We start from the raw sequence: 46,301 nt of genomic DNA, 5'->3' as shown, positions 1-46,301 counted from the left end.
GTAACTTCAATGATTCAGTTACGTCAGATCTTTCAAAAACCGTTTAAAACTTATTTTGGATTTCTTCTCATCTTGTTCACTGCCTAAGCAGCAAATCTTTATTACTTTATTTGAATGTCTAAAGAGCTGTCCGAGACTATATGTTCATGTTCAACATGTAAAGTCTTTTTTTAACAATTAAGAAAAAAAATTCAATGTCGTTTTAGCAACGTTGTTTTTGTTTCGTTTGTTGTTTGGAACGAGGGGCATATTATGAAACCCCAACAACTTCGTCAATAGTTTTTTTACTTTTTTTTAACTTTTTTTTCATAAACTTTAATAACAATATTAAATACTTACAGATTATTAATGATACTTAATTTCAACAGTAGGTTGAACTTCTACCAATTCTATAAACTATTGAAATCTCGAAGCGTTATAAAAATAAAAAAGGCCACTCTCTGAGTGGCCTTCTATCATCGGTAACTATGTAAAAAATTTAACTACTTTTTCAGAGGAAATCCGTTTTTTTCTAACGTCTCTACAATCTTATTAGATGCTTCAGTAATAAACTCACCTGATAAAGTATTATTAGGATCTAAGAATTCACTTCTTACTGTTACAGACTTCTTATCTTCTTGAACAAAGATATCCGCAATAGAAGTAGAAACAAGTTCTTTAATCTTAAGTTTAGAAAGACTATTTAAGATAGATCCAACAGCAACACTATTGTCTACTTCAACAGTACAATCAAAAGTTGATCCAGGGAATTTTGCTAGTGGACTATACTTTGTTTTATCTTTTTGTTCACGTGATTCAAAAGCACTCATATTAACGAGAGCGATTGAAACATTTCCTTTAATCTTAAATTGCTTAAGAACAAGTGGGTGTACAGAGAAGATTACACCATCCATCTTTCCTTGAATTCTTAAGTTGTAGAATTCGAAAGGATGAATACCGGCCCACTCTTCGTTAATTGCGTTACTCTTAAACTTAGGATTACGTTCGTTTAGCTGATAATTAATATTAGCACTATCAAGTAAACGAGTTGTATCGTTAAGAAGATCCATGAATGGTGTTGCTTCTTTATCAAAGTACAGAGCACCAAATACACTTTCTTCTTTTACGAAGTCTTTATCATTTGCGTGGTATGTACGGCCGATTTCAAAGAACTTGAAAGAAGAAGAGTTCTTTGCGTTCTGAGCAGCAGCTTCTAGAAAAGAAGGTGCTAGTGATTCACGCATAAGAGATGCATCTTTTGATAAAGCATTAATAAGTTCAAGCCCACCCTTATGTTCGTACATTGCCTTCTTAAGAAGTGATGGCCCAATCATCGGGTAAGTCATAACTTCAAATGCACTTGCATGATTAACCATAAAGTTTTTCATACGACGGTGAAGCTTCTGTGCAGGGCTCAACTTAACAGGTGAAATATCAAGCTTAGGCGATACAGGATCAATATTATCGAAACCAATAATACGACCGATCTCTTCAACTAGACATGAACCTGTTTCAATATCTTTAGTCGCACGGTAACTTGGAATATGAGCGACAAAACTTTCTTGCGTTCCCTCAATGTTAAAATCAAGAGCATTAAAAATTCTTTTCATTTCATCAAAAGAAATTTCTTTACCAAGTGCCTTATTAATTTTAGCAGCACTTGATGGAATTGATACCGGCTTAATCTCTAAAAGATTAGGGCCATCGTATTGAATATCACCAATGACTTTAGCTTCTGGGTTTTCTTTTAATACATACTCAAGAGTTCTTAAAAGTGTTCTTTCGAGCATTAGCGAATCAAGAGTCTTTTCATATCTTGAAGAAGAGTCTGTACGTAGCCCTAAGCGAGTTGAAGTTTTTCTAACTTCAGCAGCTTTCCAGTTTGCAACTTCGATAAAAATTTTAGTTGTACTCTCATCAACACCACTATTAAGTCCCCCCATGATTCCGGCTAGAACCAATGGCTTTTCGGAGTCACCAATAACCGTGTCACCTATAACTAGTTTTCTCTTTTCCTCATCAAGAGTTGTAAATTCAGTTTCAGTTTTAAGTGAACTAATCACAACTGTATCACCACTAATCTTTTCACGATCAAAGATGTGAAGAGGAATTCCAAGCTCAAGCATCACGTAATTTGAAATATCAACGATATTATTAATAGGACGTAGCCCAACTGCTTGTAGGCGTCTTTTCATCCATGCAGGAGACTCACCTACTTTTACGTTATCTAAACTAAGACCAAAATAACCAAGACAGCTAGTGCCTTCTTCAACTTTAATTTTGATTGGAGCTGCATCACTTGAAAGCTTTGCTTTTAAATCAGCTGTCCACGAATCAGTGAATGGATTTTGCAATTCATTATCAAAAATTGTTGCAAACTCTCGAGCGATACCAAAGTGCCCCCATAAATCAGGCCTATGAGTTAGCGACTTATTATCAACGTCTAATAATACGTCCTTTGTTTGCCCAAATAGCGTAAGCATATTTGTCCCAAGCTCAGGGTTATCAAACATCTTATCAAGTTCGATAATACCTGGTGATTCTTCAGCAAAACCAAGCTCTTCCTCAGAACAAAGCATTCCTTCAGAAAGAACGCCACGGATCTTCTTAGGCTCAAGAGTCAGGCCATTAGGAAGAGTAATTCCAAGTGGAGCATAAGCAGTACGCATACCAATGCGAACATTAGCAGCACCACAAACAACTTGAAACTGATCCTTACCATTTGTGAAAGTCACAAGATTTAACTTATCTGCTTCAGGGTGCTTTTCTTTTTCTAGAACTTCAACAACAGTAATGGCCTCGAGATGATCCCCTACAGATAAAACATCTTCAACTTCAGCTGTTGCTAGTGTGAACTTTGAACCGATTTCATTTGCGTCTAAGTCTGGAACCTTAACGAAATCTTTAATCCAATCAATACTAATTAACATATAAATTCCTTAAAACTATTTTCTAATATTCTTTAAATTGTGAGTTAAATCTCAGATCACCAGATTGAAGGTGGCGGATATCATCAATTCCATACTTCATCATAACCAGACGATCTAGCCCTAGACCAAAAGCAAAGCCATTGTACTCTTCAGGATCAATTCCACCTGCTCTAAGAACATTTGGATGAACCATTCCACATGGAAGAAGCTCTACCCAACCAACTTGCTTACAAACAGAGCATCCCTTTGCATTACAAACCTGACATTTGATATCAAGCTCAAAACCTGGCTCAACAAATGGGAAGTAACCTGGACGGAGTCTAACTTCCACGTCCTTCTTAAAGATCTCAGTTAAGATTTCTTTCATGAAGTAAATCAAGTTAGATACAGAAATATCCTTACCAACCATCATTCCTTCTAATTGTTGAAATACCATCTCGTGAGAAGCGTCTGTTCTTTCACAACGGAAAACTGTCCCGGGAGCAATAAAGCGGAAAGGAGGCTTACGAGATTGCATCCCACGTACTTGAATCGTTGAAGTGTGCGTACGTAGTAAGTGCTTATTGCCTTCTGGCGACTTTTCATCTTTAAACCAAAAAGTATCTTGCATATCACGTGCCGGGTGATCTCCAGGAATATTAAGGGCCTCAAAGTTATAAAACTCAGTTTCAATATGTGGGCCATCTAATACTTCAAACCCCATAGATAAGAAAATATCTTCAACTTCTTGTTGCACAAGAGTTCTCGGGTGAAGCCCACCATGATTATTATTCTTAGATTTAACAGCATCAGTAAAAGTAATATCGATTTTATTCTTACTTAGCTTTTCATTAATCTGAGCTAGCTCAATTTCAGAAAGCTTCTTAGCAACAAGCTTTTCAATATTTTGCTTAATTTCATTAGCAACTGGCCCGATTTCTTTTCTTTGCTCAGGAGTAGCATCCTTAAGCGACTTTAAAATTTCAGATACAGCCCCCTTCTTTCCTAAGTAGCTAGACTTAAGTGAAAGCACTTCCGGTTGCGCATTTAATGTTTCAAGTTCTGTTTGAAACTTTCCATAAGCTTCATTTAGCTTATCAATCATAATCCCACCTATTCGACGATTTATAAACATTCAATAATAACCTTGGGAGTTTTTCATGCGGTGTGCGAAAAAGCAAGACTTGGAGGGTCAGTAATTAGTTAATTAGACCAATAAAAATGAGCGCATCCAATTGAACTTAGAAATGATCTCAGGGTGCTTATAGTCAGGGTATGTCCACGATAGAGTCTCATAAGACTTTCCTTGAAATTGATAAGTTAATTCAGCAAAAACTCCATCTCCTAAATAGATGCGGTGAGAGTATGGCTTTCCACTTGAGAGTAATACTTGATCCAAGCAAATTAGACCTGGATCAATATTGAAAGTCCTACCAAGCTCATTGAGATGTGCCTTCTCTAAAGCATCACACTCCTTCTTGATATCTACTAATTCAGTTCTTTCAAGAGAATCAGGATAGAAAAGAAAGCAGCGTTTGAGATGACTCCCCATTTCTTTGCTGTAATAATCCTTCATTGGAAAGAAGTCATGGGTGAAAATAATAGGATCAGAGTACCTTGGCCCAAGTAGATTAACGATTTCACCTGGGCCAATTTTGTCCTCTTGATAGAGAACGCTAAAGAAAACAAGTGCCTGAGTGGCAGTTCTTAAATCACTCACTCTACTTCATTTTCTCTTTTAAAACATTGTAGTAGTTACTTAGCTCTTCGATATTAACAGTTGCTGTTCCAACCTTACCAACAACAACACCTGCGCCACAGTTTGCAATCCAAGCGGCTTCTTCTAGACTCGCTCCCGCCTCTAAGCATGCAACGAGAAGCGAGATTGTTGTATCCCCCGCTCCTGAGACATCGTAGACTTCGTTGGCAACAGTAGGGATCATATGAAGCTTTCCATCACCTAAAGTATCAAGCATTGCCATTCCTCGCGCACCAAGCGTGATAATGATTTTTTCAAGCTCTAGCTTATCAACAAGAATCTCTGCGATCTCTTCAACCTGAAGTTCCTGAGCATAGCCTAAGAGATTTGCCATTAGTTTCGCCTCGAGGTGGTTGGGCTTAAGAAGTGAGACTCCTTTATAATATAGAGGAGGAGTTGTGCGACTTGGATCTACGGCCACAAGACTTTTAGTCTCTTTGAACTCACTAACAAGACGAGAGATTAGAGATTCTGTTAAAACACCTTTTGAGTAGTCTTCTAAAATAAGTGCACCGTGGTTTTCTTTAAGTTCATTGATACGAGCAATGAGTCTTTTTTCAACATCTGCATTAATTGGCTTCTTTGATTCATAATCGATACGACAAATTTGTTGATGATCTGTGACGATTCTTTCTTTAAAAACAGTAGGTCTTTCATCACAACGGACAACTCCCCAAGTTGAAAGCCCTGCTTCTTCTAAAAGGTCTTCTAAGACATTTGCGTTTGCATCATCACCCATGACACCACATAGAGTTGAGTTAACTCCAAGAGTTTTTAGGTTTTCAGATACGTTGGCCGAAAGTCCAAGTTTGTGCCATTCTTTTTGAACTTCAACAAGAGGTACTGGAGCCTCTGGAGAAATGCGGTTAACAACACCAGATGTATATTTATCAATCCCAACATCTCCAACAACAAGAATTGGCTTAATGCTGGCGAGGTTGGCAATGATTGTATTAAAACGTTCAGATGAAATTAATTTTGTCATAGTATTTCCATTATTTATTTAAAATTGATTTTGCTATTTCAATAACTCTGTCTTCTTCAATTTTGGCCATACAGTCATAATAAGGGCAATCCATTCCTGCACACTTATCAGACTCTCCACAAACAACATTCGGTGTAACTGTTTTAATTTCTGTCTCCCCTTTTGGCTTCCACCTTAAAGAAGAATGACTTTTAATCGGCGAGTAAATCCCAATTAAAGCAACTCCCAAGGCTGCGGCCATGTGTGTGGCACCAGAGTTTGGACCGATAAAAAGTGTAGCGTGTTTTAAAATATTTAGAAAGTTAACAATGCCTCGTTTTTTACCATTGAAGTAGTAGATATTCTGATCATTATAATCTCTAAGCTCATCTCTAACAGGATTAACGTAGCGTAAATCTGAAGGGATATGAGAAATGATGAAATTAAAACGATTAGGATAAATACCATTAATACGCTTAATAAACGTTGCAATATTCTTGGCCGGCCATGGCAGGTTATTATTTGATACACCAGGGTGAACAAAGACCATCTCTTTTTCAGGATCAAGGCCCTCTCCCTTTATTAGTTCTTTAAAAGAATTGAAATCATTCTCGTTTACATTGAAGTTAAACTCAGGAATATACTCTTTATCTTCAATTGTAATAAAATTATCGAGATCACGAAGTAGCTCAATATTATAGAAGGTTTCATGTCCTTCAACTTCTGAGCGTATTTGTCGAACTCCGCGATTTAGGGTGAAATTGGCCTGCCATTTCGCAAGATGTCCTCCACGAAAGGGAACTTTTTTAAGCCAAGCAACAAAATTTGGAGTTTGTGATCCACCTGCGTAGAGATAAACATCAGGTTTAAAGTCATTGAAGACCTGAAGCGCACGCTTTACCTTAAATGGATAAGACCGCTTCTTATCCAGAACATATACTTTATCGATATAGGGATGATCTTTATAGAGTATGACTGAAGTCGGCGATGTGATAATTGCTACAGTCGCATTTGGATCCATTTCTTTTATGGCCTGGGCCATTGGCATTGTAAGAATATTCTGGCCAATGGCGTCTGTGCGACTGATTAAGTATTTCACAACTCTATTCCAACCTCTTTTGCACGAATTTTCACATTTTCTTTTAGTGTCGAAATCACCTTGTCGATATCCATTTCACTAGTATCAACAAGAGTTGCATCATCGGCTTTTACAAGAGGGGCCACTTCACGGCCCATATCTTTATCATCACGCTTTTTTACATCACGCTTTAATTGATCAAGGTCGATATCATGTTGACCTTTTTCGATTAGCTGATCATGTCTTCTTTGTGCACGAATATCGATTGACGCAGTCACAAAGAACTTTGTAAAGGCATTAGGAAAAACAATCGTTCCAATATCACGACCTTCCATCACGCAAACTTTTTCATCTGCGATTGACCTTTGAAAATCTAAAAGCATTGTTCTCACAATAGGTATTTGCGAAATAATCGAAGCAAGCTTAGAAACGTGGTGTTCTCTAATCTTTTGAGATAGGTCCACACCATCTACTTTAACAAGGGCGTCAGCTAGTCCGTATTCGAGTTTAATCTCTTTTAAAAATGATTCTACTGCCGCGTGGTTTTGAAGGTCAATTCCCTTCTCATTTGCAGCAAAGGCTAAGGCGCGAAACATAGCGCCAGTGTCGATATAAAGGATACCTAGTTCCTTGGCCAACAACTTAGCGACAGTTGATTTTCCGCTCCCACTTGGGCCATCAATTGCAATAACTGATGAATATGTCATACAACTTCCTTATTCGTGTAATTTATAAGGAATGAATATAGCAATTTTTAAAAGCTATTTGAAGTTGAAAAGATGACTCGCTGAATTACGAGTTTTTTGCAAAGCGTGACTTAGAAGGCTCTTTCTTAGCAATTTTTTCGTCAAGGTTTGGAACGATATCCATTCCAAGGTAATAATTAAGATCAAATTCGTGATTATTCTTGTGAAGGATTGACTCGACGCCCAGAGAGCGTGATCGTTTATTCAATGTTTCAACTGCAGCCAGCAGCTTCTTATAGTTCTTCTTAACTTTGTCGTAGTAAACGTTTTTGATTCCAACAGGACGATTAAAACGTAGACTCTGCCTCACAAACCCCGGTCCCATATTATAAGCAACTGTTGCGTAGCGATAAAGACCAAACCTCTTATAGAGACGACTAAGATAATATACACCAAGTTCCATATTTACGTGGGGAACACGAAGAATCTCAATAATATCATCTTTATTAAGTGATCTTTTTAGAAGTTTATGAAGGAAGACACCTGTCTTTGGCATAATTTGCATTAGCCCCTGGGCCTTTACGTAACTCTGGGCAGTTGGATTAAAATGACTCTCTGTCCAAGCAATTGAAATAACCCATAGCGGATCAAGTTGCCTTTCTTCAGCAAAGTGTAGAAGTGATGAAATGTATTTCTTGGCCCTAACATTAATAGGATGCTCCATGTGAGCAATTAATGTGTCCTCAAGAGTCTTTTTATCAATCGACGAAAGGAATCCAAGGTGTAGGCTTTTGAAGAAGGGATTAGTCTCTTTGAAATTATAACTATTGTAAGGTGTATAAACGTGATTATTTGAATTTATTGATGAAAGGATACCTAGGTCACGGAAGTTTGTGCTTGTAGGAGTCCAAAAGAAATCAAAAGAAAGCACGGCCGCAAAGGCACAAAGTCCTAACGTGAGCAATGATTTTGCATTCGTACAAAAAGTACTGAAATGTTCAAGATGTGAGCTATATCGTTCACTCGGTGCTTTCATATGATGGTCTTTTACCGCTATTGAACCTGCTCGTCTAGTTAAAAGAAGATTATAATGCGAAGCGCCGGAAATAATTTCAAAAACATTCATTTAATTACAGGATTTTGGGAGGTTATCCTTTAATTTTTAAATATTTCACGCATAATAGATATATAAATTTGAGGAGTAAGAATGACAGATATTGGATTTAACCGATTAAAAGATGAATCATCAACATACCTAAAGCAACACAAAGACAATCCAGTTCACTGGTATCCTTGGGGACCAGAGGCCCTTTCTCGTGCAACAGAGGAAAATAAACCTATCTTCCTTTCAATTGGATACAGCTCTTGTCACTGGTGCCACGTAATGGCAGAAGAGTCTTTCTGTGATGAAGAAACTGCAAAATATCTAAATGAGAACTTTATCAATATTAAAGTTGATAGAGAAGAACACCCAGATATTGATAACTACTATCAGCAAGCGTGCCAATTATTTACAAATGGTGGCGGCTGGCCTCTAAGCGCCTTCCTACTTCCAAACCTTAGACCTTTCTTTGTTGGAACATATTTTCCAAAAGAGGCCAAGGGTAAAGCAACTCCATTTATGGAAGTTTTATCTGAGCTAATTAGAGCATATAAAGATGATAATGCTACAGTTACAGAGAATGCTAATAAAGCATTTGATGCAATTGAAAAAGGCTTCATCTCACCAGAGAATGTTGACTTTCAAGGTCACTTTCCACATCCAAACTCAGTACTCGATGTTCTTGAAAAATTTAAAGATGAGGAGAATGGTGGTTTTGGTGAAGCTCCAAAATTTCCTCAACTTGCTTTCTATGAGTGGGCCATAGAGCAAATGCTTGAAGGCGTTGTAAAGAAAGAGCATGGTGAGCACATTGTAAAATCATTAGAAAGAATGTTAATGGGTGGTGTTTACGATCAAGTACGTGGAGGTCTACATCGCTACAGTACTGACAATAAGTGGACTGTTCCACATTTTGAAAAAATGCTTTATGATCAAGCTGGTCTTCTAAAGCTTCTTGCAAAAGCAAGCATGCTCTACCCTTCACCACTTGTTTTTGATGGAATCTTTAACACACTTGAGTATCTAAAAACTGAAATGCTTAATGAAGAAGAAAACTTCTTCTTCTCTGCACAGGATGCTGACAGTGAAGGAGTTGAAGGACTTTACTTCACTTACACAGAGCAAGAGTTTGAAGATGCTTTAGGAAGATTTGATACAGAAGATGAGTCACTAACAAAGAATCTTGATAAACTTAAGGATTGGTTTGGAGTTACTCAAAAAGGTAATTTTGATTCAGGACTCAATGTATTAACAATTAATCATGAAAAAGAACAAGAGATCTTCACAAGTGAGTCATGGGATCTCATTAGAAATGCAAAGAAAGCACTTCTTAATGAAAGAAAGCTTCGAATTCCTCCAATGACTGATAACAAAGGAATTGCTAGTTGGAACTTCCATATGATCACAGCACTGTCAGATGTTATGCAATACACTCAAGTTCCGGCCATTAGAAATGCGGCAAGTATGTTATTTAACCGTGTTGTGGAAGGTACATATAAGAAATTCCTAGAGACAACGCCAAACGGAATGCGTCTACGTCACACGACAACTCGTCCAGTTGGTGCTTCTCTGTTAGAAGATTATGTTCTCTTTGCTGAGGCCCAACTTAGAATTTATGAGCTAAGTGGTAACCCAGTCTTTAAAGCAAATCTAAAAGACACACTAGGCTTTATCTTAAAAGAGTTCTTAGTAGATGGCCGTCTTAAAACTCGTGCCTTAAGAGACAATGATATGGAGCTATATCCAAACCAAAATTTTACAAGTTTTGATCAGTCATTTAAGTCTCCAGTCTCTACTCTTATAAAACTGATTAGACGAGCGAGTGTTCTATTTAGTGATATCGATATGCTTGAAGAGATTAAGCCACTAATGGAAAATACGACTCAAGATGTTCTGAAAAACCCAGCAGGTTCTGGTGAAGGCCTTAGAGCACTTAGCTATCCAGCAAATGCATACAAGGTAATTAAGTGTCCTAAAGAATGGCTTCAAAACCAAGAGTTCGCAGGATTTATTTGCTACTTCTTACCAAGATTTGTTTTTGACTTCCATGAAGATAAGGGACAGAGATGGGAAATTTGTGGAACAAATGAATGTGAGATGACCGGAGAAGGCTTAGACAGCTTTATTGAAACTCTAAAGCCAAATCAGGCACAGGGCCAAGCGAATGAGTAATACTCAGGGAAGTCCACTTACAGGCAAAACAATCATTGATTTTTCACATCGCCTACCAGGGCCTCTTGCAGGAAAACTTCTTGCAGGCCTTGGCGCAAATGTCATTAAGATCGAAGATGCAAAATTTAAAGATCCTTTTATCTATGGCCTCTTTGCTGAAATGGATAACTCATTTCCAAAATGGTACGAAGAGTTAAATGAATGTAAAACGGTAAAGCGCTTCGATTTTAAAAGTAAAGAAGATATTAAAGAGATTCAAAAACTTGTTTTTGAAGCAGATGGAATCATTATGGGAATTCCAGGAAAGATTCAAGACAAGCTTGGGATCTCTGTTAAAACAATTGAAGAAACAGTAAAGCACAGTTACGGAATCGTTATTCCGAAGGCATCAAAAGAGCATATGAGCCATATGCATGACTTAAATGCCCTAGCAATGACAGGTCTTCTAAGTCTTCATCTAAGAAATATCAACTCAATTGAAGATGTCGCTCCTCCGTTTTTGCCTCTTGCAGGTATTAACTTTGGACAAAAAATGGCCTTTGATCTCCTAGGTTCAATGTTTAAGGCACAAGAGACTAAGGATGTACAAATCATTGAGTCTTACTTATACGAGTCAACTCAAGAAGTTTTTGATGCTTTCTGGCCTAAATCTATTAGAGAGACAGATCACAAGTTTCTCCATAACGGACTATACCCTTGCTACAATATTTATCAGACTAAAGATCGTGAGTTTGTTGTTATGGCATGTGTTGAAGAGAAGTTTTGGCAATCGTTTAAAGAGGCCTTTAAGTTTGATTCAACTGATGATGAGAGATTTGAAACAAGTGGAGCTATCCATAAGAGACTAAAAGATCTTTTTTTCTCAATGACTGCCCAGGATGTAAGAAACAGCCTAGGCGATCTCGATATTTGTATTAACGTAATAAAGTAATACTGATTCCAATTAAAGATAAAAGAATAATGCTGGTACCGAAGAATCGATAGAATGAAGTACCAGCACTCTTTGTAAGTCCAATAAAGTGAGATACTCTCGATATAATTAATGCTGATAAAAGAATATGAATCCCTACTAGAGAGATCGCCTCTTTTTCAATTGCAAAATAAGTTAACAAAAGAATGAATGGAACATACTCAGAGAAATTCCCATGAATTCTTATGGCCTTATTCATATCGGCCACTTTCCCGTGTCCAAGGCCTACACGATGTTTCCAACGGTTGCGAATAACATTTAACGTAACAATTACATAAAGCAGTCCAAGTACACCACAATAGCGAAAAAAGATTTCCATTTCCATATCAACTCCTTACTTTTCTTAAGAATAAGAAATTATGACTCAGAAAGTAGTTGATCGGCAAGTTCCTCTTCTTTTAAAGCTTCATAGAATCTCTTCGTAATATCCGTCACAAAGGCCTTCTCGTAAATTGTTTCAAGAACATATGCTTTAACTGTCGCCTTTATACCTATACCATGTTCAAATTTTTCTGTTGAAACCACAACTTTCAAAGGTTTTTTCAAGTAAGCATAGCGAGAAGTTGAAGTAACTTCCTCTAGTAATGAAATCATGCGAGCAATATCGCAGTTATTCTTGAAGTAAAAATAGCTACAAACCATCATATCTCGTTGCCCGGAGTTTGCTGAAGCAACATTCTCACTCAGGAACAGATTATTCGGGATTGTTACAGTCGAATCATCTAGTGTTTGTATTCGGACAGAGCGAAGACCAATTTGGATAATGTCACCATAGTTATCTCTAAATAGAATTCGATCCCCAACTTGGAATGGCCTATCAAAAATTAAGATGATACCTGCAATGATTGATGAAATAAGATCTTTAAGAGAAAAGCCAATGGCCACTGCACCTGAACCAAGAAATGCATAGATCATCTCCTGACTAGGGTTTAGCGTCACATATAATAACCAAAAAGTACCAAAGATATAAATCATATGGGTTATGATTGTATTAACTTGAAGTATCGACAAGCGATAGAATGGGATTTTAATTGCAAGATACTGTAAAGACCAAGAGACAATTCTAACAATGATAAAGAGAGTTAAAAAGCCCACTAATAAGCTTAAAATCATTTCAGGTTTTAAAGAGTCAAAGATACTTGCCATCTTCTGCGTCTTTGCAATTGTATCAGTCACTGCATCATTCATAGATAAAATTCCTCTTTAATAATATCGTCTTAATATCCACTAGCCAATCTTTTCTAATATGATAAAACTCTCCATCACGACTAAGGATTCCTTTACCAAGACCGGTTTTAAGTGCGTAATTTACAATTTTTTCACTTAGGTCGGTAGTGGCCATAATTTCAGTAAAACTTAGATGCTCATGAGATAAGATACTTGAATAAACAAAGAGTGATTCGTCTGTTAAGGCTTCAATCTCGTGTATTGACCTACGTTGTGGAAGATGTAGCTCAATTGTTTTATCATTTACATGAGAAATTGACTTAAGCCATGTATTCACAGCGGCCTGAGGATTCCCACCTGTTTGCTTTGCTAAGATTCTAAAATAAATATCCTGAGCATTTTCAAGAGATCTTTCGGCACCAAAGTGGGACATAATTTCAAACAGCTCTTCGTTAAAGCAAATACCTAGACCAGTTGGCTCATGCCTCTTAAGAATAAGTTCTTTTAGTTCTTCTTTATTCCATGGCCTGATATAGATCGTATCCGAAGACAGCTCATACTTATTGTAAATATGCTTAATAAGATTTAAAGAATTACTATTCCAAACCGTAAACCAGAACACATTCTTTGATGAGCTATTGATAACTTTAAAAAAAGCGTCGAAGGCCTTAAAACCATGAAACTTTGATAAGAAGAGGTTGTGTGCATTTTTAACAATAACAAATTTTTTCTCTTCTTCACTGCCTTTGTCGACAAAATTTTCTAACCTTTTTAAAAGCACTGACTCTTCAACAATTTTTTCACTTATATCTAGTTTAAAAGATGTTACAGAAGAGTAGCGTTTTAAGATCTTATCAAGAACGTGATTCTTACCACTTCCCGACTCACCAGAAAACGCGAGATGATAGGAACTACTTGTACCATTAAGCCAACTATCGATACGCTCATAGGCCAAAACAGCAGGATCAGGCTTTCTTGTTATCTCCGTACCATTTTCTCTTTTAAATATATCAATATAGTCACTTGGGACATCATAATCAGTAAAAACTTCATCTCTAAGACTTTCCAGATGTTGCTCTAAAATTCCAGACAACAAATTCTTTGCCCATTCCTTGTCATTATTGGCAAGAAAGAACATTAGGTAGAATGAGTAGAGTAAAGTATAGAGATAGAGAAATACTGGAAGAAGGTAGCGAATAACATGTTTAGAAATATGCTTCTTTGTTAACAGCATTGATGGTGGAACAATCTTTGGGAGGATTAACTCTGCGTAGTTGTCATACCTAAGTAAGATGATTGTATAAATAACAAAGAAGATAATTGTTATAATATTGTGTCCAAGAAATCCTGAAAATAGATTATAGAGTAAGATATAGAAAAAAGTTGTAATCGTGATAATGTAGCGAAGCTTCTTGCTATCCTTAATGAAGTCCCTATTCACTTTTTTAAAGTAGACCTGAAAGTTATAACGAAGAAAGCTATGAAAGTAGCCAATATTTATATAGAGAACATAAAGGGCCAAGATATTTCTAAAAACATGCAAGAAGAGTTGAAAGTCTTCTCTTTCGAATTTTAGTAAGTAGAGATTAAAAATATCTAAAGCACTAAAAGCAAATAAGTAATACAAATTGAAGTCAAAAAATCTGAAAACATATTTTCGTGCATCAACTTTATTCTCTCCACCTCTTAACATAATAGTTCTTATCAGAAAGAAAATAATACGAACGACAATAATAACGGCAAGAAATAAAAAGAATGAGCGCATGGGCCAAGCAAGAATAAAGTTATCGATAGTTGCTATAACACCAGTGAGTTCTTGATTTAAAAAGTGAAAAGCTTCGGCCACGGCCTTTTGAATCTTTATAATACTAAATTTCATATTTCTATTATAGAGTTAGCTGATCATTTTCCCACAACTATTATTATTGAAAGAGTAAAAAAAACTAAAATCTGAACTTAGATGATCAGGTAATACGGGGTAAGCTTCTTTATTGTGACAAAAATTCATTTGTTTGGTATAAAGTCCCTCTATGATCGTAAAAAGAATCCATTTGAAAGATACATTTAAAATTCGTCGCGTAGTGTTAGGCATTGAAGGCAACGAGTCCAGCTATAATTTCACTGGAGATAATGAATCTGATACATTTCACTTAGGTGCATTTGTCGACAATAACCTTGTATCAGTTGCTTCTTTTTTCTTTAACCCAAACCCAAACTTTAATATTGATAATCAGTATCAACTACAAGGTATGGCAACTCTTGAGAATCACCGTAAACAAGGTTTTTCAAGGGAGCTACTAAATGTTGCCTTCCCTATCATTAAGCAAAACTTTTGTAATTTAGTATGGTGTAATGCCCGCATTGAGGCTAGGCCATTTTATGAAAAGCTTGGTTTTGAGGTATTTGGAGATGAGTTTGATGTTGAAGGAATTGGACGTCATATCTTAATGTCTCGTGAAATCAATTAATCCTTACAATACGAATCAATCCTCGACTTATGCATTAACTTAGTCTGGCCTTTAAAGCATTCTTTTTGACCACTATACTTTTGAATCACCATACAATTCATATCTTCTCGAATATCGCAATTTCTCAACGAAAGATCATTAACACAGGCAAAGTGCTTTCGTCTTTTACCACATAAGTAGATAAGGTTTGGGCCCTTAAAAAGGCCATTACCAATACTTGATTCAGTATTGTACTTTCGATATTCCTCCGCTTCTTTTTGCTCTCTTAGCTGCTTTTTTTGAAACTCTTCAATCGGTGTCATAGCATCATCCGCCAACACAGGCAGACCTGTGCCTATAGCCAAATATATTGAGCTAAATATAATCATTAGAAGTCTAGTAGAAATGAACATATGAAATTACTTTTCCTAAACAATTAGTAAATTATTTATTATAATATGATGATAACATACATATACTAGACTGCAGCGCAGCAAAATACGGTGATTATTTAATGGAAACGAATACGATTTTAGCAAGACTTACAGATATCCTAGAAAATGCATTCTCATCTGCTTATCCAGATGAAGAGTTTAAGAGAGAAGAGATTTACTCATCAATTGGACAGGCCCCAAATATTGAAATGGCCCACTATGCTTTTCCTGTATTTCGTTTTGCCAAGGCCCTTAGACAAGGCCCACCTCAGATAGCAGCTGCAATTCTAGAAAAAGTAGACCTAGAAACAAACTCTTCAATTATAAAAGATCTTAAAGCACAAGGCCCATATCTTAACTTTACCCTTACAGCAGATGCGTACTTTGAAAGTCTAATCGGAGAAATTCGCACAGGTGAATTCTTTAAGAAAGAACTAACAAAGGGTGAAGGGAAAACAATGATTGAGTACTCGCAACCGAATACTCATAAGGAACTTCACGTGGGGCATATGAGAAATCTATGTCTTGGTAATGCTCTTGTTCGAATTAAACAATACTGTAGCGTTGATGTTCACCCAGTGACGTATCCAGGAGACTCTGGAACTCACGTAGCAAAATGCCTTTGGTATTTAAAATATCATAATCAAGACACAATCCCTGAAACGAATAAGGGTGAATGGCTTGGACGAATTTACACTCTAGCTAATACCAAACTTGAAAATGAGCTTGGAAGCGATAAAGAAGATGATAACCGCACTAAGCTTACAGAGATCCTAAAGCAACTTCACGCAGAAGAGGGAGAATTCTTTGATCTATGGCAAGAGACTCGTCAGTGGTCAATTGATCTCATGAAGAAAACATATGCTTGGGCAGATGTTGAATTTGATCGTTGGTTCTTTGAATCAGAAATGGATGCTCCATCACTAAAAATCTGTAATGAATACTATGAGAAAGGTATATTTATCAAAGATGATGGTGCTATTGGAATGGACCTTAGTGACGACAAGCTTGGCTTCTGTATTCTGATAAAATCAGATGGAACGGGCCTCTATTCAACGAAGGACGTTGCTTTAGCAATTAAGAAATTTGAAGAATATGGTGTTAAGAATAATATCTACATCGTTGACTCACGTCAGGCCTTCCACTTTAAACAAGTCTTTAAAGTTCTTGAGCATATTGGTTTTGAACAGGCCAAAGACTGCTATCACCTACCATATGAAATGGTTGAGCTGACAGATGGTGCCATGAGTTCACGTAAAGGAAATATTGTTGCCCTTACTGATCTTATCAATAATATGGAAAATAAAATTAAGGAAGATTACCTTAATAAGTATGCTGGTGAATGGGATCAGTCAGAGATCGATGAAACAGCAACAAAGATTGCCAATGGTGCAATTAAATATGGAATGATCAAAATTGATAATAATCGTAAGATCGTTTTTGATATGAACGAATGGTTAAAGCTTGATGGAGACACTGGGCCATACCTTCAATATGTCTATGCACGTATTAATTCACTACTTAAGAAACAAGGCTTTGATAAATCCGAAACTCTTGAGCTTTCAAATGCAAGTTCACTTGTTGAAACAAAAGAATTTGAACTAATGCAAAAGCTATCACTATTTAATGATGTTGCAATTAAGTCTCATGAGCAAAATAAAACAAGTCTACTGACAACTTACCTATTTGAGCTTGGTAAATTATTTAATAGTTTCTATGCAGCTTGCCCGATTGCTTCAAGTGAAGATTCACTTAAGAAAGCTCGCCTTGAGCTTGCTTATGCAACAAGTGAAATCATTAAAACAGGTCTTGGTATTCTAGGAATCCAAGTACCGGAAAGAATGTAATCCATCACTTAGTAAATATTAAAAGCTGATTATTAGCTGGCATTGCAATATCTTCTTTCAGAAAGACACCTTTCTTTAAGAAGTTATTGCAAATATCTTCAAAATTACGAATTCCACTTTGAGCATCTCGCTCTTTTAAAAAAGCATCAAATTGTTCATTAGACGGACTTGTAAAACTTCCGTGATACTTGAATGGCCCGTAAACAAACAAAGTGCTATTCTCATCCATTGCTGTGGCCAAATCCTTAATAAAGGTCTTTGCGGCCTTCCAAGGCATGATATGGAGTGTATTAGCTGTGTAATAGAATTTCTTTCCCGTCTCAAGCTTATTAAAACCAGCTTCATAAACAAGAGGGCCTTTAAGGTTTGGTAAACTCTTTTGGTAATGAGATAAACATGTCTTTAAAACATTTTGATTGTCTCTAATTTCAGATGTAACAAAATCAATTTGTGGGAATGCCTTAGCAAAGTGTACACTATGCTGACAAGTCAGAGATCCAATCTCAAGAAACTCTCCTTTATCGCTACTGCTTAAATAAGGTGTAATAACCTCAAGAATAGGGCCTTTATTTCTTTCACATGCTTCAGAATTTGGTAAATCGTTCATAGTAAACATGATACAATACTTTCAGTGAAAAAAAGAATAAAAATCCGTCTATCTGCCAATGATATCGTCTTTGAAGATGATAACTATATTGCCCTAAACAAAAAGGCGGGCTGGCCTGTGCATAAAACTCTCGATCGTTTTCGAGACAATTGCACAGATGCTCTTTCCAGTTTTCTTAAAAATCGAAGTGATGGAAAGGATCAGTACCTTACTCTAGCACATAGACTTGATGTCGAAACATCTGGAATTCTTTTATTTGCCAAAAACAAAGAGGCCAATAAATATCTTCAAGAACTCTTTAGCTCTCATGATCCGCAAAGGATAAGAAAGAGTTACTTAGCTGTCTGTAGCGGAGTCTTTAAAAGGCCAGAAGGAAGAATTGAAAATTTCCTAAAAGCAAACCGAGTAGGTCGAATTGAGAAGATGGTTGTCGTTAACTCTGGTGGAAAAAAGGCCATTACAGACTATAAAGTTATCGAAACTGATAAGCAGTACTCATTAGTCGAGTTTACGATTCTAACTGGTCGAAAACATCAAATTAGGGCCCATGCAAAAGAAATTGGACATCCAATTTACGGCGACCCAATATATTCAAACTCGAAAGACCAAAGTGGACAAAGACTCTGTGCTTATAAACTCAGCTTCTATGATAAGTTTACTCAAAAAGATGTTTGCTTAGAAATTACTCCTCCATTTACGCTTGAAGGCTTTAAGGAAGCAGCAACTAATGGAGAACACCAATATATTATCTTCAACAAACCATACGATGTTCTCTGTCAATTTGGAAAAGACCACAGAGACCAACTTAGTCTTATTGATTATAAGCTCCCAAAAGAAGTTTACCCTGTTGGCCGCTTAGACAAAGACAGTGAAGGCTTACTAATTCTCACTAATGATGGGAAGTATAAGAACCAAATGGCCAATGCTGACAGTAAGGTTGAAAAGACCTACCTAGTTCAGGTTGACGGCGACATTACCCAAGAGGCAATCGAACAGCTTAAATGTGGTGTTGTCATCAAAGGCAATTACAAGACAAAGCCAGCAAAAGTTAAAAAGTTAATAGACTTTCAAATTGAAGAACGTGTCCCACCAGTGCGTGTACGCAAGACGATTCCAACATCTTGGATTGAAGTACGTATTTCAGAAGGACGAAATCGTCAGATTCGTAGAATGTGTGCGGCGGTTAACTTCCCTACCCTTAGGTTAATTCGAATCGCTATAGGTGACGTGAAATTAGGTGATCTTAAGGTTGGTGAGTATTCTGATTTCGATCCATCAAAGCAAAAATAACACCTAAAATAGCACCACTCACAAGTCCACCACCGTGGGCCCAATTGGCCATCTTAAAGTTAAAAACATCAAAAAAACCTAAGAAGAGCCATCCCACCATGAGAACAATATCAGATGTTGGAAGCTTAAACTTAAAACCTGGATTCAATCTTGAGTATGGCCATAGGAAACCTAGTAGGCCGTAAACCACACCAGATAACCCTCCAAACATTCCAGGCGACATTACGGCCTGTAGGATATTTGAAGAAATTGCAGTAAACAGTAAAAGTATAAATAAAAATACACTCCCCTTTGTTACTTCAATGAGCTTACCTAATTCTTTCCACCACAACATATTGAAGAAGATATGGATGTAGCCAAAGTGGATAAAGGCAGGAGAAAGAAGTCTCCAGTACTCACCTTTATTAATATCCGCAAAGGCATCAACTTTAGAAGTCGAAAAGAGAAAGAGATAATAGAGGTTTTCATTTTTTAGAATCCAACCAAAGATGAAGACGATTACACAAAAGGCCAAGATTATAATTGTCGTAGGTCCCATACTTAATGATTGAACATATTGCCAATTTTTATCTACCTTTGTTGGTTTGACCCCTCCAATGTAGACGCGGTAAACATCACGGGCCTCTTGCAATTGATTTAGGTCCACTACAAATAAATGATAGAAGTCGTTCTCATATTCTTTTGTAATATGGATACCTTGACGAATTAGTTGTGCTTCAATTTGGGCAACGATCGACTCATCACGTAAAGAACCAATATACTTGAGGCGTTTTAAGTTAATTTCCGAATCATGTTCACTCATAAGACCATTTTCCTACAAAGCTTGATAAAAGTCGATCTTACATAAATATTATGGAATTGTGGTGTGATTCGACCTATATATTTGCTAAGATGGAGTTAAATAAGTTGTTTTTTGACTTATTTTACGTTATTTAAAAGTCATAACGTAAATTATTAATAAAAGGTGATACCTAAGGTATTTAACTCGTCACAATATAGGTGTGTTAAGCATGTTTAAAGTTAGTAAAAAAACAGAATATGCCCTGACAGCTCTAAAGCATATGCAAGAGCATGGACACACATGCGCCGCAAATCTCACTTCGGCCAGAGAAATCTGTGACATACACAAGATGCCTTTTGACCCAGTATCTAAAGTTATGCAAAAGCTAAATGGATACGGAGTACTCTCATCAATCAAAGGTATAAAAGGAGGCTACTATCTTAGCCGTCCCCTATCTGAAATCAATCTCTTTGAAGTAAGTAATTCAATTGAAGGAAAGATTACAGAATCTGATTGTGATGCTCTTAAGGGCAAATGTACGAAATATTTAAATTGCGAATTAATTACACCAATAGAAAAGCTTAACTCTCACGTTAATCACCAGCTGATTAACTTGTCGCTTGAAGAGTTATTAATAAATAAGGCAGGATTCACACATGAGTGATACACAATTAACAAAGTCAGAATATAAGTATGGCTTCTTTACAGACATTGAAACTCAAGAGTTCCCAAAGGGTTTAAATGAAGACATCGTAAGGATGATTTCAGCAAAGAAGAATGAGCCTGAGTGGTTACTTGAATATCGTCTAAAGGCATTTCGTCTTTGGAAACAAATGCCAATGCCAAATTGGGCAAAACTAGAAATTCCAGAGATTGATTTTGAGGATCTGTACTATTATGCGGCCCCAAAGTCGACAGAGAGTGCACCAAAGAGCCTTGATGATCTTGATCCAGAGCTTTTAGCGACTTTTGAAAAACTAGGAATTCCTCTATCAGAGCAAAAAAGAATTTCAGGTGTTGCTGTCGATGCAGTATTTGATTCAGTTTCTGTTGGGACAACATATAAAGAAGAACTAGAAAAAGTTGGAGTTATTTTCTGCTCAATTTCAGAAGCAGTACAAGAGCATCCAGAACTAGTGAAGAAGTACCTAGGAACGGTTGTTCCTCCTGCAGATAATTTCTATGCAGCACTAAATGCGGCAGTATTCTCTGATGGATCATTCGTTTACATCCCTGAAGGTGTAACTTGTCCAATGGATCTTTCAACATACTTTAGAATCAATGCAAAAGAGACAGGTCAGTTTGAAAGAACACTTGTTGTTGCCGATAAAGGAAGTTACGTAAACTACCTTGAGGGTTGTACAGCTCCTCAACGAGATGAAAATCAACTTCACGCTGCTATCGTTGAGCTTATTGCTCTTGATGATGCAGAAATTAAGTATTCAACTGTTCAAAACTGGTACGCCGGAGATGAGCAAGGAAAGGGTGGTATTTACAACTTCGTAACAAAGCGTGGTAACTGCCTTGGAAAGAATTCTAAGATTTCATGGACACAAGTTGAGGCAGGATCAGCGATCACTTGGAAGTATCCTTCTTGTAACTTAATTGGTGATAACTCACAGGGTGCTTTCTACTCAGTTGCACTAACTAATAACAAAATGCAGGCCGATACTGGAACAAAGATGATTCACATCGGTAAGAACACAAAATCGACAATTATTTCAAAAGGTATCTCAGCAGAAGCTTCTGAGAATAATTACCGTGGACTCGTTAAGGTTATGCCTTCAGCAATTGGTGCAAAGAACTACTCTCAATGTGACTCAATGCTTGTTGGTTCTAAGTGTTCTGCAAATACATTCCCATATATTGACGTAAAGAATAATACGGCAACTGTGGAGCACGAGGCTTCGACTTCAAAGATTTCTGAAGATCAGCTTTTCTACTTACAGCAACGTGGAATGGATATGGAAAAATGTATCTCAATGATCGTAAATGGATTCTGTAGTGAAGTTTTTAAAGAGCTTCCACTAGAGTTCTCTGTTGAAGCAGTAAAGTTAATTGAGATGAAATTAGAAAATTCAATCGGATAAAATTTAGATTTATATATAAAGGGAAAAATATGAGCTTACTTACAGTTAAAGATGTTCACGCAAGAGTTGAAGAAAAAGAAATTCTAAAGGGAATTTCTATTGAAGTTAAACCAGGTGAAGTTCACGCAATCATGGGACCTAATGGTTCAGGAAAGAGTACTCTATCAAAAGTAATCGCTGGTCACCCATCATTTGAAGTAACAAGCGGATCAATTGATTACAATATCAATGGGAAGCAAACAAACCTACTAGAACTTGAACCAGATGAAAGAGCAAAGAATGGTATCTTTCTAGGTTTTCAATACCCTATTGAAGTTCCAGGTGTATCAAACATTGATTTTCTTCTTGAGTCATTTAACGAAGTATCAAAATCTCAAGGTGCTGCCGAAATGAAAAAAGAAGAATTCAGAGAATTTCTAAAACCAAAGCTAGAGCTTCTTGAAATGAGAGAAGAATTCCTAGACCGTCCTGTTAACACTGGTTTTTCTGGTGGTGAAAAAAAGAAAAATGAAATTCTTCAAATGGCCGTTCTAAATCCAAAGATTGCTCTTCTTGATGAGACAGACTCTGGTCTAGATATCGACGCTCTTAAAATTGTTGCAAAAGGTGTTAATGCTATCAAGTCAAAGTACAATGGTATCGTTCTTGTAACTCACTACCAAAGACTACTAGACTATATCGTTCCTGATTATGTTCACGTACTAAGTGGCGGGAAAATTATCAAGTCAGGTGGAAAAGAGTTAGCTCTTGAACTTGAAGAAAAAGGTTACGACTGGTTAACAAAATAAGGACTAGGATTAATAATGAATATCCAAGAATTAACAGACCAATATTTAAATGACCTAGCGAGATACGCAAAGTCAGATTCAAATAAAGAAGCCTTAGGAAATTTTAAGGCCCGCGGACTTCCACATACAAAAATGGAAGACTGGATCTATACTAAGCTTACAGATGTATTACCTGAAAAGTTTGCTGTAACCACAGAAAAAGCAATGCTTAAGAATGTTAAGGTAGCTGGTAAGTACCAGATTGTTCTGCTTAATGGGCAATACTCGAAGGCTGATTCATTCTTTCCAGAAGAAGTAACAGTAGACCAAAAGGCACTTGTCGCAAATGAAGCAAATTGTGATCAAACAGATATTTTTGCCATGCTTAATGCTTCAGCAGTTGAAAACATTATTGAAATCAATGTACCTAAAAATCTAAGTGTTGATGATGTGATTTCAATTGTTCACATCTCGGACTTTGACGGTGAATTTGCTCTACCACGTATTCACGTAAACGTTGATCAATTCTCCAAAGTGAGTTTTGTTGAAATCTTTACAGGAAGTGATAAGGCCTACAATATTAATGCTGTTTCAAATTTTAAAGTTTCAGATGGTGCAAATGTAAGTCACGTTAAAGTTCAAACTGATGGCGCTAATGCATTCCATGTAAGTAGTGTTAATGCAGACCTTGCAAAAGACGCTCACTTTAAGTCATTTACTTTCACGACAGGTGCAAAGAAATCACGTAACGAGATGAGAGTTCGACTAAATGGAATCGGAGCGACAGCAAGTGTTGATGGCCTATACGCTCTTAGAGGTGACCAGCACACTGACAACTTCTCTCTAATTTCACATATTAAAGAAAGAACTGATAGCTCTCAGCTTTTCAAGGGAGTTCTAGACAATAAGGCCCGTGGTGTTTTCACAGGAAAGGTACTTGTTTGTCGTGACGCTCAACTTGTAAACTCGGAGCAGTTAAATAAGAACCTCCTTCTATCTAAAGGTGCACACGTTGACACTCGTCCACAGCTTGAAGTTTATGCTGATGATGTTAAATGTGCCCACGGTGCAACCGTAGGACAAATGAGTGACGAAGAAGCTTTCTACCTTCAATCACGTGGCCTATCAAAAGAGCGCGTGCAAAAGCTACTAATTCACGCATTCTGTTCAGATGCGATTACAAAGATTGAAGATGAGAAAATTGAAAAATTCTTAAGTGATATTCTATTTGAATCATTTGAAAAAAATGCTTTTGATGAAATGGAAAAGGAATCTTAATGGCCTTTGAAATTAACGCTATTAGAGCGCAATTTCCACAATTAGAAAGAAGAGTACATGATAAGCCGCTTATCTACTTAGATAATGCTGCATCAACTCTTAAGCATATCAATGTGATCAATGCTATAAATGAGCACTACACACATGATGTTGCCAATATTCACAGAGGTGTTCACTACCTAAGCGAATTTGGAACAATTAAGTATGAAGAAACTCGCGATGCAATACAGTCTCTGATTAACGCAAACTCGAGATGTGAGATCATCTTCACAAAAGGAACAACAGACAGCTTAAACTTAGTTGCAAGCTCTTTCGTTCCTTACTACTTGAAAAAGGATGATGTCATCCTAATCTCGACAATGGAGCACCACTCAAATATTGTTCCTTGGCAAATTCAGGCCGAAAAGATTGGTGCAAAAGTAAGAGAGATCCCTATTACGGATGAAGGTGACATCAATGAAGAAGCCTATATTAAGCTTCTCGAAGAAGGTAATGTAAAACTTGTTTCCATGGCCCATATTTCAAACAGCCTTGGAACAGTTAACAATATCAAAAAGTATATTAAGTTAGCACACGACAATGGAGCTTACTTCTGCGTTGATGCTGCCCAATCAATTGCTCATGAGAAAATTGATGTTCAAGACCTAAACTGCGACTTCCTTGCCTTCTCTTCTCACAAGATGTTTGGGCCAACAGGAATCGGAGCTCTTTATGGTAAAGAGAAGCTTCTTGAATCAATGCCTCCTTATCAAGGTGGTGGAGATATGATCGATATTGTAACAATTGAAAAGACAACATATAACGATCTTCCACATAAGTTTGAAGCAGGTACTCCTCATATAGCAGGTGGTATTGGCCTTAAGCCAGCAATTGACTTCATTGTAAATTGTGATCTTGATGTTATTAAAAACTATGAAAAAGAACTTCTCGACTATGCAACACAACAAATTCTTGAGGTTGAAAAGGTTCGCCTAATAGGTACGGCAAAAGAGAAGGCTTCGGTATTATCATTTGTTGTTGAAGGCGCTCACCCTCATGACCTTGGAACACTTTTAGATCGCCAAGGTGTTGCAATTAGAACGGGTCACCACTGTACTCAACCTTTAATGAAAAGGTTCGAAATCACAGCTACTGCAAGGGCCTCATTCTCGTTGTATAATACAAAAGAAGAAATTGATAATTTTATAAAAGCACTACATAAGGCCATCAACTTCCTATAGGAAGCTAGGGCAACAAAGGTAAAGTATATGAGTGAAGTAACAATCGACATTCAACCAACACCAAATCCAAATGCTTTAAAATTCATTTTAAATCAAAATGTAAAAGCATCTGGTTCTTCAACTTTTAGAACACCAATGGAATGTGGAGAGGTAAACCTAGGCGTAAACCTTTTTACTATTCGTGGAATTGACCAACTGCACTTTTTTGAAAATGTTATTACGGTAACAAAATTCAACTATGAAGACTGGGATGATATTGAGCCAAAAATCCTTGAAACAATCAAGCATGATCTGCCAAATCATAATCCAGAATACGAAGAATTCGATCCAGAAAAAGAGCGTCGTGAAAACCTTCCTCAAGAGCTAAAAGATATTGAGGCCGTACTTGATCGCACGGTTAGACAATACCTTCAGGCAGATGGTGGAGATATCCAAACTGTTTCTTACGAGGACAATATCCTACTTGTTCGCTATCAAGGAGCATGTGGAACTTGCCCATCATCAACGACAGGAACACTTGAGGCCATCAAGTCAACTCTAAGAGCAGAGTACAATCCAGCGATAGATGTTTATATTGCCCCTGATTGGTAGCGCATGCGACATTGGCCGCCCTAAGGCGGGCCATTGGTCGCTTCGCGCAAACCGTCTTTTGAAATGACATAGAAGTCGAGAGCGAGGGTTCAAGCCCTCGCGGTTCGATAAAATACCACCCTATCAGCAATAATAAATAACCTACCCAACAATCGAATAAATAATCATAAAGTGCAACGTCGCGGCCACGCAAACAAGTAAGTGAAATAACTCGTGATAACCAAACCACTTAGCATATCGTCCAGGCTTCTTTAGGCCATAAAAGGCGGCCCCAATAGTGTATAGAACACCTCCAGCAATTAAGAGCGTTATATTTGTCATCCCAAGCTTTGGAATAAGTTCTGAAACATAAGGAAGTACCATATAACCAGGAATGAGATAAATAACAGCACTTAGCTTTTCCGGGAGATTTGGAAAGAAAATTGATTTTAAGATACCAATTGCGGCAACTGTCCAAATGCTAATTAGTAAGGTTGAACCAGACTCTCCATTTAAAACAAGTAGAGTTATCGGCGTACAAGTTCCTGCAATCATCACATAAATTGCACTATGATCAAGTCTCCCCAAGAGGTCACGGGCCCGAGGCTGCCAGTGTACACAATGATAAAAAGCACTCACCCCAAGCATCATTAAAAGGCCAAGAGAATAGACTATGGTCGAGATATACTGAGTGGTATTAACACTTTTGGCAATCAGAAGTGAACAGGCCCCTAGAGAAATGAAAAACATGGCCTGATGAGACCAACCCCTAAGAATAGGCTTTTGCTTGGCTTTTTGCATATAGGAAGCATACCTCCCATAAGCGTTCAATTAAAGCCAAGGCCCAAAATTTTACATTTATATTACAAAGCTACAATATATTGTCGAGCAAGTTCTATAAATCAGAAAATTTCATTTTGATTAATTCTTTTTTTACAACACCAAGAAGCTCACGACACTCACCTTCTTCTAGGCCATATAACTTATGTGAAGGCTGAAGATCTTTTGGCTCTTTAAAGTCGTTCTTAAAACTTTGTAATCTATTATTAAGGTTATTTCTTAGAGTTCTCATTTGTTTTGGTGAGTACTCTTTCATTTCTTCTAATAATTCTTGTAGTCTCTTAGACATTTTCTACCTCATACTATTCTTGCAATGCATCCGAATCAGGATTCTCGCACATTACATAAATTCCCAAACTGTGTAAAATTAAAATAAATTGTATTGATCAGATCAAATAAAACTATGACCATTAAGTATTTTCTAATAGACACCGATAGTTTGATATGCCAAACTTATATTTAACAACTCTAACAAAGGGGTAATTTATGATGATTAACAACTGCTACCGTCTACTTTGTGAAATCACGAAACTAGAGAAAAAACTTGAAGAGATTCAAGCAGTGGCCCAGTCCCATGGAGTTGAAATTGATGCCAATGAGATCCTAGAGGATCTAATTAAGGCACAGGCCAGCTAATAGTTAGGCCCAGTCCTTTGGATAGTAATATTCCATCATCTTCTTGTGTTCTGGCTTTGTCGGCTCATAACGATAAGTGAACTTCACTCTCTTTGGAAGTGAAATTAATATTGAATCGGTACGGCCATTAGACTTAAGTCCAAAGTGAGTTCCTCTATCGTGAAGAAGATTAAATTCGACGTAGCGCCCGCGGCGATGTAGTTGGAAGTCCACATCTTCATCATCAAAGGCCTCATTCATTCTCTTCTCAACTAGTGGGAAGTAAGACTTGATAAAACTCGAAGAAATCTCTTTAAACATGGCCAGGTCTTTTACTGGATCACCTGAGAAGAAGTGGTCGTAGAAGAAGCCACCTACTCCACGCATTTCATCTGCACGGTGTTTATTTACAAAGTACTTATCACAACGATTTTTCCAGTCGTCCCAATATCCATATGGTTCACAAGCATCTTTCCAAACCCTGTGAAAGTACTCAAAATCTTCTTCATGTGGAAAGTAAGGAGTTAGGTCGGCGCCACCTCCAAACCAAATCTTTGATCCGGCCTGAATCATGCGAAAATTTGCATGAGTTGTTGGAACTTTTGGATTTGTCGGGTGAATGATAAGAGAAATTCCTGTTGCCCACATCTGGTTATTATCACCACCAATATTGGCCGCAAATTTTGGATCAACTTCTCCAAATACAAGTGATGTATTAACACCAGCGTTCTCAAAGATCTCGCCTTCAAAGGCACGTGTGATCCCGCCACCACCAGGATTTCCGGCGTGATCTTTTCTTTCCCATATATCTTCATTCAAGTTAATTTTAGTATCTATTCTCTTAAGTTCGTCACTAATCTGATTCTGTAAAGTTTTAACATGTTCGGCAAATTCTGATTTGATATTTTCAATATCATAAGACATGGCTAAAATCCTAGTTAGTTATTTTTTAAAAACCCAATATATCAGAAAAGAACTGATATGATAATTATCAGGAGTAGAATAAATGCTTTATTATCACAATCCAAGATGCTCTAAGAGCCGCCAAGGTCTAGAATATTTAGAACAAAAAGGTGTTCAAGAAGGTATTGGCTTTAGAGTTAAGGAATATCTGAAAGATGGCATTGAAGAAAAAGAATTTATCGATCTCGTAAAGTATACGGGACTTGCGCCACTTGAAGGCTTAATTCGTACGAAAGAGGCCCTATTTAAAGATCTAGGTCTTGCAGGAAAAGAATTATCAAATATTGAGTGGGCCAAGATCGTTCACGAAAACCCAAAGCTTCTAGAGCGTCCAATTCTCGTTAATGACGATAAAAAAGCTGCCATTGGTAGGCCAACTGAGAATTTCGACACAATTCTCTAACTAGCCAAAATTACGTATTGTGGCAGTTCTCACTGCCACAAGTTCTTGTCATATCAGAAAGTTACCCCAATTCAAACTCCCTTTGTTTTTAGACATTTACACAAGTTTCAGCTTAAGAAATTACTTTGATCTACGATAAGTATAAATGAGATTGATTTTGTGGGGACTCATTATGAAGGTACTAAGACTAATTATTTTATCTGTAGCAATTTTAGCGAATATTTCGGCCTTGAATGCAAATTCCGAAAAAGGTGTTGCCAAGGTTATGAAAGTAAGAGGAAAAGTCTTTTACTCCCAAACAAAGAAACCATTGGCCAAAGGAGATTGGGTTCCAGAAGGGGCCAAGATCACAACAAAGGCGAGAAGTTTTGTGAAACTTCTCTTTATCGATAAATCAAATCTAACACTCGGTGCAAATTCAGAAGTTGAAGTTGAGCAATTCCCGAAAAAGAAAGCTGGAATCATCAACCTTATTAATGGTCAGCTTCGCTCAAAGGTATCTAAGAACTACCTACAGATTGATAAGAAGAAATCGAAACTCTTCATTAAGACAAAGACTGCGGCCATGGGTGTTCGTGGGACAGACTTCCAAGTAAATTTTAACCCGGCAAATAATAATACGACACTGATTACATTTGAAGGTGCCGTTGCCATGGGTTCTCTTACGAATTTTAAAAAGAGTCGCCTCCTACAAGACAGGCTTGAAAAGGTTGTTTCTTCACCTACTTCGGTTATGGTGCGCCAAGGACAGCTTTCAGGTGTTATGCCAAAGGTTGATTCAAAACCAATGGAGCCAGTTAAAATTAATAAGCAGCAGTTAAAGGCACTTGAAGCAAATGATGGTTCAAAGACATCATCAAATGATGATAAGAATAAATCAGAAAAGAAACAAATGAGTCGAAATATTATCCCTCCAGGAATGGATAGCTCGAAATTTAGTGGCGCTGGAGGACAAGAAATTATGGGGCAAATGGCAAAGGCCGATTCTAGTATTAAAGTACCTACTACAACACAAGCAGCTACAACATTTGCGTCAACAAGAGTACAAGCAAAGGGTACAATGGCCGAAGGAGGCTTTGTTGATACGAATAATGCTCTCTATATTCCACCGCCAAAGAACGCTCCAGTTGACCCAATGACTAATGAAGTAATTGTACCAGTTCAAATGGGAAGTTTTGATAAGGATACTGGTGAGTATAAAAATGACTTCTACGTGGTAAATGAAAATGGAGATATGATTCCAAAAGATCCAATAATCACTGTAAATCGTATACCGGCTTCAGATGGTACTCAACCAGAGCTAGTACCGACTGAACCAATCAACGTCTTCAATCAAGATGGAGAAGAACCACTTGGCGACCCAATGCTTCCACCTATTAGTGATGACGATATAAAGCCACTTGGTGGCCCAGATATCATGGAAACAACAATGGATGATCGTGACCAAATGCTTGATCAAACAAATACGACTTCAACAAATCGAGCACGTGTAAAAGTCATTCTCGATCGTCAGTAAATAACCGAGCTTAATATTCAAATATGGCCACAGCTTTAAAGATCTGTGGCCAAATTCCCCCTATTCAATTGTCCGATTTATCAGTAAAATTATTTATAAATACCTAGATTTTAATAAAAAGTTAAAGGACTGACTTTGAAAAAGATTTTTATCACACTGGCATTCGCTAGTATCACTTCAATAGGACTTGCCCAGAGCATGACTCCTGTTTACCGCGCATTTGAGAGCTCTGACTATGATAAGGTTATTGAGTTACTTAACTCGCCAAATTATAAAAACTTTAAAAGTACGAAATCGCCGGGGGTAAGAGATTATCTTCTTGGTATTTCATACTCTCGTATTCAAGAATATAACAAGGCGATTGATGCCTTTCATTCGGCCATTAAAAAAGGAAACAAGGCCAGCGAGATCCACTACGAATTAGGACAGGCCAACTTTGCAATTAACAACTTAGATGCTGCCATTGACAGTTTTAAGAAGTCAGTAAAATTGAAGTACAAAATCGAGCAGTCAAATTACTATATCGCCTATATTTATCAACTTAAGGAAGAACCGAAGAGTGCGAAGACTTATTTTAGAAAGCTCTTAAAGGACAAAAAGACTTCTAAAGAGATGAAGCAGATCGCCTACTTTCAAATTGCAAATATGAATTTGGAAATTGCAAGAGAAACGAGTCGTACCAGAGAGATTGTTGAAAAGTATATACTGCCTGATTATTACAAGGCCATTGATATTGACCCTAATAGCTCAACTGCAGATGATATCGATAATCGAATAAAAGAAATAAAAAAAGAATTCTTCCTAGAAGAAGATAAACTAATTAATGGCGATCCCTTACCTAGTGAAAGACTAAGCCTAAATGTTGAAGAAAAGATAACATATGATAATAACGTTACCTTATCAGATGACCTTCCTAGTTCAACAGGAACGAATAAGGATTCATTCTTTTCACAAACTCGTCTTAATATTGAAAAAGCCTATAACTTTAAGAGAAGATACACTATTACTCCTTCTCTAGAGCTTAAGAATACAATCTATACAGATCGTGTTGATTCGGAAATCTATTCAAATGATAGTTATAATATCACACCTGAGTTGGATATCGATTTTGCTTATCGCCTTAACAAAAAACCTGCTCGCTTATTTACAAACCTAGTTTATGACTACCAGGCAAAGGATGTAAATGCACAAAAGAGTAAGCAATTTAACTACCGCTCTCAGCAGTTTGAACTTGGTAGTGAAATGCCTTTCCTTGAAATAGGAAACACAACTTTAACTTTTAAGTATCAGACTTATTCGTACTATGTTGATAGCCTAGACCGTAGTTCAATAGTTTTTTCTGCAGATCAAATTTTGAAAAAGACATACGGTATCTTTGTCCTACTCTACCAATTTGATAGTAGTGATTATGCAAACTCTCCTAACTTAAACACAACATCTCACCTATTGCGTGTTGACTATATTGTTCCAGGCCTTTTTCCAAACACAAGTTTCAATGCAGGTCTTTCGACAAATTTTATAAGTTATGAAGACGCAGCAACAGATGCAACACGTGGTCTTGAAATGACGACATCACTCAATGCGAAGCTTACACGAGTTATCAACCGTAACTTTTCATTTGGATTTGAGTATATTTATACAAATAATAGCTCTGATGAAGAGACGAGTAATTATACGGCCCACCAAACGGCCATTGATTTCTCTTATTATTACTAAGAACGACGGATTGCTATGAAAAATATTATTAAATACACAGGACTGTTTTTTATCATTTTATTTTCATGCGCCAGTGTGTTCTTCTCTCTTTATTCGAGAACCTATGACGAAGGTTTTAGAAACCTCACTTCTTATGCTTCATTTTTTGAAAATCGTTTCTATGACTTTAGAATGATGCAAACAATGGATCAAAACACCCCAAATTCAAAACTAATCCTTGCCGATATTGATGATGATTCAATTAAAAGATTAGGTTCATGGCCAATCACTCGCTCCCACTGGGGAACAATGATTAGAAAGCTTCGTGGTTATGGAGCAAAAGTAGTGGCCTTTGACGTTTTCTTTTCAGAGGAGTCCATGACTTGTAATGGGGTCAATCCTGATAATGAATTAATTTCAGCTATTGAATATTTTCAAGAAATACCAAATAACCGAATTATCATGCCATATAACCTCGAAGTATATGGGACAGACCATTACCCTACTTTACCCGAAGATTTATATCTTTTTGCCCTCAACACGAAAGCAGGTGGAGTAAATTACGATATGGAGCCAACGATAATTTCCAATTCAGTCTATCCCCTACAAGGAATCATTGATGCAGAGGCATCACTGGGATTCATTGAGGCCAGTGCTGATAATGATGGAGTTATTAGACACTACAAAGCACTTGCATTTCCATATCGTGAAATTCATGTTCCTTCATATGGGCTATCTTCTTATATGCATTGGATTGGTGAATTTGATGAAAATGAAGAAGGCGAAAATAAGAATATATTTAAAACGGAGCTCGACCTAAGTACTCAAGGAGGTGTTCCAATCCTTAAGACAAAGAAAGGTGATGTTGAACTAAACTTACGAGGAGAAACGAAGGTACGCTGGATTGGTGGAGCTGATGCCTACACTCGAATTCCTATCTATCAGATTATCGAGAAAGATCAAAATGATCCTGAGTTTAAAAAATTATTTGAGGGATCTCTTGTCTTTGTTGGTGCAACGGCCTTTGGAGCTCACGATCTAAGAAATACTCCAATTGATTCGATGTTACCAGGGGTTCTCTTTCACATGAACTTTGTGCAAATGTTAATCGATGGGCACTTCTTTAAAAAGTTTATTGATTCAGCAAAACTATCTTGGGCACTACTTGTTGGTTCTGTAATTTTACTTCTCTTAATACAATTAAAAGAAAACCCAATTTTTGACCTTTTCACACTTGTTCTATTAGTTTCTAGTCTTTACTACACTGATACATACTATTTTATTCCACAGGGTTTTGAGACAAAGCTATTTTGGTGTTTCTTTGCCTTAGTCCTTTGCTACTCATGGAATACAATCGTAAACTTCTATATGGCAAATCAAGACAAGGCCTTCCTAAAGAATGCTTTTGGTAGTTACATCTCTCCTGAGCTTATTGATGAAATGTATGAAGCAGGATCTGCACCAACTCTAGGTGGGACTTCAGGGATTAGAACCGCATATTTTACAGATATCCAAGGATTCTCAAGCTTTTCAGAAAAGCTTTCAGCAACTCAACTTGTTGAACTTCTAAATGAATATCTAACAGCGATGACAGATATTCTCTTAGAAGAAAAAGGGACTCTCGATAAGTACGAGGGTGATGCTATCATCGCCTTCTTTGGTGCACCAATGGAGCTTCCAGACCATGCCAAACGTGCTTGTATGGTTGCTCATAAGATGCAGGAATCTCTTTTAAAGCTTCGTAAGAAATGGGTTTCTGAAGGAGATAAATGGCCTACGATTGTTCATGACATGAGAATGAGAATTGGAATCAATTCGGGAGACATCGTAACGGGGAATATGGGTTCTGCATCTCGTATGAATTACACTATGATGGGTGACTCTGTAAACCTTGCAGCTCGTCTCGAAGAGTCGGCCAAACAATATGGGATCTTTACACAAGTTGCAAAAGAGACAGTTGAGCTTGCAGGAGATGAATTCTTATGGCGTGAGCTTGATACAATTCGTGTTGTTGGAAAATCAATTCCTGTAACAAGTTATGACCTATTAGGACTAAAGGCAACAGCTCCAGATTACTTAAAAGAACTCTCAGATAAGTTTTCGAAGGCCATTCTCTTATACAAGAATCAAAAATGGGATGAGGCCATCGAATTATTCAAAGTAACACTTGAGCTTGAGTATATGCGTTTTCCTGATTTAAAAGGTGTAAAAACAAACCCTTCTGAAATTTATATTAAACGCTGTGAAGACTACAAGATCGTTCCACCGCCACCAGAATGGGATGGTGTTTATACATTAACAAGTAAGTAAAAATAAAAAGGCCCGCATAAAGCAGGCCTTTCATCTATAAATTTAAGAAAATTTAGTAGTTAAGAACTTTAAGAGCAGCTTCGACAACACGCTCAGTGTTTGGAAGAACAGCTTTTTCAAGGATTCTGTTGAAACCAACAGGAGTGAATGTTGAACCAACACGTTGAACAGGAGCATCAAGAAGCTCAAATCCTTTATCGTTGATCATGGCAGCTACTTCACCACCAAATCCACCAAATACCTTATCTTCGTGAACAACTAGTGCTCTATTTGTCTTCTTGATTGAAGCAAGAACACCTTCTTCATCTAGTGGAGCAATTGATCTTAAGTCAACAACCTCTACACTATAACCTTGAGCTGCAAGCTTTTCAGCTGCTTCAAGTGAGTGGTGAACAGTATTTCCGTAAGTAATAATTGAAAGATCAGTCCCTTCACGTCTTACACGACACTTACCAAATGGAACTTCAAAGTCCTCTGGTACAACAGTCATTGCTTGTTTAGCGTTATATAGAGATTTTGGCTCTAAGTATAGAGTTGGCCCTTCACTTCTCATTGCCGTTCTTAGAAGACCAGCAGCATCGTCAGCGAAAGCTGGGCATACAATACGTACACCAGGGATACCAGCAAGGTTACCTTCAAGGTTTTGAGAGTGGTAAAGACCTCCACCAATATATCCACCAGAAGCAAGTCTGATTAGGATATTTGGAGCGAATGCACCATTTGATCTCCAGTAATCGTGAGAACACTCTACGTATTGCTCCATTGCTGGCCAGAAGTAATCAGCGAATTCTGCACCTTCAACAACAACTCTGATGTCTTTGTTGAAACGTGAGAAACCATTTGCCGTACCAAGGATATAGTCTTCAGCGATTGGACCGTTAAATACACGATCTTTTCCGAATTCTTGTTGCATACCTTTAGAAACGTTAAAGATACCACCCTTGTCTTTATTGGCCATATCTTGTCCCCAAATGAAAGTATTTGGGTTATGTCTGAATTCTTTCTTAAGTTGTCCATTGATTGCATCGATGAATTTCATCTCTTCACCAGACTCGTTGTGAGTCCCATCAACATACTTCTCTGGCTTATGTGGCTCAGGAAGTACGAAGTCAAAGATAGACTCTGGAGTTGGGTTTGGTGCTTTCATCGCTTTCTTGTGCGCTTCTAGAAGCTCAGCTTTTGCAACAGCATCCATTTCATCAAGCTCTGCTTCAGTGAAGATCTTGTTCTTAACAAGTTCTTTTCTAAACGCTACTAATGGGTCTTGTGCTGCCGCCTCTGCTCTTTCTTCTTCTGAACGATAAAGCTCATGCTTATCAGAGTTAGAGTGAGAGTGAATACGTACACAACGAGCGTGAACGATTACTGGCTCTTGTTGAGTTGCTGCAATCTCTCTAGCTGTTGCCATAGCATTCATTGAATCAAAGATATCTTTTCCATCACAGTGAATGATGTGAAGGTTTAGGAAACCTGTGAAGTTATCAGCAACATACTCGTTAGCTGTTTGATCACATTTAGGAACAGAAATACCGTAACCATTATCTTGGAATACGAATACAACTGGAAGCTTCTCACGAGAAGCACCGTTAATTGCTTCATAACAGTAACCTTCAGAAACTGAAGACTCACCCTGTGAAGAGTAAACAACACCATCGTGCTTATAACGATTAAACGCTCTTGCAGTCCCTACAGCATGTAGCGTGTGGTTACCAGTACAAGAAGATACGTTATGAATATTCCACTCTGGCTTTGCAAAGTGGTTAGACATGTGACGTCCCCCAGAAGCAAGGTCTGTTGCTTTAGAGATACCATTAAGAAGGATCTCTTCTGCAGAAAGTCCCGCTGAGAATGCCGTTAACATATCACGGTAGTATGGGAATAAGTGGTCTTTTCCAAGTTCGAAAGTTTGACCGATTGCTAGTTGGATACCATCGTGTCCAGCGTATGGAGCGTGGTAAGACCAACCAATAGCTTGCTTAAGGTAGTTTGGCGCACGATCATCTAACATACGTCCAAGAGTCAGTAGTTCATACCACTGCTTAAGTGTTGCTTTATCTGTGTTTTTCCAAGTGTACTTTTTCTTAGGCTTAAGAACAGTTGCCATTATCAACCTCGTATTTTCATCTAGTTATAAATCTTAAGTGAATCGGAATTTAACCATAATTTAACGGAATTGGAAAGAAATAGTGGCGCTGTTGTCACTAAAGACAATACTTTTTATGACCAACTGCACAAGCGTATTCTTGGTATTGTTTTGAAAGATCAGGGGATTCAGTTTTTATCAACTCTCCAAGCTTTCCACAGGCCAGCATATCACCCCCTCGTCCTTGCCTACAGGCCCTATTTAATAGGCTTTTATACTCATCTTGAGACAATAATTTTTTCTTGATCTGACTTAACTCATAGCAAGATGAAGCATCTTCTAGAGCACAAAGTCTCTCCAAATATTTCAGCTCTAGCTGTTTTTTATTGTCTATGTTGGCAAGCTTTCTACCGTCAAGGCATGCTTGAAGTTGACGTCCACGAGGAAAATCGTCACGAAAACATAGGGTATGAGCATCGCCTCTTATCTTATCTTATCTTGTTCAACTTGAGCGACTCTATTTTGTAGAAGCAGCATAATTGGATCAAGAAAGACGGCCACAACTCCAACAAGAATTGTTAGAAATAGCCAACCTGGTATAGCGTCAATGAATAGACTAAGCTTCTTCACACTTTAAATTTACGAATTCAAACTTAGTGACATCAACTAGGCCCATATCTGTAATTTTAAGAGTAGGAATTACGGGAAGAGCTAGAAATGCCATTTGAATAAAAGGTTCACTTACGGCCACTTCAATTTCTTTACAAGCAGCTTTTAACTGAATTATCCCCTCATTGATTGTTTCAGCAGACTCTAAGCTTAGAAGTCCTGCTATAGGCAGAGATAAGGATGCTGTCACTCTCCCCTTGTCCACAACACAAAAGCCACCAGCATTTTCAATGATCTCATTTGCAGCAGTTGCAATATCTTGAGGTGTTTTTCCAATGACTACAATATTGTGTGAATCGTGTGCAACACTTGAAGCGATTGCTCCTCGGGTAAGGCCCATTCCCTTAACAAGTCCTAAACTTGGTTTGCGATTTTGACCGTATCTTTCGATAACAGTGATATATGAAATATCGTCTTGTTCAAAATCTTCACCATTAAATTTTACTTTGAGATGATTTGTGATGATTTCATCTTTTACGATTTCCATCACATTATATGTCCCAGCGCTCAGATCATAATTAAAATCAGTTGGCGCTAAGAAGTTTCTTTTGATTGTATTTTCTTTTGGTGGCCGAGACTTATCTAACTTTTCAGAAACCTGTGAAGGTAAGTCTAATTCACTAACAAGCTTTCCTTTTTTGAAAACTTCTTTCACATCAACATCTTCAAGTTTACCAACAAGTACGATATCAGCTTGCTTGCCAGGAGCGATTAGTCCCAGCTTCTTTAGCCCAAAGTGCTTTGCGGCCGAGAAGCTAGATAGCCTATAAGCGATATGAGCAGGTGTTCCTAACTCATTGATCATTTTTCTAATCATGTAATTGATATGACCCTCATTGAATATTTCATATGGGTTTCTGTCATCCGTACAAAGCAGGCACTGACAAGAGTTAAATTCATTAACAACTGGAGCAAGGGTCTTTAAGTTCTTAGCAACTGAACCTTCACGAATGATAAGTCCCATTCCCTTTTGAAGTTTTTCCTTTGCTTCATCCGCAAAGATTGTTTCATGACAATTTTGGATTCCTGCTGCGATATAGGCATTCAGTTGTTTTCCACGTAGCATTGGTGAGTGGCCATCAAGATTAAGCTCCGCAAATTCTTCAACTTTTTCAAGAACACCTTCCACACCATTAATAACGCCTGGGAAATTCATCATTTCAGCAAGCCCTAAAACACGCGGGTGTTCTTTATATTTTTTCATATCGATAATATCGAATTGACCGCCATTTGTTTCAAAGCCAGGAAGGGCTGGAATACAAGAGCTCACCTGAACAAAGAGGTTTTGATCCATAAGCTCACTACATCTTAGAAACCATGAGAATCCACGATCACCCATTACATTTGTAATTTCGTGTGGGTCACAAATTGCTGTCGTTGTACCAAGAGGTAGAGTTAATCTTTCAAACTCAAATGGATGCATCATTGAAGATTCAACATGTAGGTGGCCATCAATAAAGCCCGGTACAGCAGTCGCTCCCTGAGCATCGTAAGTACGCTTGGCCGGTTGGTCGTCGTATTCCTTACCTATGCCGGCAATTGTTTTACCAGAAATCGCTATTGAGCTATCAACCACTTCCCCATTCACAAGATCAAGGATCTTTACATTCTTAATAAGTAAATCAATTTCACCGTCACCGCGAGCAGTCTTTAAAACTTCCCTTAATTCTTCTGGTGATAATTTTTGTGTTTCCTTATTTGCAAGTGACATCTTTGACCTCTATAATGTTGTGGAATCTTAAGTCTACTATAACTAAAAGGAGCACTGGATGCCAATAGCTACTTATGAACAATACTGCGATATGTTAGATAGCGCTAAAAAAGGTGGGTATGCCTACCCTGCAATCAATGTAACATCAACATCAACTGCAAATGCGGCCATTAAGGCCTTTGCTGATATGAAGTCAGATGGGATTATCCAAGTTTCAACAGGTGGTGGTTCATTTGCTTCAGGACAAGCACTAAAAGATGAAGTTCTTGGTGCCATCTCACTTGCTCAACACGTTCATCTTGTTGCTGCAAAATATGATGTCCTAATTGCTCTGCACACTGATCACTGTCACCCTGAAAAAGTTGATAGCTTCTTAATTCCACTAATTGAAGAAACAGAAAAAAGAAGAGCTGCAGGTCAGCCGAACCTATTCCATTCTCACATGTTTGATGGTTCAGTTCTCCCAACGAAAGAAAATATTGAAATGAGTAAGAAACTTTTAGAGAGATGTGCTAAGAGTGAAATCATTCTTGAAATTGAAACAGGTGTTGTTGGTGGTGAAGAAGATGGTGTTAATAACGAAGATGCACCAGCTGACAAACTTTATACAACTCCAGAAGAAATGGTTGAAGTAACAAAAGCACTTCGTCCACTTGGAAAATTCATGTATGCTGCAACTTTTGGAAATGTACATGGAGTCTACAAACCAGGTAACGTAAAGTTACGTCCACAAGTTCTTAAGGATGGTCAAGCCGCTGTTACAGCAGAGCTTGGTGCAGATGCTGAAAACTGGTTAGTCTTCCACGGTGGTTCAGGAAGTGAGCTTTCAGAAATTCATGAAACACTTAACTACGGTGTTATCAAAATGAATATCGATACTGATACTCAGTATGCTTATTCTCGCCCAGTTGTTGATCATATGTTTAAGCACTACGATGAAATGCTTAAGATCGAGGGAGAGGTTGGAAATAAGAAGCAATACGATCCAAGAGCATGGATGAAGAAAGCTGAGAACGCAATGACTGAACGTATTGCACAAGCTTGTCGCGATCTTAAATCAGATGGGAAATCGATCAATCTTTAACTAAAGACTTCTAAAGAGTGGGTATCACAAAATTCGTGGTGCCTACTCATATTTCATAAATAAATTCTTCACAATTCATCCATATACTTAAACTATGAAAGTATTAATTAGTGGTGGTTCAGGCTTTATTGGAACAAATTTAACACAATCTTTGCTTGAACACGGCCACGAGGAAGTGCGCATTCTCACTCGCGATACTTCTAACAAGCAAGGCAACGAGCAAGTTAAGTACTTCAGGTGGGATGTGGAAAATGGCGAATTGGATATGGCCGCTCTAATGGGCGTGGATGCTATTATTAACCTCGCGGGAGAAAATATCTCAGACGCTCGCTGGAGCGAAGAGAAAAAAGATAAAATCTATAATTCACGCATTAATGCAACTAACTTACTTCACGATAAATTAAAAGAACTTAGAACAAGAGGACTTCCTCTTCCAAAGAAATTTGTCAGTACTTCTGCAATTGGTATTTACGGTGATCGCTCTGATGAAGAGCTTACATGTGACAGTAGTATTAGTGGCGACTTTTTGGCCGAGGTATGTCAGCACTGGGAATCAAGTGCTCTTAGAATTCAGAACTTAGAAATTGATGTAAAAATTCTTCGTGTAGGAATCGTTCTCTCAAGTGAAGGAGGTGCACTCGCAAAAATGTTACCGGCCTTTAACCTTGGACTTGCAGGACGTATTGGTACAGGTCACCAGTACATGAGTTGGATTCACATAAGAGATCTATGTGATCTCTACCGCTTTCTCATTGAACATGATACCGAAAAACAAGTCATCAATGGTGTCGCACCAAATCCAATAGAAAATATTGATTTCACGCAAACACTGGGTAGAGTCCTACACCGCCCTACTTTTATTCCACTACCTGAGTTTGCAGCAAAAACAATTTTTGGTGAGATGTCTCAAATCATGCTAGCAAGTCAAAAGGTCTCTTGTGAAGAAACTAAGGCATGTGGCTTTGAGTACTCATTTAATTTTCTTGAGGCGGCCCTTAGAGACACTTTAAAAAACCATAGCGAATAAATTTCATCCTCTACTATCTTTCTATTTCAAAAAGAGTGATAATCTCTTCATGGAAGATTTCACATTAGTTCAAGCTGTCACTATATTCACCCTCATTACATTTGCAGGTTTTATCGACTCCATGGCCGGAGGAGGTGGACTAATTACGATCCCGACATATATTGCAACAGGAGTTCCTGCTCATCTACTACTTGGAACAAATAAGTGTGTTTCTTGCATTTCTAAGTCACTTTCGATCATTCGCTATGTAAAGCGAGGTAAAATCGATTTTAAATTTATACTGCCACCAACGATAGCAACATTTAGCGCTTCATTGATTGGTGCTCAACTTAGTACCATTCTTGAATCAAAGCATATGGTCTATATTCTTATTCTCATCATACCAATCATCTTCTTTATGAATCACCTAAAGAAGAAAAGAGAGCTAATGGACCATACTCCACTTGAAAAAATGCAGATTCTTTTTCGCTCTGTTCTTATTGGACTTGTTATTGGTGGATATGATGGCTTCTTCGGCCCAGGAACGGGAACATTTCTAATTATCTCAATGATGTTCTTTCTTCATTTTGATATTCTTGATGCCTCACCTCATGCGGCCTTTATGAATTATGTCAGTAATATTGCTGCCTTTATTACTTTCCTAATAAAGGGTGCAATTATGTGGAAGATTGTTGCGATAGCACTACCTGCGGGGCTTCTTGGAAATTATCTTGGCTCAAGTCAGGTTATCAATGGAAATAAGGCCACAGTCACAACAGCATTTAATGTTGTTCTTGTGGGCCTTTTATTTAAGTCTATTTACGATATTAGTACGATGTAGGACAAGAAACTTTCTTAAGCTTGAAAGTAAAAGCGCGATTAATACGTCGAGCGTATGACTTTAGCTCTACACTTCCCTCAAAATATGGCCCAACTTTTTCAATAGAAAGTTTTAGACGGTGATCAACTTTCTCATACATCTCTTTTTGAGAGCGATACATATAAATATCTTCATCGACTTCATAGCTTAGAGAATTCTCATCCCACTTATACTCACCTAGGTCTTGAAAAAGAATGATTGGAGAATATGAGTAGTAAACATCATCTCTTACACCAGTAAAGAAGTTGAAAACATTTATTGGCTCGATGCGATTGGTATCAACATTCTTATAAGTTCGAGAAAAACTATAGTCTTCATATGTTGAAAGATTTCTCTCGTAATCCGGTCCATGAGGAACGGACTGCTGATTATGTTCAATTGTTTCAAAACACCCGTAAAGATCCTGTGGTGTAATGGCAAATAGATTTGCAGTGATAAGTAAACTTAGTATGTACTTCATGAGAAAATCCTTTTCATTTTTCTAACTTACTCACCATTTTATGTGACAATTAAATTATGATCAAATAAGCAAAACTTACACTAACAAAATTAAGAATTAATTATAAACATAAGACTACTCTTCTCTACTAAAATACAACTATGCTTAAGTTGACAATTCTTTCTCTATTAGTGATTGCCTTCTCCTCTTGTAACCAGAAGACGCTGGCTCCTGATTTCCTCACGGCACAGTCGACAAATACACCACCTAGTACTGAAGATCCACCAGATCCACCAGATCCGCCACCACCACCGCCAACTCCAAGTATTCCGCCAGAGATCATTTTGACATCTTCAATCAATTATAAACCAAATATCATTACTGGAGAGAGCTATCTTGTGAATGAGCAGGCCACTTATACGATTCCCTCAATCCTCACGGCATCAGTTGGAAATGCCGGACAAGGTTGGCTACTACTAGATATCGATAATATTCGCTACTGTTATATGGGGGCTTCAGAGAAGAAGAATAAAATATCATTAACTTATAACTTAGTTCACTCAACGACAGATCTTATAAACTCTTGTAGCTCAAGTCTTGATACAAATCTGGCGCCGAATTTGGCCATAGAAATTTTTAATGGCGATAATCTAACATTTAAACTTGAGGATGGAATTTGTGGCAATAAGTGTCTCGATACAGAAGTTACGATTATTTTGAATCCTATTTTATAAGGCATTAAACAACAGATAAGCACAATCAAGAAAAGACATACTCAATCTCGCGTATTCGTTTAGATACAAGAAGAAGCTTATACCCGTTCATCCCACGGTATATGATTGTTTAGCCTAGTGCTTTATTATGAAGTCTTCTTTTGGAAAACGAAATTGCGGGCCATACACGCCCTTACTTGATCTCTTTCCAACTCCAAGAATCATTGTAACGTGATCCTTACAACCAAGCCCTAGAAGCTTCTTAACTCTTTTAGCATCAAAGCCTTCCATTGGAAGAGTATCATAACCCTGAGCACGAATAGAGAGCATAATATTTTCACAGGCAAGGGCCGTTGTCTTATGGGCCCAAGTTTTAAGTTGTGATGGAAACATTGGTTCACGGAAGATGACTTGAAAAAGGCCGATTGTATTATAGAAGGCCCACTTAAGAGGAGAAAGAATTCCAAACGGCCCCATATAACCATAGGCCATTGGCGCGATTTTTCCATAATATGCTTTTACGGCCTTTGGAACTTCGATACCGTCTTTCTTCGAAGCGGCTTTAAGTGAAGTAAGCATGCGCTCACAATTCCTCTTCCATGTTCCAGTCTTTGCCACACAAACAATTAAGTGCTTTGCTGTCTTTGCACCATTTTGGCCAAAGCACATTTTAGCAAGAGCACTTCTCTTATCGTCAGACTTTACCCAATGAAATTCCCAAGGCTGAAGATTTGAAGAATTAGGTGCTAAAAGCCCATGTTCGATTGCTTTTTGGACAACTTCATCAGGTACTTCTTCGTCTCCAAAGACACGAACAGAACGACGTGAAGTGACAACTTTTTCGAACTCCTTAAAATCAATTTCCGGAGCAACTTCCGTATAATTTAATTCAAGTTCTTCTGTAAAAATATTATCACTCACGCCTATCTCCGTATTTTATGAGTTTAATGTTTTAGAAAGTTTTTCAAAAACGTTCTTAGAAGTCTTCTCGTCATTAACGATTGCTTCTAGTTCGACACGAGCAATTTCTTTTAAGTCTGCTGGCATCTTGCGGTAGTCATTAAATGCCCCAGCAAGCCTCGACCCTGACTGAGGATTAATTGCATCAACCTTTCTAATCATTTCAGCAATAAACTTAAGCCCACGCCCACTTTCGTGATTAAATTGGACTTTATTGCGTGCAAAAGTTCCAATTAGTGAAGACACAAGATTAGGAACATTCATATCAAAGACTTCATCTTTCATGAGTTCTTGTACACGATCAAAAGTAGAATCATCACATGAGCTTGCTTGTACACTTAGCCACTTTTGCATAACAAGAGTTTGATCCTTAAAACGTGCATAGAATTCTTTTAGTGATTCATCTGCACCAGGAAGCTTTTCGTGAACGATTACTGAAAGTGAGTTCATCATATCTGTCATATTTGTCGCAGACTCAAAGCACTTACGAGCAAGTTCTTGATGGCCATCAATTTTTGCAAGACAACTAAGAGTAAACCCTCTAAGTCTTCTCTCTCCCATTGCCTTTGCATCAACTTTAAAATCTCTTTCAGTGCTTAGATCATTATAAATAGCAACAAGCTCTTGTTCAAAAGTACTTGCAAGAAGCTTATATAACTTCTCTTTTACTTCATCAATTGCACGATAATTTGGAATATCAATAGTTGAAGCAACATCTGTCATCGATGGAAGTCCAAGACATACGGCCTTAAATTCTTCATCAATATTTTGATCCTTAAGGATAGCTCCCCAAGCCTGAACAAATTTATCGTCAATTTGGAAATTCTCATCTTTAAGAAGAGCGTGGATATTTTTAAGTGCTAGAGCTTGACCGGCTTCGTAGCGATTAAAGTCATCATTATCATTTGCCATTAAGAAAATAAAGTCATTGTCAGTTAGGTCTGAACGTAGAACAACTGGTGCACTAAAGTTTCTATTTAATGAGGCAACAGGTCTCTCCATAATATTTTCAAATACAAATACTTCAGTATCTGCTTTGATATGTAAAAGTCCTCTACCAAGATCAGCTTGATCGTCTCTATTTTTTAGAGCAAGCTTCATATCAACACCTTTGCTATCAAGAAGTCCGATAACAAATGGTATATGGAATGGCTCTTTTGTTGGCTGTCCAGGAGTAGCAGGAGTCGATTGATTTACTGTTAAAGTAAACTCTTTAGCTTCTTCGTCATAGTTAGTTGTTACATCAAGAACAGGAGTTCCTGCTTGATCGTACCATCTTCTAAATTGTGAGAAGTCATAATTGTCGTTTGCAACACTCATAGCATTTGTGAAGTCTGCAGTTGTCACGGCCTGACCATCATATAGCTCAAAGTACTTATCCATACCACGTTGAAAACCTTCTTCTCCAAGTAGTGTATGGTACATACGAATGACTTCAGAACCTTTTTCATAAATTGTCATTGTATAGAAGTTATTCATTTCAATATATGACTTTGGTTGAATTGGGTGTGATTGAGGCCCTGCATCTTCTGGGAACTGAGCGGCCCTAAGATTAATAACATCGTTAATACGACATACAGATCTTGAGTTTAGATCCGCAGAAAACTCTTGATCTCTAAATACCGTAAGACCTTCTTTTAGAGTTAATTGGAACCAGTCACGACAAGTAACACGATTTCCTGTCCAGTTGTGGAAGTATTCGTGCCCGACAACAGATTCGATGCCAAAGAAGTTATGATCTTCTGCCGTCTCTTTCGAAGCAAGAACGTAAGCAGAGTTAAAGATATTCAAACCTTTATTCTCCATTGCCCCCATATTGAATGAATCAACAGCAACGATCATGTAGATATCAAGATCATACTCAAGTCTAAATCTGTCTTCATCCCACTTCATTGACTTCTTAAGAGACTCCATTGCGTGGTGAGACTTATCTTCATTTCCTTTATCAACAAATACCTGAAGCTTAACATCGCGTCCTGACTTCGTTGTAAATGTATCTTCAATTAGAGCAAGGTCACCCGCTACTAAAGCGTAAAGATAAGCAGGTTTTGCAAATGGGTCATTCCAAATTGCAAAATGCTTTCCATCATCAAGCTCACCTTTTTCGATTAGATTTCCGTTTGAAAGAAGGAATGGATATTCTTTCTTATCGGCAACGATCTTAGTCGTGAAGATACTCAAATTATCTGGACGATCGATAAAGTAAGTAATTCTTCTAAATCCTTCTGGCTCATTTTGCGTACAAAACATTCCACCAGATTTATATAAACCATCAAGGGCAGTGTTGGCCTTAGGGT

43 protein-coding genes (1 of these 43 cut by a window edge) are annotated in these 46,301 nt (G+C 37.6%); 20 read left to right on the top strand and 23 right to left on the bottom strand.

Annotation, left to right across the window (positions count from 1 at the left end; genetic code table 11):
- Positions 1-482 precede the first annotated feature (482 nt).
- The 7 genes from pheT to ABMA76_RS05200 form a co-directional block, all read right to left on the bottom strand.
- A complete protein-coding gene (gene pheT / locus ABMA76_RS05230) occupies positions 483-2,909 on the bottom strand; it encodes a phenylalanine--tRNA ligase subunit beta (protein WP_393061043.1) in 2,427 nt (808 codons plus the stop codon).
- A gap of 22 nt (positions 2,910-2,931) precedes the next feature.
- A complete protein-coding gene (gene pheS / locus ABMA76_RS05225; protein WP_392912617.1) occupies positions 2,932-3,993 on the bottom strand; it encodes a phenylalanine--tRNA ligase subunit alpha in 1,062 nt (353 codons plus the stop codon).
- 102 nt (positions 3,994-4,095) lie between these two features.
- Positions 4,096-4,608, bottom strand: coding sequence for a DUF4416 family protein (locus ABMA76_RS05220; protein WP_392912615.1), 513 nt, complete (start codon positions 4,606-4,608; stop codon positions 4,096-4,098).
- A gap of 1 nt (position 4,609) precedes the next feature.
- Positions 4,610-5,632 (bottom strand): bifunctional heptose 7-phosphate kinase/heptose 1-phosphate adenyltransferase, encoded by a 1,023-nt coding sequence (locus ABMA76_RS05215; RefSeq protein WP_392912613.1) that lies wholly within the window; start codon positions 5,630-5,632, stop codon positions 4,610-4,612.
- Positions 5,633-5,642: 10 nt separating this feature from the next.
- Complete coding sequence (locus ABMA76_RS05210) at positions 5,643-6,710, bottom strand: glycosyltransferase family 9 protein (protein ID WP_392912611.1); 1,068 nt, start codon at positions 6,708-6,710, stop codon at positions 5,643-5,645.
- Positions 6,707-7,396, bottom strand: coding sequence for a (d)CMP kinase (cmk, locus tag ABMA76_RS05205; protein WP_392912609.1), 690 nt, complete (start codon positions 7,394-7,396; stop codon positions 6,707-6,709). Before cmk ends, ABMA76_RS05210 begins: the two co-directional genes overlap by 4 nt.
- Before the next feature lie 85 nt (positions 7,397-7,481).
- Positions 7,482-8,411, bottom strand: a complete 930-nt coding sequence (locus ABMA76_RS05200; protein ID WP_393061041.1) for a lytic transglycosylase domain-containing protein — start codon at positions 8,409-8,411, stop codon at positions 7,482-7,484.
- 171 nt (positions 8,412-8,582) lie between these two features.
- Between ABMA76_RS05200 and ABMA76_RS05195 the strand changes: the two genes are divergently transcribed.
- The gene (locus ABMA76_RS05195) at positions 8,583-10,649 is read left to right on the top strand and encodes a thioredoxin domain-containing protein (RefSeq protein WP_393061039.1); all 2,067 of its coding nucleotides are present in this window, start codon (positions 8,583-8,585) and stop codon (positions 10,647-10,649) included.
- Positions 10,642-11,580 carry a CoA transferase gene (locus tag ABMA76_RS05190; protein ID WP_392912604.1) on the top strand — a complete coding sequence of 313 codons (939 nt, stop codon included), beginning with the start codon at positions 10,642-10,644 and terminating at the stop codon, positions 11,578-11,580. Before ABMA76_RS05195 ends, ABMA76_RS05190 begins: the two co-directional genes overlap by 8 nt.
- Here the strand turns inward: ABMA76_RS05190 and ABMA76_RS05185 are convergent.
- The 3 genes from ABMA76_RS05185 to ABMA76_RS05175 are packed head-to-tail and all read right to left on the bottom strand — an operon-like array spanning position 11,564 to position 14,665.
- The gene (locus ABMA76_RS05185) at positions 11,564-11,944 is read right to left on the bottom strand and encodes an MAPEG family protein (protein ID WP_392912602.1); all 381 of its coding nucleotides are present in this window, start codon (positions 11,942-11,944) and stop codon (positions 11,564-11,566) included. The two genes, ABMA76_RS05190 and ABMA76_RS05185, sit on opposite strands and share 17 nt — an antisense overlap.
- Before the next feature lie 32 nt (positions 11,945-11,976).
- Positions 11,977-12,807 (bottom strand): mechanosensitive ion channel family protein, encoded by an 831-nt coding sequence (locus ABMA76_RS05180; RefSeq protein WP_392912600.1) that lies wholly within the window; start codon positions 12,805-12,807, stop codon positions 11,977-11,979.
- Entirely contained in the window at positions 12,800-14,665 is a 1,866-nt protein-coding gene (locus ABMA76_RS05175) for a hypothetical protein (RefSeq protein ID WP_392912598.1), read from the bottom strand. The genes ABMA76_RS05180 and ABMA76_RS05175 overlap by 8 nt, the downstream gene beginning before the upstream one ends.
- A gap of 151 nt (positions 14,666-14,816) precedes the next feature.
- Between ABMA76_RS05175 and ABMA76_RS05170 the strand changes: the two genes are divergently transcribed.
- Entirely contained in the window at positions 14,817-15,254 is a 438-nt protein-coding gene (locus tag ABMA76_RS05170; RefSeq protein WP_392912596.1) for a GNAT family N-acetyltransferase, read from the top strand.
- Here ABMA76_RS05170 and ABMA76_RS05165 read toward each other — a convergent pair.
- On the bottom strand, positions 15,251-15,556 hold the full coding sequence (locus ABMA76_RS05165; RefSeq protein WP_392912594.1) for a hypothetical protein: 306 nt from the start codon (positions 15,554-15,556) through the stop codon (positions 15,251-15,253). The genes ABMA76_RS05170 and ABMA76_RS05165 overlap by 4 nt on opposite strands.
- Before the next feature lie 191 nt (positions 15,557-15,747).
- Here ABMA76_RS05165 and argS point away from each other — a divergent pair, with 191 nt between their 5' ends.
- Positions 15,748-17,514: an arginine--tRNA ligase gene (argS, locus tag ABMA76_RS05160; protein ID WP_392912592.1), complete on the top strand. Its 1,767-nt coding sequence runs from the start codon at positions 15,748-15,750 to the stop codon at positions 17,512-17,514.
- A 4-nt stretch (positions 17,515-17,518) separates the two neighbouring features.
- Here the strand turns inward: argS and ABMA76_RS05155 are convergent, their stop codons facing one another.
- Positions 17,519-18,121 carry a DUF938 domain-containing protein gene (locus ABMA76_RS05155; RefSeq protein WP_392912590.1) on the bottom strand — a complete coding sequence of 201 codons (603 nt, stop codon included), beginning with the start codon at positions 18,119-18,121 and terminating at the stop codon, positions 17,519-17,521.
- A gap of 24 nt (positions 18,122-18,145) precedes the next feature.
- Here ABMA76_RS05155 and ABMA76_RS05150 point away from each other — a divergent pair, with 24 nt between their 5' ends.
- Positions 18,146-19,411, top strand: a complete 1,266-nt coding sequence (locus ABMA76_RS05150) for a pseudouridine synthase (protein WP_392912588.1) — start codon at positions 18,146-18,148, stop codon at positions 19,409-19,411.
- On the opposite strand, the gene ABMA76_RS05145 is transcribed toward ABMA76_RS05150, so the two are convergent.
- Positions 19,365-20,213: a rhomboid family intramembrane serine protease gene (locus ABMA76_RS05145; RefSeq protein WP_392912586.1), complete on the bottom strand. Its 849-nt coding sequence runs from the start codon at positions 20,211-20,213 to the stop codon at positions 19,365-19,367. The two genes, ABMA76_RS05150 and ABMA76_RS05145, sit on opposite strands and share 47 nt — an antisense overlap.
- Before the next feature lie 208 nt (positions 20,214-20,421).
- Here ABMA76_RS05145 and ABMA76_RS05140 point away from each other — a divergent pair, with 208 nt between their 5' ends.
- Genes ABMA76_RS05140 through ABMA76_RS05115 form a run of 6 tightly spaced genes read left to right on the top strand, consistent with a single transcriptional unit; the run spans position 20,422 to position 26,138 of the window.
- Positions 20,422-20,856: an RrF2 family transcriptional regulator gene (locus ABMA76_RS05140; RefSeq protein WP_393061037.1), complete on the top strand. Its 435-nt coding sequence runs from the start codon at positions 20,422-20,424 to the stop codon at positions 20,854-20,856.
- Positions 20,849-22,282, top strand: a complete 1,434-nt coding sequence (gene sufB / locus ABMA76_RS05135; RefSeq protein WP_392912581.1) for a Fe-S cluster assembly protein SufB — start codon at positions 20,849-20,851, stop codon at positions 22,280-22,282. The genes ABMA76_RS05140 and sufB overlap by 8 nt, the downstream gene beginning before the upstream one ends.
- A 29-nt stretch (positions 22,283-22,311) precedes the next feature.
- The gene (sufC, locus tag ABMA76_RS05130) at positions 22,312-23,070 is read left to right on the top strand and encodes a Fe-S cluster assembly ATPase SufC (protein WP_392912579.1); all 759 of its coding nucleotides are present in this window, start codon (positions 22,312-22,314) and stop codon (positions 23,068-23,070) included.
- A gap of 15 nt (positions 23,071-23,085) precedes the next feature.
- On the top strand, positions 23,086-24,327 hold the full coding sequence (sufD, locus tag ABMA76_RS05125; protein ID WP_392912577.1) for a Fe-S cluster assembly protein SufD: 1,242 nt from the start codon (positions 23,086-23,088) through the stop codon (positions 24,325-24,327).
- Entirely contained in the window at positions 24,327-25,547 is a 1,221-nt protein-coding gene (locus ABMA76_RS05120) for an aminotransferase class V-fold PLP-dependent enzyme (protein WP_392912575.1), read from the top strand. Before sufD ends, ABMA76_RS05120 begins: the two co-directional genes overlap by 1 nt.
- Positions 25,548-25,574: 27 nt before the next feature.
- Positions 25,575-26,138: a NifU family protein gene (locus ABMA76_RS05115; protein ID WP_103219034.1), complete on the top strand. Its 564-nt coding sequence runs from the start codon at positions 25,575-25,577 to the stop codon at positions 26,136-26,138.
- Positions 26,139-26,279: 141 nt separating this feature from the next.
- On the opposite strand, the gene ABMA76_RS05110 is transcribed toward ABMA76_RS05115, so the two are convergent.
- A complete protein-coding gene (locus tag ABMA76_RS05110; RefSeq protein ID WP_393061035.1) occupies positions 26,280-26,918 on the bottom strand; it encodes a hemolysin III family protein in 639 nt (212 codons plus the stop codon).
- A 94-nt stretch (positions 26,919-27,012) separates the two neighbouring features.
- Positions 27,013-27,246, bottom strand: coding sequence for a hypothetical protein (locus ABMA76_RS05105; protein ID WP_392912571.1), 234 nt, complete (start codon positions 27,244-27,246; stop codon positions 27,013-27,015).
- Positions 27,247-27,443: 197 nt separating this feature from the next.
- Between ABMA76_RS05105 and ABMA76_RS05100 the strand changes: the two genes are divergently transcribed.
- Positions 27,444-27,593, top strand: a complete 150-nt coding sequence (locus ABMA76_RS05100) for a hypothetical protein (RefSeq protein WP_158246941.1) — start codon at positions 27,444-27,446, stop codon at positions 27,591-27,593.
- 3 nt (positions 27,594-27,596) lie between these two features.
- On the opposite strand, the gene hemF is transcribed toward ABMA76_RS05100, so the two are convergent.
- Positions 27,597-28,496: an oxygen-dependent coproporphyrinogen oxidase gene (gene hemF / locus ABMA76_RS05095; protein WP_392912569.1), complete on the bottom strand. Its 900-nt coding sequence runs from the start codon at positions 28,494-28,496 to the stop codon at positions 27,597-27,599.
- 82 nt (positions 28,497-28,578) lie between these two features.
- On the opposite strand from hemF, the gene ABMA76_RS05090 reads away from it, so the two are divergent.
- The 4 genes from ABMA76_RS05090 (at position 28,579) to ABMA76_RS05075 (ending at position 34,459) form a co-directional block, all read left to right on the top strand.
- Positions 28,579-28,938 (top strand): ArsC/Spx/MgsR family protein, encoded by a 360-nt coding sequence (locus ABMA76_RS05090; protein WP_392912566.1) that lies wholly within the window; start codon positions 28,579-28,581, stop codon positions 28,936-28,938.
- A 172-nt stretch (positions 28,939-29,110) separates the two neighbouring features.
- A complete protein-coding gene (locus ABMA76_RS05085; RefSeq protein ID WP_392912564.1) occupies positions 29,111-30,454 on the top strand; it encodes a FecR domain-containing protein in 1,344 nt (447 codons plus the stop codon).
- A gap of 135 nt (positions 30,455-30,589) precedes the next feature.
- Positions 30,590-32,170, top strand: coding sequence for a hypothetical protein (locus tag ABMA76_RS05080; protein ID WP_393061033.1), 1,581 nt, complete (start codon positions 30,590-30,592; stop codon positions 32,168-32,170).
- 15 nt (positions 32,171-32,185) lie between these two features.
- Positions 32,186-34,459, top strand: coding sequence for a CHASE2 domain-containing protein (locus ABMA76_RS05075; RefSeq protein ID WP_393061031.1), 2,274 nt, complete (start codon positions 32,186-32,188; stop codon positions 34,457-34,459).
- A 52-nt stretch (positions 34,460-34,511) separates the two neighbouring features.
- Here ABMA76_RS05075 and ABMA76_RS05070 read toward each other — a convergent pair whose 3' ends face one another.
- The 4 genes from ABMA76_RS05070 to adeD all read right to left on the bottom strand — a co-directional run bounded on the left by ABMA76_RS05070 (position 34,512) and on the right by adeD (position 38,922).
- Positions 34,512-36,563 carry a thiamine pyrophosphate-dependent enzyme gene (locus ABMA76_RS05070; protein ID WP_392912557.1) on the bottom strand — a complete coding sequence of 684 codons (2,052 nt, stop codon included), beginning with the start codon at positions 36,561-36,563 and terminating at the stop codon, positions 34,512-34,514.
- 97 nt (positions 36,564-36,660) lie between these two features.
- Positions 36,661-36,903 carry a hypothetical protein gene (locus ABMA76_RS05065; RefSeq protein ID WP_393061029.1) on the bottom strand — a complete coding sequence of 81 codons (243 nt, stop codon included), beginning with the start codon at positions 36,901-36,903 and terminating at the stop codon, positions 36,661-36,663.
- A 122-nt stretch (positions 36,904-37,025) separates the two neighbouring features.
- On the bottom strand, positions 37,026-37,172 hold the full coding sequence (locus tag ABMA76_RS05060) for a hypothetical protein (RefSeq protein WP_392912555.1): 147 nt from the start codon (positions 37,170-37,172) through the stop codon (positions 37,026-37,028).
- Positions 37,159-38,922, bottom strand: coding sequence for an adenine deaminase (gene adeD, locus ABMA76_RS05055; RefSeq protein WP_392912553.1), 1,764 nt, complete (start codon positions 38,920-38,922; stop codon positions 37,159-37,161). Before adeD ends, ABMA76_RS05060 begins: the two co-directional genes overlap by 14 nt.
- A gap of 58 nt (positions 38,923-38,980) precedes the next feature.
- Between adeD and fbaA the strand changes: the two genes are divergently transcribed.
- The 3 genes from fbaA (at position 38,981) to ABMA76_RS05040 (ending at position 41,853) form a co-directional block, all read left to right on the top strand.
- The gene (gene fbaA / locus ABMA76_RS05050; RefSeq protein WP_393061027.1) at positions 38,981-40,006 is read left to right on the top strand and encodes a class II fructose-bisphosphate aldolase; all 1,026 of its coding nucleotides are present in this window, start codon (positions 38,981-38,983) and stop codon (positions 40,004-40,006) included.
- A 94-nt stretch (positions 40,007-40,100) separates the two neighbouring features.
- Positions 40,101-41,033 carry a TIGR01777 family oxidoreductase gene (locus tag ABMA76_RS05045; RefSeq protein ID WP_393061025.1) on the top strand — a complete coding sequence of 311 codons (933 nt, stop codon included), beginning with the start codon at positions 40,101-40,103 and terminating at the stop codon, positions 41,031-41,033.
- A gap of 49 nt (positions 41,034-41,082) precedes the next feature.
- Positions 41,083-41,853 carry a sulfite exporter TauE/SafE family protein gene (locus ABMA76_RS05040; protein WP_392912547.1) on the top strand — a complete coding sequence of 257 codons (771 nt, stop codon included), beginning with the start codon at positions 41,083-41,085 and terminating at the stop codon, positions 41,851-41,853.
- Here ABMA76_RS05040 and ABMA76_RS05035 read toward each other — a convergent pair.
- A complete protein-coding gene (locus ABMA76_RS05035; protein WP_392912545.1) occupies positions 41,840-42,352 on the bottom strand; it encodes a hypothetical protein in 513 nt (170 codons plus the stop codon). The two genes, ABMA76_RS05040 and ABMA76_RS05035, sit on opposite strands and share 14 nt — an antisense overlap.
- 140 nt (positions 42,353-42,492) lie before the next feature.
- Here ABMA76_RS05035 and ABMA76_RS05030 point away from each other — a divergent pair, with 140 nt between their 5' ends.
- A complete protein-coding gene (locus ABMA76_RS05030) occupies positions 42,493-43,065 on the top strand; it encodes a hypothetical protein (RefSeq protein WP_393061023.1) in 573 nt (190 codons plus the stop codon).
- Between the two features lie 114 nt (positions 43,066-43,179).
- Here the strand turns inward: ABMA76_RS05030 and ABMA76_RS05025 are convergent, their stop codons facing one another.
- Entirely contained in the window at positions 43,180-43,965 is a 786-nt protein-coding gene (locus tag ABMA76_RS05025) for a nitroreductase family protein (protein WP_393061021.1), read from the bottom strand.
- A 15-nt stretch (positions 43,966-43,980) separates the two neighbouring features.
- On the bottom strand, positions 43,981-46,301 hold the 3' portion of the coding sequence (gene pepN / locus ABMA76_RS05020; protein ID WP_392912539.1) for an aminopeptidase N. It continues 295 nt past the right edge of the window; the window shows 2,321 of its 2,616 coding nt (coding positions 296-2,616); the start codon falls outside the window, past its right edge — the gene reads right to left on this strand; the stop codon is at positions 43,981-43,983.

This window comes from Halobacteriovorax sp. ZH5_bin.2 (genome assembly GCF_043196375.1).
Taxonomy (GTDB): domain Bacteria; phylum Bdellovibrionota; class Bacteriovoracia; order Bacteriovoracales; family Bacteriovoracaceae; genus Halobacteriovorax_A.
This window is presented reverse-complemented; position numbering and strand designations above follow the sequence as displayed.

Excerpts from the sequence above, each read along its gene's own strand:
- sufC (WP_392912579.1), top strand. The coding sequence starts at position 22,312 with ATGAGCTTACTTACAGTTAAAGATGTTCACGCAAGAGTTGAAGAAAAA.
- ABMA76_RS05100 (WP_158246941.1), top strand. The coding sequence starts at position 27,444 with ATGATGATTAACAACTGCTACCGTCTACTTTGTGAAATCACGAAACTA.
- sufD (WP_392912577.1), top strand. The coding sequence starts at position 23,086 with ATGAATATCCAAGAATTAACAGACCAATATTTAAATGACCTAGCGAGA.
- ABMA76_RS05105 (WP_392912571.1), bottom strand. The coding sequence starts at position 27,246 with ATGTCTAAGAGACTACAAGAATTATTAGAAGAAATGAAAGAGTACTCA.
- ABMA76_RS05075 (WP_393061031.1), top strand. The coding sequence starts at position 32,186 with ATGAAAAATATTATTAAATACACAGGACTGTTTTTTATCATTTTATTT.
- ABMA76_RS05215 (WP_392912613.1), bottom strand. The coding sequence starts at position 5,632 with ATGACAAAATTAATTTCATCTGAACGTTTTAATACAATCATTGCCAAC.
- ABMA76_RS05200 (WP_393061041.1), bottom strand. The coding sequence starts at position 8,411 with ATGAAAGCACCGAGTGAACGATATAGCTCACATCTTGAACATTTCAGT.
- adeD (WP_392912553.1), bottom strand. The coding sequence starts at position 38,922 with ATGTCACTTGCAAATAAGGAAACACAAAAATTATCACCAGAAGAATTA.
- ABMA76_RS05180 (WP_392912600.1), bottom strand. The coding sequence starts at position 12,807 with ATGAATGATGCAGTGACTGATACAATTGCAAAGACGCAGAAGATGGCA.
- ABMA76_RS05140 (WP_393061037.1), top strand. The coding sequence starts at position 20,422 with ATGTTTAAAGTTAGTAAAAAAACAGAATATGCCCTGACAGCTCTAAAG.
- ABMA76_RS05175 (WP_392912598.1), bottom strand. The coding sequence starts at position 14,665 with ATGAAATTTAGTATTATAAAGATTCAAAAGGCCGTGGCCGAAGCTTTT.
- ABMA76_RS05035 (WP_392912545.1), bottom strand. The coding sequence starts at position 42,352 with ATGAAGTACATACTAAGTTTACTTATCACTGCAAATCTATTTGCCATT.
- ABMA76_RS05170 (WP_392912596.1), top strand. The coding sequence starts at position 14,817 with ATGATCGTAAAAAGAATCCATTTGAAAGATACATTTAAAATTCGTCGC.
- ABMA76_RS05085 (WP_392912564.1), top strand. The coding sequence starts at position 29,111 with ATGAAGGTACTAAGACTAATTATTTTATCTGTAGCAATTTTAGCGAAT.
- ABMA76_RS05145 (WP_392912586.1), bottom strand. The coding sequence starts at position 20,213 with ATGAGTGAACATGATTCGGAAATTAACTTAAAACGCCTCAAGTATATT.
- ABMA76_RS05195 (WP_393061039.1), top strand. The coding sequence starts at position 8,583 with ATGACAGATATTGGATTTAACCGATTAAAAGATGAATCATCAACATAC.
- fbaA (WP_393061027.1), top strand. The coding sequence starts at position 38,981 with ATGCCAATAGCTACTTATGAACAATACTGCGATATGTTAGATAGCGCT.
- ABMA76_RS05115 (WP_103219034.1), top strand. The coding sequence starts at position 25,575 with ATGAGTGAAGTAACAATCGACATTCAACCAACACCAAATCCAAATGCT.
- ABMA76_RS05190 (WP_392912604.1), top strand. The coding sequence starts at position 10,642 with ATGAGTAATACTCAGGGAAGTCCACTTACAGGCAAAACAATCATTGAT.
- argS (WP_392912592.1), top strand. The coding sequence starts at position 15,748 with ATGGAAACGAATACGATTTTAGCAAGACTTACAGATATCCTAGAAAAT.
- cmk (WP_392912609.1), bottom strand. The coding sequence starts at position 7,396 with ATGACATATTCATCAGTTATTGCAATTGATGGCCCAAGTGGGAGCGGA.
- ABMA76_RS05030 (WP_393061023.1), top strand. The coding sequence starts at position 42,493 with ATGCTTAAGTTGACAATTCTTTCTCTATTAGTGATTGCCTTCTCCTCT.
- pheT (WP_393061043.1), bottom strand. The coding sequence starts at position 2,909 with ATGTTAATTAGTATTGATTGGATTAAAGATTTCGTTAAGGTTCCAGAC.
- ABMA76_RS05090 (WP_392912566.1), top strand. The coding sequence starts at position 28,579 with ATGCTTTATTATCACAATCCAAGATGCTCTAAGAGCCGCCAAGGTCTA.
- ABMA76_RS05185 (WP_392912602.1), bottom strand. The coding sequence starts at position 11,944 with ATGGAAATGGAAATCTTTTTTCGCTATTGTGGTGTACTTGGACTGCTT.
- ABMA76_RS05120 (WP_392912575.1), top strand. The coding sequence starts at position 24,327 with ATGGCCTTTGAAATTAACGCTATTAGAGCGCAATTTCCACAATTAGAA.
- ABMA76_RS05165 (WP_392912594.1), bottom strand. The coding sequence starts at position 15,556 with ATGACACCGATTGAAGAGTTTCAAAAAAAGCAGCTAAGAGAGCAAAAA.
- hemF (WP_392912569.1), bottom strand. The coding sequence starts at position 28,496 with ATGTCTTATGATATTGAAAATATCAAATCAGAATTTGCCGAACATGTT.
- ABMA76_RS05045 (WP_393061025.1), top strand. The coding sequence starts at position 40,101 with ATGAAAGTATTAATTAGTGGTGGTTCAGGCTTTATTGGAACAAATTTA.
- ABMA76_RS05070 (WP_392912557.1), bottom strand. The coding sequence starts at position 36,563 with ATGGCAACTGTTCTTAAGCCTAAGAAAAAGTACACTTGGAAAAACACA.
- pheS (WP_392912617.1), bottom strand. The coding sequence starts at position 3,993 with ATGATTGATAAGCTAAATGAAGCTTATGGAAAGTTTCAAACAGAACTT.
- ABMA76_RS05110 (WP_393061035.1), bottom strand. The coding sequence starts at position 26,918 with ATGCAAAAAGCCAAGCAAAAGCCTATTCTTAGGGGTTGGTCTCATCAG.
- sufB (WP_392912581.1), top strand. The coding sequence starts at position 20,849 with ATGAGTGATACACAATTAACAAAGTCAGAATATAAGTATGGCTTCTTT.
- ABMA76_RS05040 (WP_392912547.1), top strand. The coding sequence starts at position 41,083 with ATGGAAGATTTCACATTAGTTCAAGCTGTCACTATATTCACCCTCATT.
- ABMA76_RS05155 (WP_392912590.1), bottom strand. The coding sequence starts at position 18,121 with ATGAACGATTTACCAAATTCTGAAGCATGTGAAAGAAATAAAGGCCCT.